The sequence below is a fragment of the Acanthopleuribacter pedis genome, assembly GCF_017377855.1.
In the GTDB taxonomy this organism is placed as follows: Bacteria; Acidobacteriota; Holophagae; order Acanthopleuribacterales; family Acanthopleuribacteraceae; genus Acanthopleuribacter; species Acanthopleuribacter pedis.
Genome location: NZ_JAFREP010000014.1, coordinates 57,672 through 115,342 on the forward strand (window position 1 = coordinate 57,672; position 57,671 = coordinate 115,342).

General features: G+C 58.1%; 30 protein-coding genes and 2 pseudogenes (1 of these 32 only partly in view). 13 read left to right on the plus strand and 19 right to left on the minus strand.

The genetic code is table 11. The features are described from left to right. Positions 1–1,265 carry the 3' portion of an ABC-F family ATP-binding cassette domain-containing protein gene (locus J3U88_RS14995; RefSeq protein ID WP_207859683.1) on the plus strand. 694 nt of this gene lie to the left of the window's left edge, so 1,265 of the gene's 1,959 nt are visible here — the last part of the coding sequence; its start codon lies beyond the left edge, outside the window; the stop codon is at positions 1,263–1,265. A 799-nt stretch (positions 1,266–2,064) separates the two neighbouring features. On the opposite strand, the gene J3U88_RS15000 is transcribed toward J3U88_RS14995, so the two are convergent. The 3 genes from J3U88_RS15000 to J3U88_RS15010 all read right to left on the minus strand — a co-directional run bounded on the left by J3U88_RS15000 (position 2,065) and on the right by J3U88_RS15010 (position 17,192). After that, the gene (locus J3U88_RS15000; protein WP_207859684.1) at positions 2,065–4,284 is read right to left on the minus strand and encodes a hypothetical protein; all 2,220 of its coding nucleotides are present in this window, start codon (positions 4,282–4,284) and stop codon (positions 2,065–2,067) included. A gap of 297 nt (positions 4,285–4,581) precedes the next feature. Next, positions 4,582–14,277: a Calx-beta domain-containing protein gene (locus tag J3U88_RS15005; RefSeq protein ID WP_207859685.1), complete on the minus strand. Its 9,696-nt coding sequence runs from the start codon at positions 14,275–14,277 to the stop codon at positions 4,582–4,584. A gap of 584 nt (positions 14,278–14,861) precedes the next feature. Next, positions 14,862–17,192 (minus strand): molybdopterin-dependent oxidoreductase, encoded by a 2,331-nt coding sequence (locus J3U88_RS15010; protein ID WP_207859686.1) that lies wholly within the window; start codon positions 17,190–17,192, stop codon positions 14,862–14,864. A gap of 124 nt (positions 17,193–17,316) precedes the next feature. Between J3U88_RS15010 and J3U88_RS15015 the strand changes: the two genes are divergently transcribed. Then, the gene (locus tag J3U88_RS15015; protein ID WP_207859687.1) at positions 17,317–17,754 is read left to right on the plus strand and encodes a MarR family winged helix-turn-helix transcriptional regulator; all 438 of its coding nucleotides are present in this window, start codon (positions 17,317–17,319) and stop codon (positions 17,752–17,754) included. Between the two features lie 506 nt (positions 17,755–18,260). Here J3U88_RS15015 and J3U88_RS15020 read toward each other — a convergent pair. Further along, positions 18,261–18,767, minus strand: a pseudogene (locus tag J3U88_RS15020) (relaxase domain-containing protein); the annotation flags it as partial. 806 nt (positions 18,768–19,573) lie between these two features. On the opposite strand from J3U88_RS15020, the gene J3U88_RS15025 reads away from it, so the two are divergent. Continuing rightward, positions 19,574–20,719, plus strand: a complete 1,146-nt coding sequence (locus J3U88_RS15025) for an HNH endonuclease (protein ID WP_207859689.1) — start codon at positions 19,574–19,576, stop codon at positions 20,717–20,719. 189 nt (positions 20,720–20,908) lie between these two features. Here the strand turns inward: J3U88_RS15025 and J3U88_RS15030 are convergent, their stop codons facing one another. From J3U88_RS15030 to J3U88_RS15060, 7 genes and pseudogenes are all read right to left on the minus strand, one after another. Continuing rightward, entirely contained in the window at positions 20,909–21,178 is a 270-nt protein-coding gene (locus J3U88_RS15030) for a hypothetical protein (RefSeq protein ID WP_207859690.1), read from the minus strand. A 24-nt stretch (positions 21,179–21,202) separates the two neighbouring features. Then, positions 21,203–21,418 (minus strand): annotated as a pseudogene (locus J3U88_RS35325) (helix-turn-helix domain-containing protein); the annotation flags it as partial. A 242-nt stretch (positions 21,419–21,660) separates the two neighbouring features. Next, positions 21,661–31,362 carry a Calx-beta domain-containing protein gene (locus J3U88_RS15040; RefSeq protein ID WP_207859691.1) on the minus strand — a complete coding sequence of 3,234 codons (9,702 nt, stop codon included), beginning with the start codon at positions 31,360–31,362 and terminating at the stop codon, positions 21,661–21,663. A gap of 553 nt (positions 31,363–31,915) precedes the next feature. Further along, positions 31,916–33,064, minus strand: coding sequence for a tetratricopeptide repeat protein (locus J3U88_RS15045; RefSeq protein WP_207859692.1), 1,149 nt, complete (start codon positions 33,062–33,064; stop codon positions 31,916–31,918). Continuing rightward, positions 33,061–33,360, minus strand: a complete 300-nt coding sequence (locus J3U88_RS15050; RefSeq protein ID WP_207859693.1) for a lipopolysaccharide assembly protein LapA domain-containing protein — start codon at positions 33,358–33,360, stop codon at positions 33,061–33,063. Before J3U88_RS15050 ends, J3U88_RS15045 begins: the two co-directional genes overlap by 4 nt. 16 nt (positions 33,361–33,376) lie before the next feature. Then, positions 33,377–33,904 (minus strand): KdsC family phosphatase, encoded by a 528-nt coding sequence (locus tag J3U88_RS15055; RefSeq protein WP_207859694.1) that lies wholly within the window; start codon positions 33,902–33,904, stop codon positions 33,377–33,379. Between the two features lie 1,099 nt (positions 33,905–35,003). Next, the gene (locus J3U88_RS15060) at positions 35,004–35,942 is read right to left on the minus strand and encodes a tyrosine recombinase (RefSeq protein WP_207859695.1); all 939 of its coding nucleotides are present in this window, start codon (positions 35,940–35,942) and stop codon (positions 35,004–35,006) included. Between the two features lie 516 nt (positions 35,943–36,458). On the opposite strand from J3U88_RS15060, the gene J3U88_RS15065 reads away from it, so the two are divergent. The 5 genes from J3U88_RS15065 (at position 36,459) to J3U88_RS15085 (ending at position 43,343) form a co-directional block, all read left to right on the plus strand. Next, positions 36,459–37,568 (plus strand): c-type cytochrome, encoded by a 1,110-nt coding sequence (locus tag J3U88_RS15065; protein ID WP_207859696.1) that lies wholly within the window; start codon positions 36,459–36,461, stop codon positions 37,566–37,568. A 958-nt stretch (positions 37,569–38,526) separates the two neighbouring features. Continuing rightward, entirely contained in the window at positions 38,527–39,630 is a 1,104-nt protein-coding gene (locus J3U88_RS15070) for a glutamine synthetase beta-grasp domain-containing protein (protein ID WP_207859697.1), read from the plus strand. 1,268 nt (positions 39,631–40,898) lie between these two features. Beyond that, positions 40,899–41,366 (plus strand): 6,7-dimethyl-8-ribityllumazine synthase, encoded by a 468-nt coding sequence (gene ribH / locus J3U88_RS15075; RefSeq protein WP_243435963.1) that lies wholly within the window; start codon positions 40,899–40,901, stop codon positions 41,364–41,366. Then, positions 41,366–41,971, plus strand: a complete 606-nt coding sequence (locus J3U88_RS15080; RefSeq protein ID WP_207859698.1) for a histidine phosphatase family protein — start codon at positions 41,366–41,368, stop codon at positions 41,969–41,971. The genes ribH and J3U88_RS15080 overlap by 1 nt, the downstream gene beginning before the upstream one ends. A 253-nt stretch (positions 41,972–42,224) precedes the next feature. Next, complete coding sequence (locus J3U88_RS15085) at positions 42,225–43,343, plus strand: AMIN domain-containing protein (RefSeq protein WP_207859699.1); 1,119 nt, start codon at positions 42,225–42,227, stop codon at positions 43,341–43,343. Between the two features lie 125 nt (positions 43,344–43,468). Here the strand turns inward: J3U88_RS15085 and J3U88_RS15090 are convergent, their stop codons facing one another. From J3U88_RS15090 to J3U88_RS15125, 8 genes are all read right to left on the minus strand, one after another. Continuing rightward, on the minus strand, positions 43,469–44,584 hold the full coding sequence (locus J3U88_RS15090; RefSeq protein WP_207859700.1) for an asparaginase: 1,116 nt from the start codon (positions 44,582–44,584) through the stop codon (positions 43,469–43,471). A gap of 3 nt (positions 44,585–44,587) precedes the next feature. Further along, positions 44,588–45,568 (minus strand): DODA-type extradiol aromatic ring-opening family dioxygenase, encoded by a 981-nt coding sequence (locus J3U88_RS15095; RefSeq protein WP_207859701.1) that lies wholly within the window; start codon positions 45,566–45,568, stop codon positions 44,588–44,590. Further along, positions 45,565–46,464, minus strand: coding sequence for a DODA-type extradiol aromatic ring-opening family dioxygenase (locus tag J3U88_RS15100; protein WP_207859702.1), 900 nt, complete (start codon positions 46,462–46,464; stop codon positions 45,565–45,567). The genes J3U88_RS15095 and J3U88_RS15100 overlap by 4 nt, the downstream gene beginning before the upstream one ends. 430 nt (positions 46,465–46,894) lie before the next feature. Beyond that, complete coding sequence (locus J3U88_RS15105; protein WP_207859703.1) at positions 46,895–48,109, minus strand: bifunctional 3,4-dihydroxy-2-butanone-4-phosphate synthase/GTP cyclohydrolase II; 1,215 nt, start codon at positions 48,107–48,109, stop codon at positions 46,895–46,897. 438 nt (positions 48,110–48,547) lie between these two features. Beyond that, positions 48,548–49,204, minus strand: coding sequence for a riboflavin synthase (ribE, locus tag J3U88_RS15110; protein WP_207859704.1), 657 nt, complete (start codon positions 49,202–49,204; stop codon positions 48,548–48,550). Positions 49,205–49,227: 23 nt separating this feature from the next. After that, complete coding sequence (locus J3U88_RS15115; protein WP_207859705.1) at positions 49,228–49,698, minus strand: DUF2269 family protein; 471 nt, start codon at positions 49,696–49,698, stop codon at positions 49,228–49,230. Between the two features lie 236 nt (positions 49,699–49,934). Further along, positions 49,935–50,741, minus strand: a complete 807-nt coding sequence (locus tag J3U88_RS15120) for a response regulator (protein WP_207859706.1) — start codon at positions 50,739–50,741, stop codon at positions 49,935–49,937. A 147-nt stretch (positions 50,742–50,888) separates the two neighbouring features. Further along, the gene (locus J3U88_RS15125; RefSeq protein WP_207859707.1) at positions 50,889–51,233 is read right to left on the minus strand and encodes an Hpt domain-containing protein; all 345 of its coding nucleotides are present in this window, start codon (positions 51,231–51,233) and stop codon (positions 50,889–50,891) included. A 554-nt stretch (positions 51,234–51,787) separates the two neighbouring features. On the opposite strand from J3U88_RS15125, the gene J3U88_RS15130 reads away from it, so the two are divergent. The 5 genes from J3U88_RS15130 (at position 51,788) to J3U88_RS15150 (ending at position 57,286) form a co-directional block, all read left to right on the plus strand. After that, positions 51,788–53,530, plus strand: coding sequence for a proline--tRNA ligase (locus tag J3U88_RS15130; RefSeq protein ID WP_207859708.1), 1,743 nt, complete (start codon positions 51,788–51,790; stop codon positions 53,528–53,530). Between the two features lies 1 nt (position 53,531). Next, the gene (locus J3U88_RS15135) at positions 53,532–53,981 is read left to right on the plus strand and encodes a hypothetical protein (RefSeq protein WP_207859709.1); all 450 of its coding nucleotides are present in this window, start codon (positions 53,532–53,534) and stop codon (positions 53,979–53,981) included. Positions 53,982–54,267: 286 nt separating this feature from the next. Further along, positions 54,268–54,804, plus strand: a complete 537-nt coding sequence (hslV, locus tag J3U88_RS15140) for an ATP-dependent protease subunit HslV (RefSeq protein WP_207859710.1) — start codon at positions 54,268–54,270, stop codon at positions 54,802–54,804. Continuing rightward, positions 54,804–56,189 (plus strand): ATP-dependent protease ATPase subunit HslU, encoded by a 1,386-nt coding sequence (hslU, locus tag J3U88_RS15145; protein WP_243435964.1) that lies wholly within the window; start codon positions 54,804–54,806, stop codon positions 56,187–56,189. The genes hslV and hslU overlap by 1 nt, the downstream gene beginning before the upstream one ends. Before the next feature lie 218 nt (positions 56,190–56,407). After that, positions 56,408–57,286 carry an MBL fold metallo-hydrolase gene (locus tag J3U88_RS15150; RefSeq protein WP_207859711.1) on the plus strand — a complete coding sequence of 293 codons (879 nt, stop codon included), beginning with the start codon at positions 56,408–56,410 and terminating at the stop codon, positions 57,284–57,286. Positions 57,287–57,671: the final 385 nt, after the last annotated feature.

A 57,671-nucleotide genomic window follows, 5' to 3' on the forward strand; every position in this document is an offset into this window, starting at 1 on the left:
GCAACTACGACCAGTTCCTGGAGCAGAAAGCCGTTGACGAAGAGATGCGCCAACTCGAAACGGAGAAACGGGAAAAACGCATTGAGGAACTGAACCAGTTTGTGACGCGCTTCAAGGCCAAGGCTTCCAAGGCCCGCCAGGCCTCCAGTAAAGCCAAACAAATCGAACGGATGGAAAAGGGGATCGAGGCGCCGCGTTACTCCTCGCGAATCGCCCCGGCGATTCAGTTCACGCCCTGCCGTCCCACCGGCAAGCGGGTTATTGAAGTGAAAGGTCTGTGTAAGTCGTTTGGCGACAAGCAGGTGCTCAACAACCTTAACTTTGAAATTTACCGCAACGACAAGGTCGCCATCTTGGGTCCCAACGGCGTGGGAAAGTCGACCCTGCTCAAAATTTTGATGGGTGAGCTGGAAGCTAGCGCCGGCGAGGCCGAATGGGGCCACGAAACCTATCCCCAGTATTTTTCCCAGGACCACGGTGAGGCGCTCGAAAAAGAAACCACCTTGTACGAGTGGTTGTACAGCTTCGCGCCGGCCGAGCCCATTGGCGCCATTCGCGGTATTTTGGGCAACATGCTGTTTTCGGGCGACGACGTCCACAAAAAAACTACCGCCTTGTCCGGCGGTGAAGCCGCCCGTTTGGTAATCGCCAAGTTGATCCTGCTCAAGGGCAACATTTTGGTGCTCGACGAACCGACCAACCACCTCGACATGGAAGCGATTGAGGCGTTGGTGGACGCGGTACGTTCCTTTGACGGGACCGTGTTGCTGGTGAGTCACAACCGGTACGTGGTCGACAAGCTGGCCACCAAAATCCTGGAGATCCGCCCCGAGGGCGTCGATCTGTTCGACGGCACCTACCGCGAGTTTTTGGATAAAGTCGGTGCGGATTATCTGACCTATCAGGTTGATTTGCGCGCGGAGCAGAAAAACCGTCAGGCCGAGAAGAAACAGAAAAAGGCCCAGGAGACCAAGGGCAAGGACAAGAAAACCGACCGTAAGGCTTACAACGCGGAGGCCAAGCCGTTGCTCAAGACCTCCGGCGAGTTGGAGCAGCAAATCGCCGACCTGGAAGAAAAGCTGGAGGCCGTTAAGGATCTGTTTTCAGATCCGAATTACTTCGCCAAGGCGGATCCGGCCGAGGTTCGGGTCAAGGATCAGGAGAAGCGCGATTTGGAGGCCGAGCTGCAGGAGCGGATGGACGCTTGGGAAGCGGTCAGCGTACAAATTGAGGAACTGAAAGAAAAGTTTGGGCTGGATGATTAGGCTTTTTGTTTCATTAGGTTACTTGGGTTGGAATCCGTTTATTGCTTAGGATATTTGGATGTCTAGGATGGGCGTTGGGCGGCGTGGTTCGGCCCGACGTTGAGGCGCCGCGGATGAAGGGGTCCACCAGGATCTTGGTTCTTCGTGCGTAGTTTGCCGCGTGCTTTGATCTTGGGGGATGGACCTGAGATGGGAAAAGCTTGGTGCGGGTAGCCGTGCCTATCCTCGGCTTCTGTTTAAGAGGGCAAGGGTGCGAGCAGGTGCAGTTATCCCGCTTTCCGCTCGGTTCAGGTTTCTACCTTGAACCTTGGGCGGACGGAACCTGGGTTTCGATGGTCTGGTTTTTGACGATTTGGGATGTTTGGCTTTTGCTTCGCCTTGTGGGGCGGTAGGTCGGCGCCAAAGGCCGCGAATGCCGTCCCTAGCTTAAAATAGGTAGGTGGATACGTGGCATAGGTAAAGAAGTGCCACGCTGCTCGTCAAAAAACGGACCATTGAATCGTTTCTCCTTGTTGGTTTCTGTTGGGTCAGGCGAGAAAACCACGGCGGAGGGTCAGCATTTTGATGTTTTTTTTCGTTGGGTTGGTTTTCGGTCCGCTTCGCGCCTGTTTACAGCATGGGACCGTCCGATGAACCTTCACCGTTTGCCGGATCAAACAGCATCAAGACGTTAAGCACCCCGCTTCAACCGCGGCCCAGGCACGAGGCCGTGCCGGCTCATCGGTCGATTCAATCGATCCGTAAATAAAAAAGGCCGGGCAAATCAGCCCGGCCTTTTCCGTCTCTTATAGGAAGCGCGTTAGTCTTCCGTTTCATCTTTTTCGTCGGTTGCTTCAACCGGCGCAGCGTATTGGAAGGTGCCCTCGCTGTGGGCCCCGTAGTGGGCCTTGACCGCGCGCTCTTCCGTGGTGAGATGGATGTTGTCGACGAACATCAGCGGGCCACCGAAGCGTTCGCTGCCCGCGTTGTCCTGCAGGTAAAACACACCCACCTGGATACGCTTGCCGTTGTTGGTCACCGGGATCTTGGCACCGAAGGGGATCCAGCCACTCATCACGCCGTCCGCGTAACGGTAAACCACGTCCAACCAGCAGTCGGAAACCAAAGCGGTGGGGTTTTGCATCAACTTGCCGGAGGCACCGATCCAGGTCCATTGGTCCGAACCTTCCTCGCGCCACACAATACCGTAGTAGCTGGCGTCCGTGGACCACTGTGGGTTGATGAAGCGCATGTCGAATTGGAAATACCACTCGCCGTACTGGGGCACTTCAAAGAAGGGCGACAACAAGGCTTCGCGGTCCGGGGCGAATTGGAACTGACGCTGGTCAATCGAGGCGTAAGACGGCTCATAACCCACGTAGAAAACACCTTTCTTGGCGGGAACCACCGTCTCCGTGAAGAACTCGGAGGAACGGCGGCTGGTAACCCAAACGTGCCAACCCATGAAGGCCGAGTCAAAGTTCACATCCAAACGGTCGAGCAAGGCCTGGCTGATGGGGGCGCCGGGCGAAGGCACAATCGCGCCGAACTCGTTGGTGGGTTCGCCCAATTGCAGGTCGCCGAAGGAAAATTGGGTCCAGCCCTGTTTCATGGCCTCGGTGATGTCGAAGTGCTCAAAGTCGGCAAAAAAGATGGTGCCGTTTTGGTCCATGGTGCTGGTCGCGTGCATCAGCGCGAAATCGCTGCCGGTGCGATTGCGAACCAAGGCGTACGCCGTGACGTCGCCGTTGTGCGCCGCGAAACGCGTCCAGGTCACCTCGCGCGCTTTGTCGCCGAATAATTCTTCCAAGGTGAAGCGCATGCTTTCACCCGGCAACAACTGCATGTTGTACTTGCGGGCGACTTGGCGGCCTTGGTCGTTAAACCCGATCAGGTAACCCTCGGCGCACGCTTTTTTCACGTTGACCACGCCGATCTCCGTGGTCAAGGTGTCCGACGTCGGGGTGTAGGGCATGATCTGAACCGTGGAAGGGATGTCGTTGGCGTCACTCGCGGCCAAGGCGCCCGAGTCGTTGCCGGACAACATGTAGCCGACCAGGCCACCTTCAAACGGGGTGACCTCGTACCACGAAGCGTTGGAGGTCAATTCACCGATTTGGTCCGGCTGATTCAACAAAAACTCGCGTTTCTCCAAGGGTTCCATGTCAAAGAAGTATTCGGTTTGGGTTGCTTCAAAAAACGGGAAAATGAAGGGATCGTACAGGGCGCGCAGACGAACCCGCATGCCGCGATCAAAGGTGTTGATCAGGACGATTTTGGTCCATTCCTTGGTGCCGCCGGAGCCGATGTTGGGAAACATCATGCCGCGGTGTGCGGTACGGGGCAACACCATGGAGGCGAAGTTCCCGCCTTGCGTGCTGCAAACGCCGATGTGCTGGACGCCCGCAATGGACATGTCGCCGGTGGCCGTCAAGCTATCCCAGAAAATGGCTTTGTGTTCCTCTTCCTGGTCGAGGTAATCATAGGTGGTGCTTTCCCATCCGGTGCTGATGCCTTCAACCAAAACGGTGTTTTCCTGGCGGATGGGTTCCTTGTCGCAACGGTCGCGTTGGATAATCGGCTGCGAAAGGATCTGACCGTTGTTGGTCGAGGTGTTGACCAGGGCAATTTCCTGGCCGCAGCTCTGGTCCGAGGCTTCGATCTGGGAAACGTAAAGGGTTTCGCCGCTCAGGTGGGTCATTTCCACCAAACTCACCTTGCCGTTGGCCTGGGCGTAGCGAACGTAAGCGGGCAGAGCAATCGCGGTATCGATTTTGGCCCAAGCGACCTCGGCACCAAATAACGCGGTGGCCGATGCCTCGTAACGGGCAAATTTTGTCAGGGTCACCTCGGTGGCACCCAGTTCTTCGCCCAAATCATTAAATCCAGTGATCGTAACACGCACTTCCGTTTTGCCGGGGTTGGCAAAGCCGATCCAAGATTCGGCGTCTTGACGAAGGTGGGGCGCATATTGGCTGACCTGTGCCACACTCAAGCCTGCAAACAGGAAAAGCAACACCGGTACGAGCAATCTAGCCATGGATCAACTCCTTAAATCGTAGGAACCGCCTTGGTGCGGCGGTAGTGACAAAAAGACCCTATCCCTTGTGTCGGCGCTTTGGAGAAAGGGTTTAGAGAAAAACAAACATTCGCGGGACGCTCCATCATAGCGAGCATGCCGTGGCTGTGCAGTAAATAATCTCAAATAAGCGGGTTGGATCACAGAAACCGCGGCAGTGTACCGCCGGCCTCCGTGTCCGCCGCCGCTCCGGTCGCGTGGCTCACAAGGGTTTGTCGCCTGGAGCCATCACCCTTGTGAACCATGTGGGCTTGCGTGTTACTGGGCTTTTAAGGCCGACATTTGTTCGCCGTCCTTGCTGATGATCAGTTGGAATCCGGCGAGCGGACCTTGCGCGGTCGCTTCCAGCCAGCCGGGTAAGGCGTTTTGGCTTTCCCATTCCGATTGTGGCAACAATTCGCTAATGGTTTCCACCAGCTTCTGACGCGCCGCCAATTGTCGGGTCGCCGTGGCGATCACCTCGCCCTGGTTGTCGTAGAGCGTAAAGGTGACATTTTGTGCGGTGTCGTTGACGTTCACCACCGAGATCCCTTGGAAGCTGCGGTTGGTGCTGTCGTAGAAGGGGAAACACACGTTGGGTTTGACCCCGGTGGTGGCTTCCAAACCCGCCATTTGTTTTTGGTTGTTGGTGCCGAATAACTCGAAACCAACCACATCCGCATCCGCGACTACTTCCAACCAATCGATGTCGGCCGGTGAGCCGATCGGGGCCAGGAGGTCGCGCGCCAGAACCACCAGTTTCTCGTTGGGTTCCAGCGTGCGTTCCACGTTGTTCACAAAATTGCCCGCGGGCCCGTAAGCCGCGATGCGCACCCCTTGTTGGACGTCACCGATGTTCACCAGCGTGATCCCCGTCCAGAATTGGTCGATGTCCCGCGCGATGTGGGTGAAGTACAAAGTGTTGGGGACAAAGGTGAAATTGGGATTGTCTTGGCCCGTATCCACCAATTCCAAACCGGCTGAGACCCGCGAGCCGTCGATGGTGCCGAAGACCTCGCTGCCAACCAACACATTGTTGGCGCCGGCCTCGCTCATCTTGGCCCAAATGCGATCATTCGGCAGGGCGCCGCCGAAGCGGTCCACGAAGTCGAATTGGTCCTGGGTGAATTTATCGCGCAGCGTCAAATCGGCGCTGGAGCCTTCCTCGACCGATTGGGTCAGGATGATCGCGCTGGTTTCACTGTCCGTGGCGTTGACGACCGAGGCGCGGGTGAACCACTGGTCCACCTTCTCCGCGATGTGCGGTACGAACAGTTCGTTGCTGAGTTTGGTGCCCGCCGTGACCAGGTACTCTTCTTTGCCGTCACGGGAACAGGTCCGCGCGTAACCCGCGATATCGCCGGTCGCATCGACCTGTACCCAGGCGATTTCGAGTTGCTCGCCGTCGAAGAACTGGCTTACTTCTTGGTGGGTGCGGCCGTTGCCCGCCAGGGTGAAGGGCGCGCGGGCCAAGATGTTGCCCGAGGCGTCGTAGGCAATCGCTTCAACACTGATCTCGCTGTTGGTGGTGTTGACAATGCCGATTTCGGTGGTGAAGGTTTCGTTGGATTGAATGTCGGCCAAGTACAAGCCCGGGTTCAAAACGCTCACCGAGAAGCCGTAGCTCAGCATGCGTTTGTCCTTGCCCGCGATTTGGGTGATGCGCAGGAAGTAATCGCCCGCGCTGAGGCCGTTCAACTGAATAGAGCCTTGGTTGGTGATGATGCGGCTGTTGAGGGGGTTTTGCAAGCCGTCGTAGAGTTCGGCGCGCACCGTGCCGTCGATGTCGATTTTCACCACGATGCTTTGCCCGTTGCGGTCAACCGTAATGCGGTAGACATCGGCCGAGTTGATGTCCGGTAGGGTTTGGCGATCATAGTTGCCGGGTGGCAAGGGTTTGGCTTGGCCGAAGGTTTCGTTGGGTTCGAAGGTGTTTTCGTCCACTTCTCGCACCGTGATGGTGCGGCGTACCGTTTCCGAGACCAGGCCGTTGCGGGTGCGTGCAAACAGGCTGACCGTGAAGGTTCCCTCGTCGGCCCAAACGATGCGGCCGGGGGTTTGCTGGTTGCTGGTGCGTCCGTCGCCGAAGTCCCAGAAAAAGGTCAGATCTTGGACGCGGAACCCGCGCGGGTCGCGCACACGCGCTTCGAAGTAAATCGTGCCCGCGTCAGGAACGCGTTTGGCCGCGCCGAAGGGTTCGATTTGCACGTCGGTCGGCAGGTTGATATCCACGACCGGCGGCATGGTGCCGAACACGTAGAAGGCCACGCTGTCTTGCAACAAGACATCCTCGGCCACATCGCGTGCGACCACCGTGGCGCGGTAGCGACCGGGGCGATTGAAGCTGTTGGTGACCGCGATACCTTCCAATTGGGTGCCGTCACCGAAGTCCCAGAAGAACTCCAGCTCTTTTTTGCGCGTGTCCGGGTTGCTGACCTGGGCCTCGAAGTTGATGACCTCGCCGACCGAAAAGACCGAGGCCGGTTCAGGGCTGGTGGCCGTCAGAAGCACCGGTCGCAGGTTCTCGAGCGAGACCAACACGTTGACGTAATCCGAGGCGGTTAAGCCGTTCGGGCCGCGTGCCTCGGCAACCAAGGTGAATCGGCCCTCCTGTGGGAAGGTCAAGGTTAATTCGCGGCCTTGGCCGACATCGGTACCCGGATCGGAAATGAAGTACCAGCGCACCTGGACGTTTTCCTCGCTCGTGGTGGCGATGAAGTTGACCGAGTCGCCTTGGGTCAGGTTGAGCAAATTAGCCGTGGGTTGGGTGATTTCAATACGGGGCGGCAAGGCCTCGCGCACCCGGATGCGAACCCGCGCCGGCGAGAGATCGCGGTTGCCGGAGGTGTCTGTTGTATAACAGAGGGCCACGTAAATGCCCGGCTCCCGGAAGGTCGCCGTGACCGAGGCGCCGCTGAGCGTGCGGCAATTCCCGTTGGAGGAGCAAATCTCCCAAGTGTAGCTCAGCAATTCCTGCTGGGGATCGCTGCCCGTTGCCTGAAAGGAAATCGCTTGGCCGACCGTGAACTCGGCATCGTTTTGTGGGCTGGTGATCGAGGTGTCTGGAGCACCGCCGTCGCCACCGTCGCCGCCGTCCGTGCCGTCGGTACCGGTGCCGTCGTCGTCATCGAGGATGGTGATCAGGTGGGTGGCGGGAACCACCGGCACCACGGTCGCCGGCAACAATTGCAGGCGGATGGTTTCCGGGCCTTCCTGCACGCTGTCCTCAATCACCGTAAAGCGGAGGGTGGCCGTGGTTGCACCGGCTTCAAAGGTCAGGGTCCCTTGGGTCAGGGTGTGGTCGACACCCGCGGTGGCCGAACCACCGATGCTAAAGGGCACGGTCAGGAGCCCCGGATTGGGGCTGCCCAGCACCGCCGTCACCGCAACCGTGGTTTTGGCCGTGCCTTCCGTCACCGTTTGGGCCGCCTGTGTCCAGGCAACCGTTTGGAAATCGTTGTCGCCGATCAGAACCAGCGCGTTGCTCGGCGTGCCCAGGGTTGCCTCCACCGGATTCTGTAAGCTGACCCTGAACTGTTCGATTTCTTCAATCCCGGTGTCGTCAAGGATCGGAATGGTTACATCCACACTGTTGGTTCCCGGCGGGAAGGTCACCGTCTGGGTAATGGTCAGATAGTCCAAGCCGGCGACCGCGCTGCCGTCGCTGGTGGTCAGGGTAACCGAGGCCGTGGTGGAACTGGTGGAATCATCGTTGCCGCGTACCACCGTGACCGTGACCGTTTCTTCGCCCTCGGTCACGTTGTAGGCCGCCGAGGAGAATTGCACCGTGCCGCTGGGAGCGACATTGTCGTTGTCGACGATGGTCACCGTGGCGCTGCCGAGGGTGATCACCCCGTTGTTGGTTGCCCCGCTGATGCTGACCGTGAAGGTTTCACTCGCCTCCACGTCGGTATCGTCGATGATGGGAATGCTGATGTTCAGCGTTTCGTTGCCGTTGGCAAAATTCAGCGTGTTACTGGTCAGCGTATAATCCTGCCCGGCCAACGCGGTCCCGTCGGCGGTGCTGAAGGATACGCCGATGGTCTCCCAGGCCACGCCCGCGCGGCTAACCGAAACCGTCACGCTACCCGCGTCCTCGTTGACGCTGAAGGTGGCGGAACTGAGTGCGATGGATGCCGTGCCCAAGGGCCGGAGTTCTGTGTCGACGACTTTTACGGGGTTGACGAAACTGCCGCCGCCGCGGTTGAGGACGCTGCCCCCGTCGGGGTCAAAGGTTAAGACGGTGCCGCTGCTGTCGGTGACGTAAGCCGTGGGACCCGCGTCAAAAATGCTGATGTCCATGGTTCCGCCCGCGCCGGGTAATGGGAGCGCGGTTAGGCTGTCGTTGCTGAGGTCGAAGATCTGGATATTCGCGGTTTGGGTGGTGATAAACAACCGGTTGTTGTAAATCGCGCCCTGGTACGGTGAACCTGGCACCGCAATCGCCTGGCCGCTTAAGTCGCTCAAATCGATGCGGAACATTTGCGACTGGTTGGGATCGAAGGCGTAGAGGAAGGCACCGGCGGGATCCACCACCGCGCCGCTAAAACTCGCGGTAAAGCCGGCGCTCTGGATTAAGCTGTCGTTGCTCGTGTCAATCGCGCACACCGAGCCGTTGCTACCCACCGTGTAGGCCTCGCGGCGAACCGGGTTAAACACAATCGCCTGGGCCGCGGTAGCACAGGGGATGTTCAGCGTGCGGGTTGAACTGGGCAGTTGCGTGTAAACCCCGATCTCGCCAAGGCCGCGTTTGGCTGTTTGGCTGCCGGCACCGAGCAGGAACCAGACCGCGTTGTTGTCCGGGGTGACCGCCGCCGCAAAGGCCGTGGGGAAATCGGTAAGGGTGTTGTCAAGCACGTTGGTGGTGGTGGCGTAGCTGGTCACCGTGCCGTTGTTGGGGGAAACCACATAGAGCCTGTCGCCGGTGGGCGTGGTGGTCACACCCGAGCCCGAAACCTGGGTGTTGATCACCCGGTTCTCGGTGTTGTTGGCCGCATCAAGCGACACAATCCCGGGAATACCCACATCGAGGACGTACACCTGAGGGTCGGTGATCGGCGGCGTGGTGCCGAACGAGAGGGTATATGCGGTGGTGCCGGCGTCGACCGTGACATCCAGACCTTGCGGTGGGGTGATGTTGCGGGTGGTGAAATCGCCGAGAAGCGCCGTGTACTGGAGCAGGGTGAAGTTCGTGCCGTCCTGGGGATCGTTGGTGAAAGTGGTGGTGAGGGTGCCGCCCAGGTTGGCCGTGCCGCTGATGTCGATGCGATCACTCCCCAAGGGCGTGAGACCATCCAAATCGAATTCAAGCGTGCCGGTGTTGACCAGGTTTGCGCCGATTTGTAAGGTGCCGGTGCCGGTTCCGGCAATACGCAGCGTCCCTTCATTCACAAAACCATTGCCGGGCGCCGCGAATTGAATCGAACCCTCGGCGTTAAGGGTGGCGCCGACGCTGTTACGAATGTCGCCGCTGTCGATGTTCAGGGTCGCTTGCGCCAGGCTGAAATTGTTGTTGTTGAGGATGGTAACGGCGCCGCGTTTGGTTGAGGCACCGCCGCCACCACCGAAGAAGGTATCCGTGTTTGCCACGAAGGTGCCGTTGTTGATCAATTGCAAGTTGAGCAGGCGGTTGCCGCCGGCCGCGGCGTCGATGACCATCGAGCCGTCATTGGTGAACAAGCCGCCGTTGTTGATGCCGATGCCGGAGTCGGTGGCTGTTTGGCTGGTCAGGATGATTTGCCCGCTATTGGTCAGACCCGATTCAAGGATCAAAACGCCGGGGTTGGGCGAGTTGGTGGTATCGCCCGCGATTTGGATGAGGCCGCCGGAAGCGTTGTTGGCGAGCAGGCCGATGCCGCTGCCGCCGAAGACGTTAATCGAACCGTTGTTGGTTAAGGGGTTGCCCCGTTTTTCCGGTGACGGTCCACCCGGGGTTCCCAAAAAGCTGTCGACCAAGCGCAGGGTGGCGCCCGTAAAGATGTTCATGCTGTTGGTGTCAAGTATTTGACCCGAGACCGCCAGGGTTGGGTTGCCGGCTCCTCCGAGCGCGACGCTTGCGGCGAAGGCCGGCTGCGTGTTGATCGTGACCGTGACCGACAGGTCGATGGTGACCGCCGTGTTCGGGCCCGGTACCGCGTTGCCGTCCCAGTTGGCCGGGTTGTGCCAGTCACCGCCCGCGCCGCCGGTCCATTGAGCGGTGGCGGGACCGCCGTTGACCAAGGTGACCGCGCCGGCTTCGTAAACCACGTCGAGGGTGGAGCCGGCCGGCGAGGTCAGCGAGGTATTGGCGAAATCACCCGTGCCGCGGGTCGTAAAAGTTACGACCGGTAAAGGGACACCTGTCGGCGGTTCAAAATTACCGGGGAAGGCAGCGGCCAAGGTGCCGCCGAAAACCGCCGTACCTGAAACGATCAATTGGTCGAGTGCGGTGCTGCCGGAATTATCCTGGATGTTAACGCTCAAGGTGCCGCCGGCGCCTTGGGTGTAGTTGGTCGAGATCGTCAGCGCATCGTTAAAGCCGCCGTCGCCGACCGTCACCGTACCGTTGTTGGTGAGCGAGCCTTGCATCGTGCCCGGCCCGTTCATTGCCGCGCCGTTCACCAGGGTGAACGGCTGTTGCACGCCGAGGATGGCACCTTCAAGGTTGATTCCCGCGCCGGTTGTGACCGCGAAGGTGTCGGTGAAGGTCAGGGTGTTGCCCGCGAGGGCCATCGTGCCGGCAAGCGTTGTGGGCAGGGATACCGTCCCGTCGCCCGGTGCGCTTTTGTTGAAGTTACCCGACACGTTAAGGGTGGCGGGGCCGCCGCCTCCTGCCGGAATGATATTGCCGGATTGCAGATCCAGTAGCCCGCCGGTGTTGATGGTGACCGTGGTGTCGGCCGCGGAGAGCGTGGCGCCGCCTTCAATGCGCAGGGTGCCGCCGTTGGCCACGGTGAGCGGCCGTTGGTCGAGCGTGTGGGGATCGCCGCCGTTTATCTGGAGGACGGCCGTGTTTTGCACGTTAAATGCGCCCGAACCCGCGAGCGTTCCGCCCGCCCAGTTCATGATCCCGTTTAAGTTGATGATGCCCGTGCCCTGGAGCGTGCCGCTGTTCATGATCACGTTTGAAAAGGCCGTATCCACGTTGACGTTCACCGTGGCCGTGTTGATGCTCAGGCTGCCGGTGAAGGTGGGGGCAACCGTGCCGAAGGTGGCCGTGGTGCCATTGATCGCCACGTCCCCGCCGCCGGAAATTCCGCCGGTGAAGGTTAAGGTGGCGGTATTGCCTTCGAAGCGGGTACCCGGCGAGACAACAATCGAACCCGGTACCAAGCCGCCGCCGTTTTGTGAAAAGTTACCGTTGTTGACGTTCAAGGTGCCGCGAAAATCGGCGAGGGCGTCGTTGACAAAGATGCCGGTGGCACTCAGGTTAATAATCGAAGTCGGGTCGCCCAGGAACGTGGGCGTGCCACCGGTTACGATGATCGACGTGGTACCGGAAATGTTGAGGGTGGCGCCGTTGGGAACGTTTAAGATCGAGGTGCCGTCCATCTCAATGTTGCCGTCGCTCCAGGCCGTGCCCGTGGGCAAGTTCACCGAGTAACCGCCGCGGATGAACTTGGGTGAGGTGCCGCTAATCGCCGCCGTCGGCCCGGTTAGGTTCGCCTGCGGTGGCGGACCCGCGCCCAAGCCGTCAAAACCGCCGTCGGTCCAGTTCACCGTCCCTTGCGCGTTCATCTGGCCGGGTCCCGTAATCGTGGCGCCCTCCAAGTTGAGCGGCGCGTTGGCTGCTAAGAAGAAACCGTCGTTCCCGACCGTGATCGTGCCGCCTTGTAAGGTCGTCACACCGGGACCGCTAAAGTTTGCCCCGCTGATGGTTTTGTTTTCACCAAACAGCGTGAACACCGTGCCGCTTGCCAGCGTGGGGCCGCTGCCGACCGAACCCGGTCCACCCCAGCGCAATTCCCCGAAGTTAATCGCTAGGGGACTGTTGAGGTTCAGCCCGCACATGATTTCGGTCACCGTTCCGGGTGGTTGCGGGCTCATCGGGCTGTCGTCGAGCGACGCGCCGATGTTTAAGTTGAGGGAACCAACTCCTGGCGAGCGCATCGGGTCGGCTTGCAAGCGGGCGCCGGCATAAATCGAAAAGGTGCCGCCGTCGTGGTTGATTTGCGAACTTTCCTCAACGCCGAGAATCGCGTCTTCCATGATCGTGATCGTGCCGCCGTTGTTGTTGAGTACCGCCCCCGTGTTGAGTTCCTTGGGGTTGCCGCCTTGAATTTGCATGACGCAGCCCGAGGCGCATTCCACCGTGTAGGGGCCGGTCATGGAACCGCCCGACCACAGGAAGGAACCGGTGGACGACAAGGTGCCGGTACCCGCGATGGACCCGTTGTCAAAACGAATCACGCCCCCGATGGGACCGGGAAGGGTGGAAAGGTTGACCGGGCCGTTGATGATCATCTCGCCGAGGTTGTTGATGGGGGAGGAGAGAATGTTCATGAGGTTGCCGGTAAATTCAACCGCGTTGCCGGCGGAAGTGGCCAGGGTCGAGTTCATCACGCCGCCGCCGCTGAAGATCAAACGCGCCGCGTTGGCATTGATGTTGGTGGGACCCGCTGCTTCCGAGAGGCTGACGCCAAAATCGAAATCGCCGCCTTGGGATTTGGTGAGCGTGTTCTGGTTGATGAAGGTCCCGCTGTTGGGCGTCTGCATTTGGCCGTCACTGGCGATGTTAAAGGTGCCGTTGTTGATGATGCTCGCCGAATCGAGTTCAATGACGCCGTTGCCGGTCACACCGCCGCCGGAATCGAGGGTGAGCGTGCTGTTGCGCAGTGCTTTGAGGCCCCCGGTGCTGAAGGTCAAAGAGCCGACCGATTGCGTGGTGACCGGGCCGTCGCGCATTTCACCGCTTTGCCAATCGTAAAGGAGTTCGATGGTGAGGGTGTTGCCGCCGCAATCGATGACGCCGCCGTTTTGGATAAAAGAACCCGTCTGCAGCATGATGTCGGTGGTCAGGTTGAGGGTGCCGCCGTCGATGCGCGTGTTGCCAAAAACGGTGTCGTCCAAACCATGGACGCCGCCGGTGAACACCAAAAAGTTTTCCGAGCCGGTGGCGTTAAAGGTCCCGGTATGGGTGCCGTCCCCGCCGAGCTGCAACTCAAAACTGTTGCCGATTTCAACAAAACCGCCGTTGTCGAAGCGGGCCGTCACCGGGAGAATCGTTGGCGGCAATTTGCGTGCTGATGCGAACCTGTCCTGATCGGTGGGTGCGAATGCGGGAATCGCATTACCCACATGTAAGGTGCCGTTGACCGTAAAGATACCCGGCGGTCCGGTGGTGGTGTTAATCGCGGAAGTCCCGCCGAGGGCCATGTCAACACCGCTGTTGACGGTAAAAGCCGCGCTGTTGTTGAGTTCCAGGTTTAACCCGGTGATGGTGTCTAATTGGCTTGCCAGCACCACCGTGGTGCTGTCGATGACCCAGGTGAAGGGTGCGGGAATGACAGTGTTTGCACCGGAGATGAAGTTCACGGTACCACCGCCCGAGAAGCGCATGTCGTTTAACTGAATGGTGCCGCCGAGGTTGACCACCGCCCCCGGATTCACCGACAGTTCGCCGTTGCCGGCGAACGTGATACGGCCCGTGTTCTCTTGCGTGCTGGTCCCGGTGGTTACGATGAGTTGGGAGCCGCCTTGGAGGGTAAGCGCTTGGATGAATGAACTGGCGCTGACACCCAGTTCGAAACGCTGGATGGTAAAGCTACCGTTCACGATGATGCTGATCGGGGTGTCGACATTCATCAGCGCTTCATCGGCGGGGCCGGGAACCTGGGCCGGCGACCAGTTGGCCGGGTCGCCGAAGTTGGTGCCGTCGCCGGCGCCGCTCCAGGTGATGGGTGCCGCCTGGGCTGAAAACCCGGCAAGGCCGAGCAGCAGGCACAGCCACATTTTGGTGAGAGGGTTGGCAATTCGCGGGGTAAAGGGTGCGATCATGTGATTCCTCCACAACGCAACGAGCGGCAAAGTCGCTTTTGGACACGGGGTCCGGCTGCCGGTCGCCGGGAAACGCTCGCGGAGCGTTCCGAGACGCGATAGTTTTTGACGTGATCTGTTTATCGTATTAAATCTTGGAGGAAACCAAAAGGGTAACCTTATACCTAAAGTGTGTGATTCATGGCGGCGTACGCGCGCATCTTGCTTGGCGACAACCCATGGTTAAATAATGTACGGTTCTTTCCGGGTATGCCGTTGCTTCACCCAACACATTTCGCCCCAGTATCTTGAACGATTGCATCAGCCCGAATCGCGCACTTTAAGTCACCTAAATAGTTAGGTGGCGGTCTCGCCTGTTCAGGTTGCGTTTTTTCTGAACCGCGCCGGCGTTTTGGCGGGATGGGACCGTTTCCGACGGAGGCGTCGATGGGATGAAGCGATCTTTTTCTCCGTGCGGCAGGTAGGCGCGATGCCCATGATTCCCACGGCTTCTACACGGCGTGATTGGCACCCGTACCGGCCAAATGGAAAGGTTTTCTCACAAGGCCGGCGACGGCATGACATGGGTTTTTCTACCCCGGAGGTCACACCGCGGTCGTGGCAGCGTCCTGTAGCTTCTCGACCCGCGCCGGCACGTATTTGTGCCAAGGGGTTCCCGCAAAAAAGTCCTTGCGGTTGGAAGCCGTTAAATCGTTGGGCGCGATACCGATGCGCACCGAGCTCCCATCCCCGCCGTCGTAGTCCACACCGAGCCCGTTCGGCAGGCTGACGCATCCTGGCCGCTGGTGTTCGGTGACCAAGAGGTGGGTTTCACCCGAGCCGGTTTGGGTGGTGATTTTCACCAGGTCACCCGATTTGAGGGCGAGGGAGGATGCGTCCTTCGGGTGCATGTACAGACGGGTCGCCTTGGCTTTTTTGTCCCAAGAGGCGTCGCGAATGATGGTGTTGGACGTTTCGGCGCGGCGCTGGCCCGCCGTGAGGACGAATGGGAATTCCGCCGGGTTGGCCAAAAGGTCCGTTTGCAGGTTGGCGACCCGTGGGAACAGTTCCTCCAAGTGGAGCTGGATGCGACGTCCCGCGCGACCCACGCGGTTCCAGGTTTCGCTGTAATCCGAACCCGCGTCGCAAAACACCATGCCGGAGGGACTGCCGATCAGGGTGTCAAAGAGCCTTTCACCTGCTTGCCAGGGCGATCCCGCGAAGCCGGCGTTGGCCGCGGCAAGGGGGTTTTTGCGCACGAATTGGTGGCAGAGCCCCCAGAACGGGGCCGTTGCCGCCGCTTCGCCGTCGGCAAGCGTGGTGCCCAAGGTGCGGTAGAGCAGCGACGGCAGCACTTTTTTTACCTCGGGTCGCAGCCTCATTAAGCCGAGCAAGGCGGCGGAGAACGGGCGTCGGCCCAGCTTGGCGGCGGTTCGCAGCAGCCTTACATGGCGCGGCTTGAGCGCGCCCAAGGCTTCAATGAGGCGGGTGTGAATTTCCGCTTCAATCAAGGTGCCCGGCAGTGGGTCCGCGACCGGTCTACGGATGTGAAAGGTATTGCGGGGATAGTCGATTTGGAAAAAAACGCATTCGTGTTTTTCGAAGGCGTTGGCCGCGGGCAAAACGTAATCGGCGAGGCGGGCGGTTTCGGTCATGGCCACATCCACCACCACCGAGAACTCCAGGGCGCGAATCGCCGCGCGGATGCGGGCGCTGTCCGCGTAGGAATGGGCGGGATTGGCGCTTTCGATAATGGCCGCGCGGAAGCGGTCCGGGTGGTCGGTCAGGATTTCATCGGGAATCTCGTTGCAGGGCAACAGGCCGGTAATCACCTTAGAACCCAGCACCGGGCTCACTTTTTTCTTGCGCGGCTTTTTCGTGGTGCCCGACACCTCGCCTTTGCTCGCCTCGGTGACCGACAGCAGCGAGATCGCGATGTGGGCCGCGCCCTTTTTGGCAAAATTACCGGTAATCACCAGCAGCACGCGGTGCAGGTAGCTGACCAGGGTGGAGTTGATATTTTGCTGGGTTCCCAGGTCCTCGAAAATCGAAGCCGAGCGGGCCGTTGCCAGCCGTCGGGCCGCGCGGCGCAGCAAGTCCTCGTCCAGTTCGCTGATCGCACAATATTCGCCCACGGACAGTTGCAGAAAGTGGTCGCGAATCGCGTCAAATCCTTCCGTGTGTTGTGCGATAAAGGCCTTGTCCTGCAAACCCTCCTGAAGAATCACCGCGATCATCGCCGACAAAACCCAGGCATCGGTTCCTGGCCGAACCTGAAGGTGAAAATCGGCCATTTTGGCCGTGTCGGTGGCACAGGGATCGAGCACGATCATCGACCGGTTGGGATCGCGGGCGATTTCTTTCAGCACCACGCGGGTGCGGGGAAAGCCGTGAGAATGCCAGGGGTTTTTGCCGAGGAACATGGCGACCTCGGCGTGTTCGAAATCGCCGTGGGGTCCGCCGCCGAACATTTTGCCCGCCACCCAGAATTCGCCTGTTTTTTCTTGGGCCAGGGCGTTGGTGCGGAATTTCACCCCGAGTACTTTTTGTAAACCGTCGCTGTAGAGCCCCCCGAGATGGTTGCCTTGCCCGCCGCCGCCGATGAACAGGATTTTGTCACCGCCGTGGCTGTCTTTGACCTTCTTCAAGCCGGCAGCGACCTCGGCAATGGCGACGTCCCAGGAGACGTCCTCGTAGCTGCCGTCGGGTCGGCGCCGTTTGGGCGTATCGATGCGGTCGCGCCCCATGTGGTAGTAGTTGAGGCGCTGTGCTTTGTTGCAGAGGTAGCCGCGGGAGGAGGGGTTGTCCTTGTCGCCGCGAATCTTAACCAGCTCGCGGTTGTTTTTGCCGCCGGTTTGAATTTCGAGGCCGCAATTGATGCTGCACAGGATACAGGCCGATTTTTTCCACACGGGATCGGTGCCGGGTTCCGCCATCGTTCGCTCCGCTGGGTTCGGTTTTGGAAGAGAGAAGGTCTCAACCAAACCTAAGGCGCATTAGTTGACATGTCAACTAAAATTCACTAACCTGAGCCCATCCCAAACAAGAGGCGACGGCGCCATGAGCGAACCAACCGGAAAAAACCCACGCCTCATTTACCGGCTCAACGCGGCAAGGCATTGCCTGATGAAAAGCTTGGACGCCCAATGCCGCAAGGAACTGGACATCTCGGTGATCCAACTCACGGCGCTGATGGTACTGGGCAAACAAAACCGATGCCGCATGAAGGACTTGGCTGCAACGCTGATGTTGGACAAATCGGCGGTAACGGGATTGGCCAAGCGCATGGAGGCGGGCGGCCTGATCACGAAATCCCGCGGCACGGAGGATTCACGCGCCACCTATCTAGAAATAACCGAGCGCGGCAAGGAAAAATTGGCCCAGGGCAAACCCTACCTAAAAACGATCAATGCCCGCCTAACCCAAGGCTTCACGGACGAAGAAATCAAAACCGTCACCCGCTTCCTCGACCAAATCACCCAAAATTTTTCAGTGTAGGATCTAAGCGGCACGACATGTGGATTAAAGGCATGTTTTCAATTCGGGCCTACTATCTCGCTTCCTCGGTGCGACCTAGTTGCGTCATTTCCTCTTAGCTCCAAGAACGTCGCTGCTCTAAACCTGGTTTAACGATTCGTTTATGGATTTAAAGTACGATTAAGCGATGGACTCTGCAAAGCAAGACCCACTTCTACCATTTTGACAACAGACCCCCTAGTCCCGGTGTGTTCCACCGCGCCTACCCATCCGGTCTTGTCGTCGGTATAAGTCCGAACTTGAACTCTGGTGCGTCTCCCTGACACCTAAAAATGCTTAACCGAGGTCGCGGCCGCCGACATGCCGCCCTGCGCAAGGAAGACGCGAGCCACGCTGGAGCCCTGGCTACTAAGACTGGTATTGACATAACCAGGCCGCAAATGGAGATACCCGCATCCAGCACCCAGCCATTAGCCTGCGCCAAATCTCCACTCGTTTCACCCTGGCCACCTCATACCGGCTGACATTCACTGATTGGTGCCCGTTTTGGTCATCCCGCCTTTGGTTATTCTGATCCGTTGCACCACATCTTGGGAAACATCAATTTTTTTGCTCTCCCGGTGTTTTTGCGCCAGTTTTGCCAAAGGCTTTTTGTCATGTTCAATAACGAGCTTTTTGACAATTTTCTGTAAGGCCAACGCCCTGCGCGAAAAGTTTTCATACTCCTCACGCAGCACCGACACTACCCGCCAAAACCCATTACTGTCACGATCCACCCGCACACCCACTTCATGCTGCAAGGCATGGGACAACCGACTGTGAAACCGCGCTTCATGAAATCGCCGGTTCAGGTTCTCGAAATAGGGCGACCTACCCTTTTCATCCTCGGGGTGCTGAGTGATGTTAAATACAAACATATGCGCGTGCAAACTGGGATCAGGCACACCATCCACCGGTCGGGTCGTGATGTGAACAAACTCGTCCGCGAACAGATTCGCTGTTTTTGTGTGATATTGGGGTCCGTTCACCGTGAGACGGGTCTGAACCTCGGCCTAAATCTTTGCCATTTGCTTACCCACCCACACACACAGACACACACAGGCGAAATACCGCAAGCAATTTCTTGTCCTTCGACATCTCATACAACACCGAAAAGGATGTGGGCGCATTAAAGGATGATGTCATTCCCCGCCATTCGCTCTTTCACGGCTTTAGGCGTCAACCGCGAGCCGTCCGGCCGCTGGCTTTTCCACCAACGGTCAGAGGACGCCATATCCACTTCGCTCTTTAGCCCAAGCGGATCGGCCAGGGGCCGATCCGCTGACCCAGCATTTCCTGGTCCTAATAATCCGCTCCCGGTATTACTCCTTGGCCGAATCCGCACTGTAACAGTACGTAAAATTCACCGTCACACACCTCCCCACTCGCTCTTAGCGCACACAGCAGAGCATGCGCTAACTTCGCTGAATAAAACCCTTAAGACCAATCATTACGTTTCAGGGTGAATCCTGATGAAACAAAACACATTAAACGGTGCTATGCTGGAAGTCTGGATACTCGGAAAAACAGCTTAGCCGTTTGGCAAAAAGCCGATGGCCGAAATGCAAAAAAGGTGATGAATCTAGATGATCAACTGGCATGTTTTCGAGGGATTATCTAAGTGTAGTTTTCTTTGGTAGGGGATTTTGCGCATCAGAATTAACTTAGATTCAGAGGTTACCTTGTTGGGGGAACGAACCAAAAAGAACGGATATTACGAGCGCGTCATGATATAGTTTCCGAAAAGGGGAGTCAACTGAAGCTTTTTACCCTCAACCGAAGTTTAATATGGAGTGATGATATGATCTGTATCTATTGTAATGAACAGAAAGAGGAAAAGGAATTTTCCTTGGAGCACATTTTTCCTGATGCGCTGGGCGGTGCACTCATGGATGATAACATATTCAAAACAAGGCAGGTGTGTCGCCGTTGCAACAGTATAAGTGGCCGGTTTGTTGACGGTCTCTTTATCAAGAGTTGGTTATCAGTAGCGGCGAGAGCAGAAAGTTCCAGGAAATATCTTGACTTAGAAAGAGGGTCTGCTCTCCCCTTTACTTATGCCGGGAGGATGCAAGGAATTGAACTTGAAGATGGTATGGACTGTGACTACTGGATTGGTCCAAATGGTGATCGAGTTTATCATGTACATGAAGCTTATGATGAACGCTCCATGACGTATGTCAGTGGAAACCCTATTACTAGAAAAAAGAAACCTGGAATTGCTGTGCTTTTTCCAAGAAATAATGAACAAAAATGGCTCCAGACAGTGTTTAAATCATTTGTAGCGAATTTCAAAAAAGCAAAACGCTACCTTGGCACACCGAATGACGGTCTTGGTCCACTCTTGAACACGGTTTTCCATGAGATCCTAAGCGAAGATCGACAGTTAGTTGAAACGCTACGAGAAAAAATGAATCAAGAACATCATGTGAGAATTTCAATGGAAGAGGGATTTGAACAACGGTTCCTCGCAAAGGTTGCCTTAGGACTTGGTTTTCAGATTTTTGGAGAAAAATTTTTGAATTCAAGTTATGCTACATCCCTGCGCAATGCATTCTGGGAAAAAGACTTCAAGGAAAGACAAGCCAAAGGCGTTATATTCAAAAGTAGGCTTAGACAAGAAGATTGTCCTAGTGCATTAAAAGAGCTATTCTGGCCTGGAGCACACACGATCTGGCTGATTCCAAGTGGTCAATATTTAATACTTGGTATTTTTTTGTTTGGGTCGGAATTTTATGCTGTTGTTATTTCCGATGAACCTGAAGTATGGAGGGGTAGTGAGCTCACTAGCGGCATTAACGGTTTTATTGTTGTTCCGCAAATAGATAAATTTGTTGGTCCTATATCTTCAAGTGAATTCTTAGCACACCAACATGGTGTTGAATTGTCCGACAAGCTTAAGCCATTGGATGAAATCAGACAGCATTTGGACCAACAAGTAACTTAGTTCAAGCGAGTTGTGAGGCCAAAAGTTGGTGTGGTCTTTTCTTTCGGCACACGGTCGTTCTCCACTTCACGTTCCCCCAATCAAATAACTCCTCGCGCGTGGCCGAACGGGGTGGCCTGAACCGCCGCACCACCCTTTTAAAAATTCTTTTGCATCAAGGTCTCAGGTTTGTAAAACTCAATCGGGTCATTACCGCGAATTTATACCAAATGGCTTCCTTTGTTGAAGAAGCGCACGCGCTGGATTGACTCTCCCATTTTTTTTACTTACGACCTTGTGCTTCTCGGTGTCCAGCCGAAGCATATAGTTGGGAAATTCGTCATCCTCGCTTCCTAGAGCAGACATCCGCAACATCCCATCCGGCCCGTAAAACACATCGCTAATGGCAATCGCCGCTGGCAAACCCATCTGTTCCTTGGTCACAAAGTGTCCCTTGCCGCCCTCCCAGATATTGGCCACACCAGTCACTTCTCCGGTAAACTTTTACTCACGAAACAGCTTGGGATAAACCCCCGGCGTTTGATTCGCCTGTCCCTTAAACGCGGTTTCAAAGACGCTTAAATTCACAAAAACCACGCTCATCGCCACCTGTTTCAAAGACAGCTTGCCTTCCACAAGCAAAGTCTTGGCAACCTCCATTCTTGTCTCATGAATGTAATTCCGAAGCGAGTCATGTTCGTTCTTAAACCGACGGCGTGAACTGCGCTCACTACCTACTCATTGGGCCGAATCAGGTTCACGCTTGTTGTGTGCCGTTCACTTCCTTTCACTTCCTTCAGACTCCGCTGTTACCGGTGACGCCCTTGCGATTCGGTTTGTCTTGCCTCTGGTCAGGGCGTCGCCGGTTTCTTTCTGTCTGGCGGGTTTGCCCGCTGCGCTGGGAAAACAAAAAACGGCGCCTATCGTGAGATGGGCGCCGTTTTTCACGAAACAGTCTTGGCTTACTGGGCTTTTAGGGCTGACATTTGTTCGCCGTCTTTGCCGATGATTAACTGGAAGCCCGCCAGCGGCAGCTCCGCCGTCGCCTCCAACCAGCCTGGCAACGCCTGGGCGTCGCGGCCCGATTCCGGCAACAGCTGGCTGATGGTCTCAACCAACTTTTGACGTGCCGCCAATTGGCGCGTCGCCGTTTGGATCACCATGCCCTGGTTGTCGTACAGCGTGAAGGTGACGTTGACCACCGCGTTGTTGACGTTGACCACCGATACGCCCTGGAAGCTGCGGTTGGTGCTGTCGAAGAACGGGAAACATATGTTGGGTTTGACGCCGGTCGTGGCCTCCAGGCCCGCCATCTGTTTCTGGTTGTGCGTTCCGAACAACTCGAAGCCGACGATGTCCGCATCCGCGGTGACCTGTAACCAGTCAATATCCGCCGGTGAACCAATCGGCGCCAACAGATCCCGTGCCAGCACCACCACCTTCTCGTTGGGCTCCAAGGTGCGGCTGATTTGGCCCACGCTGTTGCCCGCGGGTCCGAAACCCTCGATTAAGGCGCCTTGCGGTGCGTCGCCGATGTTGACCAGCGCGATGCCGGTCCAGAACTGGTTGACGTCGCGCGCGATGTGGGTGAAGTACAAGGTGTTGGGGACGTAGGTGAAGTTGGGGTTGTCCTCGCCGGTGTCGACCAACTCCAAGCCGGCCGAAACCCGCGAACCGTCGATGGTGCCGAAGACCTCGCTGCCTACCAACACGTTGTTGGCGTCAGCCTCGGTCATTTTGGCCCAAATCCGGTCGGTCGGCAGCGCGCCGCCGAAACGGTTCACGAAGTCGAACTGGTCCTGGCTGAACTTGTCGCGCACGGTCAGGTCGGCGCTGGAACCCTCCTCAACCGATTGGGTCAGGATCACCGCGCTCGTTTCGCTGTCGGTCGCGTTTACCACCGAGGCTCGGGTGAACCATTGGTCGACCTTCTCGGCGATGTGGGGCACGAACAATTCATTGCTCAGCTTCGTGCCCGCGCTGATCAGGTACTCTTCCTTGCCATCGCGTGCGCAGGTACGGGCGTATCCGGCGATGTCGCCGGTGGCGTCGACCTGGACCCAGGCGATTTCGCGCTGGTCACCGTCGAAGAACTGGCTGATCTCTTGGTGGGTGCGGCCGTTGCCCGCCAGCGTGAAGGGTGCGCGCGCCAAAATGTTGCCGTCGCGGTCGTAGGCAATTGCCTCAACGCTGATCTCGCTGTTGGTGGTGTTGACGATGCCGATTTCCGTGGTAAAGGTTTCATTCGATTGGATATCGGCGAAGTAAAGGCCGGGATTGAGGACGCTCACGGAAAACCCGTAGCTGAGCATGCGTTTTTGTTTTTCGCTGATTTGGCTGATGCGCAGGAAGTATTCGCCCGCGCTTAAACCGTTGAGCTGGATCGAACCTTGGTTCGCGATGATGCGGCTGTTGAGCAGGGTTTGCAGGCCGTCGTACAACTCGGCGCGCACGGTGCCGTCGATGTTGATTTTGACGAGGATGCTCTGGCCGTTGCGTTCCACGTTAATGCGGTACACATCCACCGAGTTGGGATCGGGCAGGGTTTGGTTGTCGTAGTTCCCCGGGGGCAGCGGCTTGGCTTGGCCGAAGGTTTCGTTGGGTTCGAAGGTGTTTTCGTCGACCTCCAGCACGGTAATGGTGCGGGTTACGGTCTCCGAAACCAAACCGTTGCGGGTACGCGCAAACAGCGACACGGTGAACACGCCTTCTTCCCTGAAGATGATGCGGCCCGGCGTTTGTTGGCTGCTGGTGCGACCGTCACCGAAGTCCCAGAAAAAGTCCAAATCCTCGACGCGGAATCCGCGCGGGTTGCGCACCCGTGCCTCGAAGTAAACGACCCCGGCTTCCGGCACGCGTTTGTTGGCGCCGAAGGGTTCAATCTGCACGTCGGTGGTCAGGTTGATGTCGACCTCGGGCGCCATGTTGCCAAAGATGTAGATGGAAACGGTGTCCTGGAGCAGGACATCCTCGGCATCGTCACGGGCAACCACGGTGACGTTGTAGCGGCCAGGCTGGGTGAAACTGTTGGTCACCGCGATGCCTTGGAGCTGGGTGCCGTTGCCGAAGTCCCAGAAAAATTCCAGCGCCTTTTTGCGTTGGTCCGGGTTGCTGACCTGGGCTTCGAAGTTAATGGTTTCGCCGGCCGAGAAGGTACTCGCGGGTTCGGGGCGGGTCACGGTCAGTTGCACCGGGCGCAGGTTCTCGAGCGAGACCAACACGTTGATGTAATCGGTTGCGGTTAAGCCGTTGTCGTTCCGCGCCTCGGCAACCAGGGTGAAACGACCTTCTTCCGCGAAGGTCCAGTTGAGTTGACGGCCCTGGCCGAGGTTGGTGCCGGGATCGGAAATGAAGTACCAGCGGACCTGGGCGTTTTCCTCGTTGGTGGTGGCGATGAACTCAACGGTGGCGCCTTGGCTGAGGTTGAGCAGGTCGGCGGCGGGTTGGGTGATTTCAATGGCGGGCGGCAGGGCCTCGCGCACGCGGATCGAGACGCGGGCGGGGGAGAGGTCGCGGTTGCCGGCGGCGTCGACGGCGTAACAGGCGGCGAGGTAAATCCCCGGGTTTTGGAAGGATGCGGTCACCGAGGCGCCGTTGAGGGTATTGCAATCGCCGTTGGATGCGCAAATCTCCCAAACGAAGCTGATGCTTTGGCCCTGGGCGTCGCTGCCGGCGGCCTCAAAGTTAATGCTTTGGCCCACGGTGAACTCGGCGTCGGCTTGGGGGCTGGTGATGCTGGTTTCCGGTGCCTCGTTGTCACCGTCACCGCCGTCACCACCGTCACCGCCGTCACCGCCGTTGTCGCCGTCCCTGATGGTGATCAGCTGGGTGGCGGGTAAGACGGGTACCACGGTGGCGGGCAAGAGTTGCAGGCGAATGGTTTCATCGCCCTCCTGGAGGCTGTCGTTGTTAACGAAAAAGGACAGGGTCGCACGGGTTGAGCCGGCGGGAAAGGTCAAGGTATTTTGGGTCAAGGTGTGGTCGACGCCGGCGGTGGCCGAACCGCCCACGCTAAAGGGGACGCTCAGCAGGCCGGGGTTGGGGCTGCCCAACACGGCGCCGACGGTGACGGTAGAACCCTCGGCGACGGTCTGGGTGGCGGCGGTCCAGGCGACGGTTTGGAAGTCGTTGTCGCCGATAAGGATAAGCGCGCTGCTGGGCGTACCCAGCTCGGCGTCGACGGCACGGGACAGGGTGACGGTGAACTGTTCGATCTCCTCGATGTTGCTGTCGTCGAGGATGGGGATGGTCACGTCCACGCTATTGGTTCCCGGCGGGAAGGTCACGGTTTGTTCGATGGACAGGTAGTCGCGCCCGGCAACCGCGCTGCCGTCGCTGGTGGCGAGGTTCACGGTGGCGGTGGTTTCACTGCCGGCATCGGCGGCGCCGAGCAGGACGGTGACGGTCACGTTTTCTTCGCCCTCGGTGACGTTGTAGGCGGCCGAGCTGAGTTGCAGGGTGCCTTCGGGTGCATCGCTGTCGTTGTCGAGGATGGTGATCGCGGCGACATCCTGGGCCAAGACGCCGTTGTTGGTAACGCCGGTTAAGGTCACGGTAAAGGATTCAGGCCCCTCGACGGTGGTGTCGTCGATGATGGGGATGCTGATGTTCTGCACCTCGTCGCCGTTGGCAAAGGTCAAGGTACGGCTGGTCAGGGTGTAGTCCTCACCGGCCAACGCGGAACCGTCGTTGGTGGACAGGGTGACGGTCACGGTTTCCCACTGCACGCCGGCGCGGCCAACGTTGAGGGTCAGGGTACCGACGCTTTCATCGACGCTGAAGGTGGTGGTGCCGAAACCGATGGTGGCCGGACCGAGCGGACGAAGCTCATTATCGATGACCCGGACGGGATTGACGAAGGCGCCTTCGCCCCGTGCAGGCACGCTAACCGAGCCCTCGGGGTCGAAGGCCAAAACGGTGCCGCTGCTGTCGGTGGCGTAGGCGCGCGGGCCTTCCGCAAAGATGCTGATGTCCATCAGACCGGCCGCGGCTGGGACCGGCAGCGGTGTGATGCTGTCGTCGGCGGTGTCGAAGATTTGGATGGTGCCGGTTTGGTTGGTAATGAACAGGCGGTTGTTGTAGAAAGCGCCTTGGTAAGGGTTGTCGGGGATGTCGAACACTTCTTCGCTCAGGTTGTCGGGGTTGATGCGGTGAAGTTGCGACTGGTTGGGGTTGAAGACGTAAAGCGCGTCGCCGCTGGGATCAAAGACGGCGCCGCTGAAGGATGCGTCAAAGGAAGCATTGCGAATCAAGCTGTCGTTGGTCGGATCGATCACACAGATGGTGCCGCCGTTGCCGATGCTGTACAGCTCGCGGCGGACGGGGTGGAACAACAGGACTTCCCCGTTGGCGGCGCAAGGGATGCTCAGGGTGCGCGTGCTTTGATCGGATTGATCGTAAATGCCGATTTCACCGAGTCCGCGTTTCTGTTCCTGGAGCCCGCTTCCGAGAAGGAACCACACCTCGCGGTCGTCGGGTGAAACCGCGACCTCGTAGGCGGTGGGGAAGGCGGTGAGGGTGTCGACCTCGAGGTTGGTGGCGGTGTCGTATTTGGTCACGGTGCCGCTGTTGGGCGAGGTGACGAACATGAAATCGCCGCCGGGTGTGATCGCAAAATCACTGAAGGGGATGCGGCTGCTGATGACGGTGTTGACGTTGCCGGTAGCGGCGTCGAGGGAGACGATCCCCGGAATCCCGATATCCAAGACGTACACCTGGGGTTCAGTGATCGGCGGCGTGTCGCCAAAAGCGAGGATGTAGTCTGTTTCGCCGACTTGAATGTCGAGGTCGATCCCTTGGGGCGGGGTGACGTCGACGGTGGCGAAATCGTTGGAACGGGTGGTGTAGGTCAGCACGGTGAAGCTGTCGCCGTCGCTGATGCCGGCTTGGCTGTTCTCCTGTAAGGTGCCGGCGAGGACGGCGGTTCCGTTGATGTTGAATTGGTCGCTTGTTTCGAGGGTGCCGTTGAGGTCGATCCCGATCACGCCGTTGTTGGTCAGGTTGGCGCCGATGTTCAGGGTGCCGGTGCCGGCACCCGCGCTTTGCAGGGTGCCCTCGTTGGTGAAGCCGGTCAGGGGTTGGCCGAAGGCGATGGTACCAGAGGCGTCGAAGGTGGCGCCGGCGTTGTTGCGTACATCCCCGTTGGCGATGGTCAGGGTTGCATTGTCGAGGGAGACGGTGAGGTTGTTGACCAGGGTGTTGCTCTCACCTTTGTTACCGACCACGATGGCGCTCGGCGTGATGGTGGTGTCGGCGTTGCCGGTGATGGTGCCGTTGTTGATGACGCTCATGCCGACCCGGCGGATGCCGCCCGCGGCGGCGTCGAGGTTGAGGTTACCGGCATTGATGAATTGGCCGCCGTTGCGCAAGGCGATGCCGGAATCGGTGGCGGTTTGGCTGGTCAGGGTAATGGTGCCGTTGTTGGTCGGGGGTTGTTCGAACAGCAGGTTGGCGGGGTTGCCGGAGGTGGTGGTATCGCCGGTCACGCGGATGGTCCCGCCGGCCTCGTTGCCGGTGAACAGGCCGATGAAGCTGGAGCCATAGCTGTTGATAGAGCCGTTGTTGATGAGCGGGATGCCGCGAGCCTCCGCGTCACCGCCGCCACCGCCACCGGGCGGAACCACGGAGGCATCGACCAAACGCAGGGTGGCGTTGGGCAAAACGCTGATGCTGTTGACTTCCAGCGTGACGCCGTTGACGAACAGGGTCGGGGTGCCGCTGCCGCCGAGTGCGATGCTGGAGGCGAAGGTGGGTTGGGTGAGGTTCACGGTCATCGGGCCGTCGAGCACGACGCTGGTGCGCGGGCCCGGTACGGCGTTGGGGACCCAGTTGCCCGTGTTGTGCCAGTCGGCATCGTCGAGGCCGGTCCAGGTGGCGGTGCTCGGCCCGCCGTTGATCAGGTTTACCGCTCTGAATTCGATGAGGATGTCGACGATGGAGCCGGCGGCGGTGGTGACGTTGTTGTTGGTAAAGGTTCCGGTTCCGCGGGTGGTGAAGGTGATCGGCGTCAGGGGTTGCCCGGTGGGCGGTTCATAGTTGCCGGGGAAATTCACGTTCAAAGCGCCGTCAAAGTTGATGGTTTGGGCGATCTGGAGCTGATCGACGGCGGGGGAACCCGCGTTGTCTTGGATGGTGACTGCCAAGGCACCGGTCGCGCCTTGGGTGTAGTCCCCGGTAATCGCGATGGTGCTGTTGGGCGTGCTACCCACGGTGACCGTACCGTTGTTGATCAAATTCCCTTCAATGGTGCCCGGCCCTTGCAGGGTGGCGCCTTGAACCAGGGTGGCGGTCAGGCTGGTGGTGAGCGCGCCGCCCGCCAGATCAATGGCGGCCCCGGGCGCGGTAATCAGGCCGTTGGTGAAGCGAATGCGATCCGCGGCGGTGTTCAGGGTGCCGGTCAGGGTGGTGGGAATGGCGACGGTGGCATCCCCATTGAGGATCTTGTTTAAGGCACCGGCAACCGAAAAACTGGTTTGTGCGCCGCCGGCAAAGGAAATGGTTGCTGCCTCCATTCTGGCTTCGCCCCCCGGATTGACGGTGATGGTTGCGCCGTCGCTGGTGGCCAAGGTGGCGGTGTTGTCGATTTGGAGGATGCCGCCGTTTTCCACAAGGAGTTGACGCTGCGACAAAGTGTGAACCGTATTGGTGGAGGTGGTGAGGATGGCGCCGGTGCCGACATTGAAGGGCGCCGCGCCGTTAAGGGTTCCGCTGATCCAGTTCATGGCGCCGGACAGCGTAATCGCGGCTGATCCTTGTAAGGTGGCGTTTTCGAGCTGGATGGAAGAAAACGCCGCCGGAATGTCGACGTTGGCCGTGGCGGAATTGACGACGGTAAAGTTGCCGGTGAAGGTCGGGGCTGTGCCGCTCAAGGTGCCAATGGTGCCGTTTATGGTGAGGGCACCCGCGCCGGTGACGCCGCCACTGAGGGTGGTCGGTCTGTCGGCAATTTCGAGAATCGCGCCCGCCGCGATGGTGACCAAACCGGTTGCGGTCATACCGCCGCGTTGCAAGAAGGCGCCGCTGTTCACGTTGGCCGTGCCGGTGAGGTCAAACTGGGCTTGGTTTACGAAGGTGCTCGCGCTATTGATGTTGAGATTGGCGGTGGCGCCGGTGGTGATGTCAAAAACGGCGGTGGTGCCGGTGGATGTGATGCTTGGGGTGGTCGTGTTGGTGCCGATAGCCACGACGGTCCCACTCGCGGCGGCCAAACGGGTGGCGTCGGCCATTTCGAGGGTGCCCGCGCGGAAGCTCACCGCGTTGTTGAGGTTTACGGCATAACCACCGCGGATGAAGATGGTGCCGGGGCTGTCGATGGTGGTGGTCGGTCCGTTAAAGACGGTGGTGGGGACCGGCATGGCGCCGAGCGCGTCGAAGCCACCACCGGACCAAGTGCAGGGGCCGGCCATGTTGGTGTTGCCGGGGCCGGTCAGGGTGGCGCCGGAAAGGAGGGCGGTGGTATCGCTGGAGGTTACCGCGCTACCTAGGCCGACGGTGATGGTACCGCCTTGGAAATCGACCGTGCCCGAACCGTCAAAGCGCGCGTTGCTCAGGGTTTTGTTTGCACCGGTGAGCGTGACGGTGGCGCCCGCGGAAATCAGAAAACCGCTGGTGTCCGCGCCTGGCCCCTGCCAGGTGAGGTTGCCGAATTGGACGTCCATCTGGCTATTGTTGGTCAGGCCGCAGGCCAAGGTGACGGCCGTGCCGGCCGGCTGTGGCGTGGAGGGGCTGTTTTGCACGGTGATCGGGTTGAGCACGGTGATGGTGCCGACACCGCCGCTTCGGCCTGGATCGCCGAGGATGGTGGCGCCCGCGTAAATGAAAAAGGGACCGCTGTTTTGGTTGATTTGGGCCGCTTCTTCGACGCCGAATACCGCGTCTTCAAAGATCGTGAGCGTGCCGCCGTCCTTGTCCAACACCGCCGCGCCGTTGAGTTCCTTGGGGGTGGCGGTTGAGATGCGCAGGTCACAGCCGCTCATGCATTCCAGGGTAAAGGGCCCGGTTACGTTGCCGCCGGTCCAAAAGGCGGTGGTGCTCAGCGAGAGACCGCCGTTGCCTGAAATGGTGCCGCTTTCGATGCGGACGGGCCCGCTGGGGAAGTGGGGTTCGGTATCAAAGTTGACGGGGCCGTTAATGATGAGTTCGCCGGTACCGGTGTAATCGATGGTATCCAACGCCATGAGTAGGCCGGTGAATTCAACCGCGGCGGTGCTACCGATGTTGAGCGATTCGGTCATCAGGCCGCCGCCGGAGAAAATGAGGCGACCCGCGTTGTTGATCACGCCGAGCGAACCGTCGCGATCCTGGTAGGGCACGGCAAAGGTGAAATCACCGCCACCGGTTTTGTCGATGGTGCCAAAGTTGTTAAAGGCGAGCGAATCCACCGCCTCAATGCGACCGTCGCTTGCGATGTTGAGGGTGCCCCGGTTGTTAAAGGTGACACTGGCGAGCTGGATGGTGCCGTTTCCGGTGATTGAACCGCCGAAGTCCAGGTTCAGGGTTCCGTTGCTGAGGCTCTTGAGGCCCGGTCCCGACCAGGTAATGCTGCCCACCGATTGGGTGTTGATGTTGGCGTTTTGGATGGTCCCGCTTTGCCAATCGAAGTTGACCTCCAGGTTGAGGTCGTTGGTGAGGCCCTCGATGGTCCCACCGTTGAGGATGAAACTCCCGATGTTGGGGGAGAGGTCGGTCACCATGGAAACGGTGCCGCCGTCGATGCGGGTATTGCCGAGGGTCACGGCGTTCAAGCTGTGGTTGCCACCGGAAAAAACCAACACATCTTCGGTGCCGTTGGTGATGTAGGTGCCGGAGTGGGTGCCGTCACCGTCCAGCACCAATTCGAAGTTGTTGGCGATGTTGACGGTGCCGACGGTGTTAAAACGGGCGCCGATGGGGATGATGGTCGGCGGCATTTTTTTTGTGAGCCTGGGGCCGCCGCCGGAGATGGGTTGGCCGACAAAAAGTGTCGCGTTGATGTTCAGCGCGCCGGGGGTGCCCGCGGTGGTCATCACGGAGGAAGCGTTGCCGATGGCGAAATCGGCGCCGGGGTTGGTGGTAAAAGCCGCGCCGTTGTTGAGTTCCATGGTCACGCCGATTTCGGCGTCCAGGTTGCTTTGCAGGATGACGGTGGTGCTGTCGATGACCCAGGTGAACGGGGCGGGGATGGAGAAGGAGGCGCCGCCGCCGCCGCCCATATTGATCAGGCCCGCGCCGGTAAAGCGCATGTCGCCGAGCTGGTGGAAACCAAGCAGGTTGATGTCGGCACCGGCGGCGACGGACAGCTCGCCGTTGCCGCCAAAGACCATGCGCCCGGAGTCGTCTGAGCGACTGGAACCGGTGGTGACCGCCAGACGGGAGCCGTTTGTAAAGGTAAGTGTGTGGGTGTTTGGCGTGTCGCTGGAGCCAAGCGCAAAACGCTGAATGGTGAAGTCGCCGTCGACCACCACGCTGATGGTGGCGTTACCGTCCATCAAGGCCTCGTCGTTAATGCCCGGTACCTGGGCCGGTGACCAGTTGGCGGCATCGCTGAAGCTGGTGCCGTCGCCGGCACCGCTCCAGGTGATGGGCGCGGCGTTGGCGGAAAAACCGGCTGAAAGCAGCAGGGCCGAAAGCCAAAAAGTGACGCGAGCGTGCGTCTTTAAGGTCCGCAAGGGTGATGGTGCAAGCATGTGAATCCTCCACAACGAAACGGGCGGCGATGGTGGTTTGGGACAGATGAGTCCCGCGGCGCGCCGGGCGAGACGCTGAATAAGCGAAGCAATGTTTTTTGGTGACAAGATAAACCGTGGCAGAAGGCGCCGATAAAAGAGGCGGCCAAACATTATAAATAAGAAGCGAAGCGAGAAAGGAAGAAGCGAGGGGCGGGCCGGTGCGCCCGCGGCGGCGCGGGTTGCAGAACCGTTGAGCGCGGCGGCTAAGGGTGTTTTTGGTGACAAAACCCCAAAACCTCCGGGCGCGTCAGGATTCCCGTGTTCGCGTCCGACCCGGACGGCTTACCGAGGCCTAGTGCGCGACCCCGTGGGTTTGGGAACCCCTTCGTACAGGCGGAAGCGAGCCGGCGTTCAAGGCTGGTAAGGCGTTCAGGCTAGCTTGTTCCGCCCCCAAAAGTCAAGTTATCCGGGGTTTCTCGCGCGGCTGAGAACCGGTGGCTTCCGAACGGTTTGCACGGGTTTTCGCCACGGCCGGTTTTGTCTTGGGTTCACCCGAGAACCATGCTTCCGGTTACAGCCGCCGTTCACGGAAGCTGTTCATGGCAAAACAGCGGGGACATTGCTGATGCAAACGGTTGTCGCGGTGCCGGCAACGCCCGCATTCGTACGTGGCGTCAAAATGGATTGTGTCGCGAACCAATTGCTGATACCGGCTGAATAGGCCGGGATCCGAGCCGTTGCGCCACATGAGCTGCCACATTTTTTGGTGGAGCAACAGGGTTTCGGGGGCGGTTTCCAGCGCGGCGTGAAGCTGTTGGAAGGCGCCGTCGAAGTCACCGATTTCCATCAGGAACGAGCCCAGCACCGAACGGGTGCGCCAATCGTCGGATTCGGCTTCGATGCGTGCCATCGCGGGCAACACGAACACATCGTGGTTTTGCAGGGCCACGGCGATTTTCATCAATTCTTTGTGGAAGAGCCATTCGTGGCCTTCAAACGCGGCTTCGTGCTTTTGCATCCAGCTCAGTGCCTTGTGGCTTTTTTCGGTATAACGCAGGCAACGCGAGCTGTTGAGAATGGCCGAAAAACAGGTGGGATCCAACTGGAGCGCCTTTTTAAACAGTGCCGCGGCGCCGTCGTAATCCTCCTGATCGAAGGCGTATTCACCTTGGCGATTGCGCAGGAGGGCGAGCTCGGGTTTGACGTTGCGGCCTTCTTTTTTGCCCCAGTTCTGGACGAGTTTGTAGGCGCGGTCCCATTCGCCCAGCTTGATGTGAATGCGGCGGCCGTAAAAGACACTGTTTTCGGTGGGGCCGCCCTCGGCGACGGCTTCGTCCAGGGCCGTTTGGGCGCGTTCCAACATGCCGCCGGCCAGGTAGTCGGCCGCCAGTTCTGTTTTGATCAGGGCTTTGAGTTCGGGGTCGAGGTCGGCGCGCAACGACAGGCCTTTGTGGGTTTGGGTTGCCATTTTGAGCTTGCCGCGGCGGCGGAACAAGGAACCGAGGACCAGGCCCACGGCCGGTTCTTGTTCGGATTCCTGGTACAGCGCGCGCAGGGCGTCGGCGGCGTCGTCCTCGCGCCCGTCAATCAGGGTATTTAGCGCCTTGGCGAGGAGGAACTCCCGCGAGGCAGTTTCCTTTTCGCGGTAAAAGACACCCCAAAGGAACAGGGCGGTTAGGAGCACCGCGGGGGCGAGGAGCCAGAAAAATTCGACGCTCATTCTTCGGGTTCCGTAACCATCAGATCACGCAGGGCGGCCACTTCTTTTTCCAAGGTTTCTTTTTCTTTTTTGAGGGCGCGGTTGTCCTTTCGCATGCGGAAGAGGTCGAGTTGGGATGCGATAAAAGCCGCGAGGAAACCGTAGATAAAGAACACCCACATGGCGGCGTGGGTGGGCATCTCTCGGCTGTCGGTAAGGGGAAATAGGGTGACGTTGATGGTTTCGCCCTTGGTGAAAAAGAAAATGGTGAACATCAACAGAATGACGGCCGCGGCGAAGACGTATCGGACGAGCATGGCGACTCCTTGGACGTTATTGGTGTGCCTTGGCGTAGTGGTGTTTGACCACGGCCGACCACAAGCCTTGTTCCTTGAGGATGCGTTCGATGATGTGGCGTACCACGCCGCGGCCGCCGTCGACGGGGACGACGTAATCGGCGGCTTCCTGAACCTCGGGCGCGCCGTCTTGCGGGCAGAACCCTAGTTTTGCCAGTTGGATAGGGGCTAGGTCGGGGAGGTCGTCGCCGATGTAGGCCACCTCGTCGGCGCTGAGGCCGATTTCCTCGAGGATTTCATTGAAGGCGGTTTCTTTGTCGAGCCGGCCGGTTTTGACCGCCTCGAGGCCCAGTTCCTCGGCGCGTTTGGTGACGGGTGCGGAGAGGCGGCCCGAGAGCAGGGCAAACTTAAACCCGCATTTGCGCCACAGAGCGATGGCCATGCCGTCGCGAACGCTGAAGGTTTTTGATTCACCTTGTTCGGTGACCACGATCGAGCCGTCGGTGAGAATGCCGTCGACGTCCGAGATAATCGCTTTAATCTGTTTGAAACGACCGAGATTCATACTTTGGCGCTCCTGAGGGAATTGTCCCCAAGTATAAACGAAGCGATGCGGCAAGGATAGCTTGGGGAGGGGTGATGGTCCGCGGTAGAACCCCGCGGGTTTTGACTGGGGCCTTAGGCCACGGGATCATCGGGATCTTTGAAATTTCGGTTGATGGTGCTGATGAGGGTTTTCGCCGCTGGGGAATGACCGGAAATGAGAAACGGGATGATTCGAGAATGCGGCGGGTACTTTTTTTTGGCGGCTAGGGGTGGCCGTCACCGATAAAACATTGCTTAGGATAGGCAGGATGATTCGAGGATGCGGCGGAAACCTTGTTTCCCTCGGCGCCTGTTACCCGTCCGCGGATGAGGCCGTCACTCCGATGGAATATGGAATGATTTGTTTGCAAGGGTTTGATTATATGTGCGTTGTGTGCTTATTTGATCCATTCCTCGCTAAAGAACGCTTTGATTGTGGATGTTTGGTTGGGGAATGGTAGTGACGCATGCCACTTGCTCGTAAGGGAGCAGACGTGAAATGGAAAGGGTGTCTTGGTATGCATTAAATCCGTAAAGTACGTCAAGTGTTCCGGTTGAATGTTTCCAGAGCGGGGCCACCTTTGGTTTTTTAAGCGCTTCTCTTACCGATTGTCCTTATCCAGGGTTCCAGCAGAGGCGGAAAGCCGCCCGGATGAACCGAAGCAAACGGAAGGAAAAATGGGAGGGGCCCGCCGCGGCGAAGCAGCGGTGGGAGGGACCTAATTTTCCTGGAGTGGTCCTTGAGGAATCGGCGTTGGCGCTATCATCAAGTCGGCCGACGAGGCTCCTGTTTCGAAGTTCCAGTAATTCCGCGTCGGCGTGAGCCCCAATCAGCGCCATAAGCCGATTGGTCAAGGATGCTGTTGATCCCATGGGGACAACATTCCGGGAATCGATTTTGGGTTTTATCCCCGGCCCGTCCATTGTGGCTGATAAATAACGGATACCAACCCCAGCCCCCGCAACATAGCCGGCCTTTTCGGACCTTTTGGCCCAATCCTCGTCTAAAAAGTTGAATTTATCCTAGGCGGAAAAGGCGTTGAAACCCAACCGCGGCATATCACCGCCCATCCCCTCAATCATGCCCGGGGGTGGCATTCATCGTAAATCCGCATTAAGTAATCGGCGTTGAGGTGGGTGTATTTCTGCGTCGTTGACAACGTGCTATGGCCCAATAACTCCTGAATCGCGCGAATATCGGCCCCGGACTCCAGCAGATGTGTCGCGAAGGTGTGGCGCAGGGTGTGCGGGCTGACCGGGTAATTGATGCCGACCGCCTCGACCGACTTGGTGACAATGGTGCGCATGCCCCGCGCCGAAAGCGGTGCGCCGCGCGTGTTGAGGAAGAGGGCGCCGGTGGCCCGACCCTTTTCCAACAAAAACGCCTCGCGTTGGGCCAGGTAATGTTTGAGGGGGTCGCGGCAATTTTCACCGAAGGGGACCACCCGTTCTTTGTTGCCTTTACCCGCCACCCGTACCAACAATTGCGCGAAATCCAGATCGGTGACCGCGCATTTCTCGACCTCGCCGACACGCATGCCCGTGCTGTAAAACCAGCGCAACAACATCGCATCGCGCGTGGTCGGGTAATCCGCGCCCGCGGCGGCCGGTTTCACCAAGCGCAGCACGTCGTCGATGGTTAAGAAGCCGGGTAAGCGGTTTTCCTGTCGCGGTATTTCGAGGTAGACGGCCGGGTTTTCGTCGCAAAACCCCTCGCGGTCGAGGTATTTGTAAAACCGGCGAATCGCGCTGACCTTGCGGGCGACCGAGGCGGGTTTCAGCCCGCTTAGTTGGCGCACATACGCGGTCAAGTCGGCCAGTTTGAGGGCCTGCCAATGCACGGCGCCGCAACGTAGGTCCACAAATTCGGTCAAACCTTCCAAATCATTGCGGTAGGCCGTCAAGGTGTGGGGCGAAACCGCGCGTTCCACCCGCAGGTAATCCAGGAATGCGCCGACCCGTTGCGGGTTTAAGGCGTTGCGGTGGCTCGCCGGTTCGTCGGCCTTGGCTCGAGGCATGGTCTTTTTTTGCTCCTTGGTGACATGGGTCAACCATCACCGGAGTTTTGGGGGAAATCAAGCAAAAAAATGAAAATTGGGAAGGGGTTTCCCTGTTTTGTCCGTTTCTGGAATAGAATGTGACGGAGATCTTCCAGCTTTGCAACTTTTCTGAAGGCGAACCCCGCGTCGCTTCTGGACGTGGTCCTCGCGTCGCTTCTGGACGTGGTCCTCGCGTCGCTTCTGGACGTGGTCCTCGCGTGCTCTCCGTCTGCACGCGGGCCTTGCGCGATCTGTGCTGTATCGCACATTTTTCGCCTTGGTTCGTTCGTTTTCCGTTCACGCCCCGTGATAGCCAACGAATGGTCAACGGTTCCACCGAACCGCAAACCGTGCTTGCCGCGTGGACGTCGTTCACCTTGTTCGAAGGATCGCCCGATTTTCTCCTTGTTCCCCCCTGCCGGTTGGGCGGTCGGGGTATTCGAATCGGGCGCAGGCCTTCCTGGACCCCACACTTCTCAAAAAAGGGAGTTACTTGTGAAATTGAAAAGGAACCTTTTGTGCTCGCTCTTGATCGCTTTTGCCTGGGCCGGCACTGCTTTGGCCCAATCGGATCTGGTGATCCCTTGGGTGAGCAACACCAACTCGTTCGGGAGCTCAATTGTGATCAACAACCTGAACGATAGCGCGGTGACCGTGACCCTGACCGCGACCCGCCCCACCGGTGAACAAGCCACCGCGACCCGTGAGATCGCCGCCTTCGACCAGTTGGTCGAAGAAGCCGGCTCTTTGTTCGCCACGCTGGACGGACCTCCCGGTTTTAACGTGCGCGTCACCAGCAGCGCTTCCAATATCACCGGCGCAATTGTGATCAACGGCTTCGAGAGCCCTTCCGGCAACTCGCCCTCTCAAGCCAACGTGGTGCCCGTTTCCGACGCCGCCAACATCTTGTTGTTCAGCTACCTGTTCGCGCCACCCTCCGGCGGTTTTGCCGCACCCGTTTTGGTGAACCCCGGCACCACCGAGGCATCCGTAACCCTCTACGCCTACAAAAACGGCCAACGCGTTGCCGACGCCCGGATTTCCATCCCCGCCGGCGCACCCTACACCGACTTGGTCCAAAACATTTTCCCAACCGGTGTCGACGGTGACTTCTACATGGTCGCCGAGGCGGATCAACCCATCTTGGGCGTGGTCTTCATCTTCAACGATTCGCTCGAACCCTCCATGGGCAACGCGGTTCCCCTCGATGCGGTTCCCAATCCCGACGGCGGCGACGGCGGCGACGGCGGCGATGGTGGTGATGGTGGTGATGGTGGTGACGGCGGCGGCACCACGGTTAGCTTCTCTGGTGAGATTCAACCGATCTTCAGCAGCCGTTGTGCCTCTTGTCATACCTCCCAATCCCGCGGCGGTCTGAACCTCGCGCCTGGCAACGCCTACGGCAACATCGTCAATCAAACCGCGGCTTCCGGTCGCGTGTTGATCACCCCCAACTCGCTCAACGACAGCTACCTCTGGTTGAAATTGCAAACCGATACCAGCCTCTATTCCGGATCCCAAATGCCGCAAGGCCGCGGGACCCTGCCCCAAAATGAACTGGACGCGATCATGAACTGGATCAACCAAGGCGCGCCCAACAACTAACGCCCACGGGCGCACCAACATTCCGCGACTGCCCAACCCCGGGCGGTCGTCAACGACCCCCGCGTTCCATATGCCGCATTCCGACGCGTTTGGGACGGGGGGTTTTTTGTGTTCACACCATCTTTGAATGCTGTTTTGTTGGTCTTCTAAATGCTTTGTTAGAAAGTTCTTAATTTGTTCGCTCGCCAGGTTGCGGCGGTCTGTTTCGCGCGAATCCCGGTCCGCATGGGTTTCTGTACGTTGGTTGTGGTTGAACGCGCGGGTTGGCGCGGTAAGCGGTGGCCGATCAAGCATGTTTCATGCCCGATATAACCAAAAATGCGGGAAAAATCCGCGATAAAACCTTATAAAAGCGCACGCTCCTACATTTTTGTAGGCTTTAATCGGGAAACCTACAAATCAGTAGGAAAAATGAAACCGCTTGAGTTGTCTTAATCTAAGCAGTTGTATTTATTGAAGTTGTTTTTGTTTCTTGAAAGAGCGTTGCTTTTTGTGGCCCGTTGATGGTTGGCTTTTGCCGCACTCAGTCGAAGGTTGGAAACCACCTCCTCGGCTGCTTTTAACCGGGCTGCCTACATTTTTGTAGGGGGCGGCGCTGGGGTAATCTAAGCGACTTGGGGTTTGAAATGAGGGGTGTGTGGTTAAGGTGTTTTTATCTAGGTGTTTGGGGTGTTTGTTTTTTGGTTTTTTGCGGGTTGGCCCGGCATTTGCCTTAAGAGGGGCAAGCGGTCACTGAGCTGCCGATTCGCCGGATGAAGGACCACGACTTCATCCATTGCCCACCCCACAACTCGAAGTATCGTTTTTGCTCACACCAACGCAAACGATGTTTCCCTCGCGACATAGGTTGTGGTCGCGGGTTAGCGATCCGGGTAGGTACGGGGTCACCACCTGTCCGTGCAACCTCAGATTTCCCCACCGCATTCATCCTGATTACCCGATTTTGAGGAGACGTCTCATGACACAGTTAAAACTTGCTGAATATATTTGGTTAGATGGTGCTAAACCTACCCGCGGTCTTCGTTCTAAAGCCAAAGTTCTGAACCTGCCCTCCAGCGCGCCCGTCACCCTCGACCATTTCCCCGAGTGGAGTTTTGACGGATCCTCAACCGCCCAGTCGGACGGCGCCAATTCTGATTTGTTCCTCAAGCCGGTGAATTTCGTCAAAGATCCCCTGCGTGGCGAAGGCAACTTCCTGGTTATGTGTGAAGTGTTGAATGAAGACGGCTCCCCCCACTTCAGCAATTCCCGTGCTTCCCTACGCAAAGTTTTGGACAACGGCGGTGCGGAACAAGAAGCTTGGATTGGTTACGAGCAAGAGTACACCTTGTTCAAAGGCGGTCGTCCCCTGGAGTGGCCCACCAGTGGTTACCCCGGTCCCCAGGGCCCTTATTACTGTGGTGTCGGTCCCAAGGCCGTGGCCGGCCGTCCTATGATTGAAGCCCACACCAAGGCCTGCATCGACGCCGGGATTGCCATCTACGGCATTAACGCCGAGGTGATGCCCGCCCAGTGGGAGTTCCAGATTGGTTACCGCGGCATTGAAGGTGAAGATGCCGGTCTGCTGAACATGGCCGATCACCTGTGGTTCGCGCGCTGGTTGCTCTACCGCATTGGCGAAGAGTTCGGTTACCACCCCAGCTTTGATGTCAAGCCGGTAGCCGGTGACTGGAACGGCGCGGGTTGCCATACCAACTTCTCGACCAAGCACACCCGTGCGGCCGGCGGTATCGACGCCATCCAGGAAGCGATTGAATTGATGAGCGTCAAACATGCCGAGCACATCGCGGTGTACGGTGAAGGTTTGGAGCGTCGTTTGACCGGTTTACACGAGACCTGCAGCATCAGCGAATTTAAATCCGGCAAAAGTGATCGCGGTGCCTCCATTCGCGTTCCGCTTCAGGTTGCCTCCAATGGTTGCGGTTACTTTGAAGACCGTCGTCCCGGCGCCAACTGCGATCCCTATCTGGTTGCAGCGCGTATCTTGAGCACCATCATCAAATACGACGATGTCGATTTTCGCGGTTACACCGAGGTCGCCGAATTGGCGGCGTCCCACTAAATTGTGCTCGGTTGTAGGCCGGTCGCAAACCTGTCGCAAGCGATGCGGCCGGCCGGCGGCGGATGATTTCCCCCATCCGATGATTCCCCCATTTCCCCACCATCCGAACAGTGCTCGGTTGTAGGCCGACCGCAAACCTGTCGCAAGCGATGCGGTCGGCCGGCGGTAGTTCCCCATAGAAAAACAGCCACACCACGGCTTTGCGATTTCTGCTCGTGACTCCCAAACGGGCGTAGGACATCCCCCCCTCGTTTTACGCCCGTTTTTCTTTTTATCTCGATTTTTGCTCGTGACTCCCAAACGGGTGCAAAACACTTCCCCCCTCGTTTTGCACCCGTTTCCCTTTTGTTGGATGGCTCGGTTCTGGTGGGGCTTGGGTTGGTATTCGTTATTTCGCAGGATGTGAGGATGGAAAGAGGATGGCGGTGTGCGGGATCGCCCTTTTTTGATGGATCGCGCATGCGGATAGACCGGTAGCTTCGTTCATTCAAATCACTTTTTGGGATCGTTTTAGGGCAAGTTATATAAAGCAAAGTGTTTGCGGATGCCTGACCCCGCGCTTCCCTTTCCGCGTATCTCCGCGCTGTTCATATCCAGGGTTCCGGCAGAGGCGGAAAACTGTTGGCATAAACCGAGGCAAACGGAAGGAAAAATGGGAGGGGCCCGCCGCGGCGAAGCCGCGGTGGGAGGGACCCAATTTTCCTGGAGTGGTCCTTGAGGAATCGGCGTTGGCGCTATCATCAAGTTGGCCGACGAGGATCCTGTTTCGCAATTCCAGTAATTCCTCGTCGGCGTGAGCCCCAATCAGCGCCATAAGCCGATTGGTCAAGGATGCTGTTGATCCGGTGGGAACACCACCCCGGGCATTCTTCTTGCCCTTTATCTCCTGGCCAGTCCATGGCGACCGAGAACGTGTTCACGTACGCCGAAGTGACGGCTTCACCCGCGGACGGGAACAAGCAGCCGAGGGCGCGAAACCCCCGGCCGCATCTTCAAATCATCCATCCCATCCTAAGAACGTGTTCGCGTAGGCCGAAGTGACGGCCAGATCCGCGCTCGGGAACCGGCAGACAAGGGGACCCATGCCCCCGCCGCATCCGCTAACCATCCTTTCGCTAATCTGGTTTCATCGCCGTGGTTGCTCGGGTAGAATGAAGGCCGTCTCCGTCCCCCTTTGCTCCCTTCTGTCGCCGACGGCCGGCTCGCCGCCGAGCCTGTTTTGGGTTGCGACCCGCAAGGTCGGGATGAAATTACGCTAAGGAGAAACTATGGGGAAAACCATGCAAGGCCATATGGTGGGAACCGGGCTGAAGGTAGCCGTGGTCAGTACACGCTGGAACGATTTTATGGGCGGCAAACTCACCGAGGGCGCCCAGGACACCTTGATCCGCCACGGGGTGGCTGAAAAGGACATCGACCATGTGATTGTTCCCGGTTGTTTTGAAATTCCCTTGGTCGCTAAACGGTTGGCGGAAAGCGGTAAATACCAAGCGGTTGTCTGCTTGGGTGTCCTCATTCGCGGTTCGACGATTCACTTTGATTTGATCGCGGCCGAAGCGGCCAAAGGGCTGACCAGCGCCTCGCTTTCCTCGGGGGTTCCGGTTACCTTTGGGATTATCACCACGGAAACGATTGAGCAGGCTATTGAGCGTTGCGGTTGCAAAGCGGGCAACAAAGGTGCCGAGGCAGCCTCGGCCGCCATTGAAATGGCCAATCTCATGAAGGAGTTGCCATAATGGAACGAAAACTAAATCGCCGTTTGCTCCTCATTCGCCACGGTCAAGCCGTCGGCAACGCGCGGCATCTTTTTTTAGGGATCAGCGACGATCCGCTCACCGACGAAGGTCGTGAGCAGGCCCGTTCACTGGCCAAAACCCTTGAAACCTACGACATCGCGGCGGTGTACACCAGCCCGTTGCGTCGTGCCGCGGAAACCACTGCCTTGATTTTCGGCGAACGCGAGGTCACCGAGGACGCGCGTTTGGTCGAACAGGATTTCGGTAAGTGGGAATGCTTGGATTTTGATTTGATTCAGGCCACCTACGCGGAGGATTTTGCGCGGTGGCAGACCGGCGATCCTTCGATTTCGCCCTCCGGCGGCGAACCCTTGGAGACGGTTAGCCGTCGCATGGGTTGGTTTTTGGATGAAACCGCCATTTATTTTAAAGAAGGCGAAACGGTTGCCGTGGTCGGCCATGCCGCAAGTTTCCAGGCCATGTTGTGCCGTCTGCTCGGAACGCCGTTGCGCAACCAATGGCCTTATCGCTTGGAAAACGCGACCATCGCCGAGGTGGAAATCATTGATGATCGCGCGGTGTTAACCAAACTCAACGTTCGCTAGAACAGAAAAAAACCGGTTCGGTAGGACGTGGTAGGCGTTTTACCGAATCCGGCCTCGTATGCAATTAGGCGATGAGATAAATTAAAGCTTGTGATATAAGTTACTTAGCAGATGGCCCGTCAACCCTTTTATCCCCGCCGAGACCAACCGATAATACAGAGTATGCCCTGGGTGCATCGCGACCGGTGCCTCTGGTGACGCGTCCACCTTTCAGCGCTTTTATTGCAGCCCCGCCTTGAAAGGAGTCCTACCCTTGGATTGCAAACACTGTAAAAGTGAAGATATTCGACCCAGTCAGCGAAACCAAATGGAACGCGTCCTGGGTTATGTGATCCCCGTTCGGCCTTACCGCTGCGAAGAATGCGACAAGCGTTCTTGGGGTCTGATCCGGCCGATTCTTGAAAAACCGCGCATCATCACCTGGAGTGTTTTGGGCGTGGTTGCCCTGTTGTTCACCCTCAACGCGGTGATGGTTTTTGATGTGACGTCCGCGGATGAAACCGAAAACCCCGCCGAGGTAGAGACCGTGGACGACGGGGCTGCTAACGAAGGCCATGCCGTGCCGGCCGATGATGCGTCTGATGGTGATGGGACGAATGACACCGCGGCGGAAGGAACCGATGCGGCAAGCGGTGAAAGCGGCCAACCCCCATCCGGGCCAAACCCTGAAGCGGCACCCGACACATCCAAACAAGCCGCGGCCGAGAAAACGGAAACCAACCGCGTTGCCGAGACCACGCCGGCCAAGCGGCAAGCCGATGACGGTGACGCGAAGAAAACGGCCCAAAATGCAGGTACCGTTGCGGGCAAGCAGGACGAACCCGCGCAAGACCGACCCGAGCCGCCCGAGGAAACACCGGCGCAACAAACCGAGGCCGGCCCCTTTGTGTTGCGGCAGCAGGCCAAAAATTTGGGGAAACCCGCGCCCGATTTTAAAGCAAACGACGAGCCGCGCGAAACCACGCGGCCGCAACCTAAGGTGAATCAACCGGAAGCCAAAAAAACGGATCCGCCAAAGACCGCGGCCAAGCGGCCGGCCCGCCAGGTTCCCGCGGGCAAGCCGGCGCCGTTCACGTTGTCCGAGAACACGGAGAACGGGGTACTCACGATTTTCCTTCAGACCAAAGGCATCACCGGCAAACCCGACTTGAAAACCTACGGGCTCGGCAAAAAGCTGCTGATCCTTGATTTTCCCGGTCGGTTCAGCCCGGTCCAGCGAAAATTGACGATCAACCATCCCATCGTGCGCTTGGTACGAACCGGCACCCATGCCACCCATATTCGTTTGGTTTTGGAACTGACCCAAACCCGTCATCCCAACCCGGATGTGCAGGTCAGTGCCGAGGGCGCAAAAATCATCATTCGCCCCTGACGGTTCTCGTGAGATCGGGAAATGAGCGCGCACCAAAACGGGCGCGCCCAATCGTCTTGCCGTCTAACCCACAATTCTCACAAGGCTTTCAGCTTCTCGCGACGAATCCTTGTGAGAAATGCGGGCTAACCGAAAAAGACCCCGTTGCGCTGGTGTTCGTCCGCGTCGTAGTACCAACGGTCGTGGTCGGCGTCCCATTCATCCCAGGTCGGAATTTGCTCCAACGCCGGTAACAGGGATTCCGGCACGATGCCGGGCACCAGGAACGCCTTTTGGCGGCGCAGCGGGTAGGGATTGCGCATCTCGAAACCGAGTACCCCCAAAATCCCACGCGCCACGTACCAGGTCGCCCGCGGGTTCCAGCCACTCGCGATTTTAATCACCACGCCCAGGCCCTCGGGGTAATCGGGATGGTTGATCGCCAGCCCCAACAAACCGTCCGCGCCTTCCTTGGCGATGACCTTGCCCTCGCAGGACTTCATCACCGTGGTGTCCAAGCGGTTAAAGCCGCCGACCAGATCGGGATGGCGCACCATCGCTTCCCAAATCCAATCGGTATCCCGCTCCCTTGCCAGCGCCGCGTAGCAGCGTGCCAACTCGTTTACCGTCATCGATACGGTGGGCAAACCGTCGCCGTCGCGGGCGATCCGTCGCGGCGACCAAGCTTCGCCCAAGTACTGCTTCATGAGTTCGCGGTAGGCGATGAACACCTTATGGGAGGGCAAGGTGTAACCGGCCCGGTTCCAGCCTTTGAGGCGACAGCCCTTGAGGATGGCGGCGTGGTGGCCCGAGCTGTTGTTGAACCAACGACGCGGCCGACGCACCTGGCGGCCAAATTGGACGAGCGGCACGTCCAGCGGTGTTTGCATCAAACCCCACTCACCCTCGCTCAGGAGGGACTGCGAAACGGCGATGTGTTCGGCCGAGCCGTTGTGGCTGGCCACGCTCACCGCCTTTTGACGCCAATCCGTGGTTTCCGCCAGTTCCTTGGCAAAGAGTTTGATATAAAAGGGTTTCATCATGCTGCGGCCGTAACACAACACGTTGCCGCCAAAGGAATGCACCGGTTGGTCGCCGTGGAACCAGGCGATGGCGCCGTGGATCGTGTTCTCACTGACCCCGTGGCGGCGGTAATCCACCAAGGGTTGCCATTCCACATCGCGACCGCTGGGGATGCCTTCTTCTTTTTCGCCCAGTGGGCTTTTGGGATATACGTCCTCTACCTTGAAATCGAGTGTCATGGATCAGTCCTCCTCGCCTAAGGCCGGCCCGACCTGTAATTGACTGTCGAATTCGCCACGGGCCTCCAGGGACGGCGCCAACACATTGCGGTCGCCCCGGTACACATCCGGGCTCTCCTCGTCGAACTCGAGATCCTGGGCGGCATGGGCGGCGCGTTTCAGGCCAATCACCGCGGAGCCGGTGCCGTAGACCGGCTCGTACCCGTAAACCGTGCCCTGGTAGAGGTTGTGGGCACCCATCACCGCGGACAACCACCAGAAAGATTTGAAGTTAACCACCTTGTGGACGCGGGCCTCGGCGTGAATTTGCCGCGAAAGTTGGGCCACGTCTTCCAAACGTCCCGCCTCCAGGAATGCCAAAATCTTCTGGTTCCATTCCTGGTCTTTCAGCGAATGGATGTGGTCCTCGGCGGGATCAATCCAGGTTTGGTGTAAGCGGTTGGATAAGGTGCCGACCACGACCGCGACCGCTTTCTTGCCGCTCTGCTTCAGCGCCTCTACCGCCGCTTTACCCAGCACCACCGTTTCCGCGCGGTCCGCGTACACGTTGCTGGAACAAATGACGGCCGGCAAAAAGTTGTCCGGGTTGGTCAGCTTCAGGCACACCACCGAACCGGTATCAATCGGAAACCCTTTGTAGGAAACCGTGCGCGTCGCCAAGCCGCGGTTTTTGCAGGCCAGGTGGAATTGCTCGGCGAAATCGGAATCCATTTTGAAGTGGTAGGGAATGGCGCCCAAATCGTGGAAAAGCTCGTCCACGTGCGTCCAAACCGGCTCGGGATCGGCCTGGATTTGGTGCCCGATCACGCTGGGCCACATGGTGCTGTACATCAAGATCAGGTCGGCACCGCTTTGGCGAATATCCTCGCGAACCTGTTCAAAAGCGCGGCGCAGGCGCCCCCAGCCCGCGTTCTGATCGGCGGCCAACAAAGGGTGTGGCAGCCCTGGCAGCAAGTAGCCGCCGACGATGGGATGGTCGCTCATGCCGCACCTCCGTGTCGTGCTTGGGGCCATTCGACAATGGCGTTGCCGGTGCCGATCACCGTGCCGTAGCCATGTACCTCGGCCGGGTATTCGGGGAAATCCAGCGCGGAAAGCATCCAGGTCAACGCGCCGCTGTCGGTTTCCGCGACGGCCTGCTCGGTGAAATCGGGGATCAGCTCCACAATTTCACGGGCGCGGCCCTGGCGCATGAGTTCGATCATTTTCATGTCCCACAGGTACTGACCGTGGTGATAAATGTGCTCGCGACTCATGTCCTCGGGCACCTCGGATTCCGAGGTGAAGTGGCGGTGCGACAACGAGTTACTGGCCAAAAGCACCACCCGTTTGCCGGATGCCTCAATCGCTTCACGGGTGGCGCGGCCCAGCTTCAACATGTGGCCCTGCATGACGTCGGCGCTGAAGTATTGGGTGGCGCGGTGCGAAGAAATGGAAACGATGGGTTTGTCCCATTCGGGGCGGGTCAGGTGGCAGGAAACGATGGTGCCGTAGTCCACCCGGAAGTCGGGGTTACGCATCATTTTGGTTACCAACCCCGCCTCACGGGCATGGGCTTCCATCGTCTCCGCCAAGGGGACGTCGACGGTCAGTTCATAGTGGAAGCGAAAGAGGTTTGGAAAAATCGGATCAACGGACAGTGATTTAAAAGAGGGGACACCCAAAAAGTGGGTACCGACGTAGGTTTGCCAGTGGGGAGATAACACCACCATGCTGTCGTATTCAATCTGTTCTAGTGACTTGCGCAAACGTTCATAACCCCAGCGCAAGGTTTCCCAGCCACATTCGGCCCGTGGCTCATTCTGTTCCGGGTTCTCGGCATAAACCAAGTGGGGCGGATGCGGGGCCAGCACTCCGGCAACAATCGATCCCTTCGTCATAGGGGACACTCCTTCCCAAAATAATCACGGCAGCGGCAGGTGCCACTGCAAGCTTGGTTGTTAAAGCTTGTCGCCAACCCGGCGCCCCGAAAGACAGTGCATGTTTCGCACCCGTGTGCCAACGGAAAAAGGCCGTCACAAAGAGACGGCGGGGTCCGGCAACGGATCCTCAACGGGATCAACAGATGCCGGAACGGCGACAAGGCGGGGCGGTCAATCGAAACCACCAACGATTAACAGGTGATGTTCAAGCTCAGCCCTGTTTGTAACACCTTTCCCACAAAAAGAAAAGCGAGAGGCGTGTCAGCGACGGCTTTGGGGTGATTACCGGGCTAATTGGTGTGACATGAAGGCACCGGCGTCTTTTCACGCTTCATCGACCGCCGCGCATGCGGCGGGGAAGGGTGACCCCGCGTGGCGCTGTTGGGATCTATTGCCAGTCGTGCTCCGGGGCGAGCAGATGACCGAGTTTGGCGGCCTTGGTTTTCAAATAGTGGTCGTTTTCCTTGTTGGGTTTGATCATGTGGGGCACGCGTTCACTGACCTGAATGCCGCATGCTTCCAACTCCGCCATTTTCTTGGGGTTGTTGGTTAGCAAACGCACGCTTTCAATGCCGAGGTCGCGCAGGATGGCCGCGCCGATATCGTAACTGCGCATGTCTTCCGGGAAACCCAGGTGCAGGTTGGCCTCGACCGTGTCCATGCCGCGTTCCTGCAGCGCGTAGGCCTTGATTTTGTTGGCCAAACCAATGCCGCGCCCTTCTTGGGCCAAGTACAAAACGATGCCGCGCCCTTCCTCGGTGATGCGGTGGAGGGCCATTTCGAGCTGGGGACCACAGTCACAACGGCGGGAGTGGAACACGTCGCCGGTCAGGCACGAAGAGTGGAGCCGCACCATCACATCGGACTTGGCCCGTTCGCCGTAACACAAGGCCAAATGTTCTTGGTTGGTGTGGTCTTTGTACGCAAAGGCTTGGAAGGTTCCTTGCGGCATAGGGATGGTGGCCACCTCAATCCGTGACACGATATCTTCCTGACGGCGGCGGTAATGGGTGAGGTCTTCGATTGAAATAATTTTGAGATCGTGTTCGGCGGCAATACCGCGCAGCTGCGGCAGACGCGCCATGCTGCCGTCGGGGTTCAAGATCTCGCAGATGACACCGACCGGGGGCAGGCCGGCCAAGCGTGCCAAATCAATGGCCGCCTCGGTGTGGCCGCGTCGGGCCAAAACGCCGTTGGGGCGGGCGCGCAACGGGAAAATGTGACCGGGGATGGTGATATCACCGGGGCTGCTGTTGGGATCGGCCAAGACCTGAACCGTGCGGGCGCGGTCCTGTGCGGAAATTCCGGTGGTGACGTCGGTGGCGGCGCCCACGGAGAGGCCGAAGCTGGTCCCGAACTTGGAGGTATTGGCGCGCGGATTCACCATGAGGGGAATTTGCAAACGTTCGAAATAACTTTCCTCCATGGGGGCACAGATCAAACCACGGCCGTGGATCGTCATGAAGTTCATGGCTTCAGGGGTGATCAGGGAGCCCGCCATGGTGAGATCGCCTTCGTTTTCGCGATCCTCGTCGTCTACGACGATGACAAATTTACCGGCCTTGATATCTTCAAGCGCCGCTTCAATGCTGGCTAATGGCATGTTGTTCTCCAAGTGTAAAACGGCGGCGTCGGCGGTGGTTGCCGGCGACGCCGTGGGCCCGGCCCAGAAGGGGATTGACGGGCGGGGGTGTCAGGGCGGTCCTGTTATGGGTCTTGCCGCATGGGGACGAAAATGAAGTGCGCGTTCGCCCCAACACGTGATGGGTCACGAAAGAACCGACGGGCAACCGCGAAGAAACGGGCGCGAAAGAGACTCGGCAAAAAGAAAAACTTCGGTACAACGTGATTTCGACCTAGCAGACAAAGGTAGGGTGCCGTGGGAAGAAATCGCTTCATCGTTTGGGCGGCACCGGTTCTCAAGTGGCGCGGCGGCTTTGAAAAACGTCGCTTCATGCCGCGCGGCTCCATACTAGCAAATAATTTTCTAGATTTCCCAGACAAAACAGCGGCGAGGGTCGTCGCCGCCGGCTGGGTGCGCCTATTGGAATCCGTGTTCTTTGAGCTTTTCCAGGGTCAATGTCGCTGCCGATCTTTGGCCGCCGGCAAGGATCGGCGCGATTAATTTCTCAACGTATTTACCCAATATATCCACTTCAATATTGATCGCATCACCGACCTGCCGTTGCGGCAACACAATGTGGTCCTGGGTGTGGGGGACCAGCATCACGTTAAAACGGTCCGGCCACACGTCGACCACGGTGAGGCTGGTGCCGTCGAGGCAGATAAAGCCTTTGGTGACCACGTAGCGCATGATTTCGGCGTCGGCTTGAATGGTTAACCACAGCGCCTCGCGGTTTCCGCCGCGTTCCGTCAAGATGCCGCGGCCGTCCACATGGCCCTGTACGTAATGGCCGCCCAGCCGGGTGGTCGGGGTGACGGCACGTTCCAAATTCACCGCTTGACCCATGCGCAAATCGCCGAGGTTGGTGCGTTTGAGCGTTTCCGGGGCGACGCCGACGGTGAAGGCGCGTTGATCAAAACGGGTCACCGTGAGGCAGACGCCGTTGACGGCAATGCTGTCACCGAGCGCCGTTCCTTCCAGAACCTTTTTGCCGCTGAAGGTCATTTCCAAGCCGGCGGTGCCCTGACCCTTCGCGGACAGGGTCCCCATTTCTTCGACGATACCCGTGAACATGCTTCACCTCTCAGGTGGGGTGGTTAAAAAGGTTTGAAGACCATGAAGATGGTCAGGATGGTGACCAGTGTGTGCTGGATGCCGGAAAAGGCCGCGATGCGCTTGCGCAGGGCGACTTCCTGTTCTCCGGTATCGCCACCGGCCTGTAAGGCCTTGATGACATTGGTCATGGGTTTGGCCAGAAACAGGTTGATGTTGAGCAGAGAAAGAATCATCAGCAATGGGGCCGCGTGAACCCATTTTTGGCCGCCCGGCGCGAATAAGTTGAGTTGGACGGCGAGGAAAATCCCCGTGCCCAATGCAATGGCACCGGTCAGGTTCATGTGAACCATTAGGAAGGTTTTCATTTTTTGCAGGCTTTCCAGCATAAATTGGCGGTCCTTGCCGACCAGACCCGCGCGGTACCAACGCCCAAAGGTAAAGGGGAGGCCGAAGAAAACCATGGCGCTAATGATGTGAACGAATCTAAGAATGAGGTATGTATTGCTGTCCATAAGGGAAGTCCTTTGATTGGCGATGGGGAAACAAGCGAAGCGGGTCGTATGGTGAAACCATGCGACCGCGGCATTGTACCCCAAAACCATCCAAAGGGCAGGTGTGGGTTTGGCTAGCCCTCGGTAACGGGGGCAAAGGCGGGCCGACTCGGTTTTCCCCGGTGGTGTTTTGCCGGAAGGGTCGGTTTTCGTCGGCCCAAGCGGTGTTTTATCTGAATACAGAACGATCCCGGATCTCAGTTGCTGTCGACCCAGTTCTGCAAATCTTCGTGGAGGTTCTCGACCATGGGTACCAACTGATCGAGCTTTTGTTGGATGTTGCCGAGTTCGCCCTCGCGGCCCATCTGCTCCATTTCAAAGGCGAGGTCGTGAACCAAGGGTGCCCCGAAATTACCGACAGACCCTTTGAATGTGTGGGCGGCGCGACGGACATTGTCGGCATGGCCGTCTTGTACGGCTTTGGTGATGTCCCCGATTTGCTGCATACAACTGTCCAAGAAAACACCGACCATTTCCTTCAACATTTCGGTGTCGCCGTCCAAAATCTCATAGAGGTAATTGAGGTCGGCGTGGCCGAATTTGAGGGTGTCGCGGGTTTCCTCGGCGCGGCGGCCGGGATCAAGGAAGTCTTTTAGGGCGCGGGCGATGGCTTCGTAGGGGGTTCCTTTGGTGACCCGTGCCAGCTCCACTTTTAATTTATCGGGATCAATGGGTTTGGCGATAAAACCGACCGCGCCGAGTTCGAGCGCGTTGAGGACGTTTTGTTCCGAGGCCGCCGAGGTGAGCATGACCACGGGGATCGGCGCCAGGTCACCGCGCGCTTTGAGGCGGCGCAATACGTCCATGCCGTCCATTTCCGGCATGACGATATCCAGTAAAATGGCGCCGGGTTTTGCATCGCTGGTAATCGGCCGTTTGCCCTTCAGGCCGAGCAGTGAGGCGGCTGAGTCGGCGTGAACCACTTGGATATCGTGGGGTTCGAGGATGCGTTTGACGACAACCGCCGCCAGTTTAGAATCATCGACGATGACAACCGTAGGCATGACATGGCTCCTGGGGATCTCACCCACTCACATCGGTTGAAGGCGTGTTTTCTTTAGCGTTCGCTGGAATCCTCTTGGGCCCGAAAATCGTTGTCGTGTATTGTTTCCCGCCGGGGGTGGGCTGGGTTGCCGCGGTCATGGCACTGGCTATAGGTCTTTTAGGTAGTTCTTAAAAACCGCGTCGGTTTCGGAAAAAACGGTGCGAATTTCGCGCACTTGATCTTGGAGGGTGTCGCTATCATTGCTGCTCGCTGATTTTTCAACGTTGAGCGCGGCTTCTTGCATGGCGACGGCGCCGATGTTCGCGCTCGCCCCTTTCAGCGTATGGGCGGTGGATTTAATGCCGCCGAAGTCGGTTGCTGCAGCTTTGGCAATGATGTCTTCAACGTGTAATTGTGCATCCTCCAGGTACATTTCAATCAATTCTTGTTCGAACTCTGTATCGCCGTCGGAAGTTTCTCTAATCCGTGAAAAATCAACCAATGATGCCATGAACCATTACCCCTTGTTAATTGCCCGCTGAGACGCGCGGAAACCGTGATTTGCGAAAAAACACCGCGTGTGGGTGGGTGTCCGTCTTGGAGCCTTATCGGAATCCCAGCTGGATTCTTGACTTTATTTACCGGCAAAAAAGCGTTCGCAAGCGCTGTAAATAAAATGGTTCTGAACGGAGCGAGGGGAAGCGTGGATAATCTGAGATGTGTGAGTACGCTCACGCTTTTGCCTCCGTGTTGCGAAGATGGTGTCGGGTTGTGTCGTGCCCGGTGTAGGCTTTGTTTTTAAACCGCCTGTTTTGGTTCGTACCGTGCTTGTGGGTTATCTTTTGTTCCGCGGTCGGGCGAGACCGGCTTCGGTGGTTTTTCTTGGTTTTAAAGCGGGTTTTATTGGGTTTTTTCGTGTCGAGAGGCTTGGCTCTTGCGTGCGTTGTCATGTGTCGGGGCGGGGGCAAAGTAAGCTGTTCACCCACTCACGCGATATGTTAAAATTCCGGGTCCTATAAGTCCAAGGGATTGCTAGTTTTACCCCCTTCAGGAGTCACACTTTTTATGCGCCGCTCACGGTTTTTGATCAATACCCTTAAAGAAACCCCCAAGGAAGCCGTTGTTGTTTCCCACGTTTTAATGATGCGTACCTGCATGATTAAACAACTCGCTTCAGGGATTTACACGCTGATGCCGCTTGCACTGCGTTCTGTCCGTAAAATTGAAACCATCATCCGCGAAGAACTCGACCGCGCCGAGTGTCAGGAACTGTCCATGCCGATGGTGCAACCTGCCGAGTTATGGCGTGAAAGCGGTCGCTGGCAGGCTTATGGCAAAGAACTGCTGCGTTTCAAAGACCGCAAGGAGAATGGTTACTGTCTTGGACCGACGCACGAGGAAGTGATCACCGATATCGCGCGCCGCGAAATTCGCTCCTACAAAGATTTACCGGTTAACCTTTACCAAATCCAAAATAAGTTTCGTGATGAGATTCGCCCCCGCTTCGGTTTGATGCGCGGCCGTGAGTTTCTAATGAAGGACGCCTACAGTTTTGACGTGGATGAAGAGGCGAGTTCCGTCTCCTACCAAGCGATGTACGACGCGTACAAGCGCATCTTTACCCGCTGCGGTTTGAACTTTAAACCGGTAGAAGCCGACTCGGGCGCCATCGGCGGCAGCTACACGCACGAATTTCACGTGCTGGCCGGTTCCGGCGAAGATGAAATCCTCAGTTGCAACAACTGTGATTACGCGGCCAACGTGGAGCGCGCCGAATTGGCCGCGATGCCGCCCGCGGGTGTTCCCGCCGACGCCGCCGATCCGGTCGAGGTGCATACACCCGCCAAAAAGACCATTGAAGATGTGGCCGCCTTTTTGGAGGTGGCCCCCGAGACCTGCGTTAAAACCCTGGTTTTCCGGGCCGGTGATGACATTGTGGGTGCTTCCTTGATGGGGCATCGCGAACTCAACGAAGCCGTGTTGCGTGGTCGCCTGGACGTGGCCGAGCTCGAATTGGTGACCGATACCGCCACGTTTGAAAAACACGGTTTGTGCCCCGGTTTCATGGGGCCGATCAATTGGCCTAAGGACGTGCCGCTGTACGTGGATGAAGAGGTGATGGGTCGTGAGACGGTGGTCACCGCCGGCAACAAACGCGATTACCACCTGACCGGCGTGGTGCCCGCGCGGGACATCAAACCCACGGAAGTGTTGACACTGCGTTCGGCGCGGGCCGGTGACGGCTGTCCCCGTTGCGGTGAAGGTGTTTACGCGTCCTATCGCGGCATTGAAGTAGGCCAGGTCTTTAAGCTGGGTACCAGGTATTCCCAGGCGATGAACGCCACCTACTTGGATGCCGACGGTAAGGAACAGGTCATGGTGATGGGTTGTTACGGCATTGGGGTCACGCGGACCATGGCCGCCGCCATCGAGCAAAACCACGACAAAGACGGCATTATTTGGCCGGTTCAAATTGCGCCTTTTCACGTCGCCCTATTGAATTTGGACGTAAAAGACGATGAGGTTAACGAAGCTTGTGAAGCCGTCTTTAAAGGGCTGCGGGCGGCGGGTGCGGAAGTCTTAATTGATGACTCCCCGTTGCGGCCCGGACCCAAGTTTAAAGATGCCGACCTGATTGGTTTGCCGATTCAGGTTAAAGTAGGTTCAAGATCCTTAAAGCAGGGTAATATTGAGGTGAAAGTTCGCAAGACGGGCGAGCGTCGTACCGTGCCGCTGGCCGGCGCCGTGGACGAAGTACTCGGCCTGTTGCGTGAACAAGGTTGGAACGCCTCGCCCGGACAGGTGTGAATTGCCGAAGAAGCGACTACATCGGGTAAGTATTTATCTGCTGGACCCTGATCGGCGGCGCGTGTTGCTGTGCCGTAGCGAGCAGGGTCCGTTTGCCTCGAAATACGTGGCCTTGAGCGCGGGTTTAAACGACGTTGAAACCCCGCTCGAGACCTTGCGTACCTTGGTAACGCGGGTGACCCGGTTGGACTTTGACTTCCTCGGCCACGCCACCTCGATGCCGACGGTCCTGGATGAGCAGAGCGTCAAATTTTTCCCGCCGCTCCATTTGCAAGTGACCGCCATTGATCAAAATACCGACATTGTCGAATACGTCTATGTCGGTCAAGCCAAAACGGCGCCAACGTTTCGCGAGGGTTCGCCCTTGAACTGGTTCACCCCGGCCACCCTGCGCAATGCGCCGACCCACGTAAAAGCGGTGGTTCATCACATTCTTTCGCTGATGGGGTAAGTCGGCGACACGAACCCTTGGGGACCCCGTGTTATAGTTGCTCGCGCGCCGGATGTGAGTGTGGCTGACGGGAAAAGCGAGCGTGGGTTTTTTGCCCGAATCGCCGCGATTCAATGATTGGGTTGACCCCAAGCGACCCGCTTTGCGCCTACTCCTCTATTGCCCTGCCTTATCGTTCTGATGATGGGGTGGTGCGTGTGTTGTGAACGATGGGCCGTCGCGGTTAACGGCGTTTCATCGCGTGAACGGACCGGCACCCCGAAAAGCCGGGACTAAGTGAGGTACCATGGAAACCATCAAAGCTACGACCATCATCGCCGTGCGCAAAAACGGCCAGGTCGCCATTGCCGGGGACGGACAAGTTACCCTCGGCCATGTTGTTATGAAACACAGCGCCAAAAAGGTTCGTCGCCTTTACAACGACGCGATTCTCGCCGGGTTCGCCGGATCGGCCGCCGATGCCTTTACCCTTTTTTCGCGGTTTGAAGCCAAGCTGGAAACCTACAAAGGCCAACTCTTGCGTGCCGTGGTTGAACTTTCCAAAGACTGGCGTTCCGACAAAGTGTTGCGCAATTTAGAGGCGATGTTGATCGTGGCCGACGCCGACCATTTGTTTGTGGTAAGCGGCAACGGCGATCTCATTGAGCCGGATGAAGGCATTGTTGCCATTGGGTCGGGCGGTCATTACGCCTACGCCGCGGCCAAGGCCCTGGCCCGTCACACGGAATTGCCCGCGCGTGAACTCGCCGAGGAGGCCATGCGTGTTGCCGGGGACATTTGCATTTACACCAACCAAGAAATCTCGGTGGAGGCTATTGGCTAATGGAACAAGAAATTTTTGATTTTACCCGATCACTGCCCAATCTGACGCCCCGCGAAATTGTCGCGGAACTGGATCGCTACATTATCGGTCAAGAAAAAGCCAAACGCGCTTGCGCCATTGCCTTGCGCAACCGCCGCCGCCGCCAGCAGGTACCGCCCGAGCTGATCGATGAAATCCTGCCAAAGAACATTTTGATGATCGGTTCGACCGGGGTTGGTAAAACCGAAATCGCGCGTCGCCTCGCCAAATTGGCGCATTCTCCGTTTGTAAAGGTGGAAGCCAGTAAGTTTACCGAGGTCGGTTACGTGGGTCGCGACGTGGAGTCCATGATCCGCGACCTGGTGGAAATTGCGATTAACATGGTGAAGGAAGAACAAGCCGTGATGGTGCGTGAAAAGGCCAGGGAACGCGCGGTGAACCGTGTTTTGGACCTGTACCATCCACCGCTTCGACCGGCCGCCAACCTCAGCGACGAGGATCGCGACCGGATCCTGGCCAGGCACGATGCCCACCGCACCAATTTACGTGACAAATTGATCGCGGGCGAGCTGGACGAGGAAAAGGTTAAGTTGGAAGTCAACGACGCCCAGACGCCTTTCATGACCGTGTTCAACGGTTCCGGCACGGAAGAGATCGGCTTTAACATTAAGGACATGTTGCCCAACCTGCTTGGTGGCGGTAAAACCAAAGAAAAAGATTTCCCCATCAAGGAAGCCCTGCAGCGCGTGCAGCAGGAAGAAGAACAGAAGCTGATCGACATGGACTCCGTGACCAAGGTGGCCTTGGAGCGGGTCGAGAATTCGGGCATTGTGTTCCTTGATGAAATCGACAAAATCGCCGCGGGTGGGCGCCAGGCCGGCGGCCCCGATGTCAGCCGTCAAGGGGTTCAGCGCGACCTGTTGCCCATCATCGAAGGCTGTACCGTCAATACCAAATACGGCATGGTCAAAACCGACCACATTTTGTTCATCGCCGCCGGTGCCTTCCACGTGGCCAAGGTTTCCGACCTGTTGCCGGAACTGCAGGGTCGTTTGCCGATTCAGGTTGATTTGGAATCGCTCACCGAGGATGATTTCTTCCGCATCTTGGTGGAGCCCAAAAACTCCTTGATCAAACAGAACACGGCCCTGATGAAAACCGAGGATGTGACCCTGGAGTTCACGGAAGAGGCCAACCGCGAGATTTCTCGGATTGCCTTCGCTGCCAACGAAACCCAGGAAAACATCGGCGCCCGCCGCCTGCATGCCGTCATGGAGAAAGTGCTGGAAGATTTGTTTTTCGATGCGTCCGAGATGGGTGGCCACACGGTGGTGATTGACCTGACCTATGTGCAGGAGCACTACGGTGATCAATCGACCAGCGACATGAAAAAGTACATTCTGTAACACGGCATAAAGCTGTGATAAAAAAGGAGATCCATGTGCGGATCTCCTTTTTTTGTTCCCGTTTTCAGATGGTTGGCGATCAGCGGATTCCCTCAAGCAAACCTGGCTGGAACGGTGTAGACTGTGAAAAACAAGCTTGGCCGGTGGTGGGAACGATTCCCGCGGGGGACGCGCATCAAGCGTGTGGGCCGGTTGGTATAAAGGAAAGGGAGGACGCGGTGAAATTCAGTTCAGTGATGGGGAATCGCCAAAAATTAGACGGTGGTGCGATGTTCGGCAATGCGCCCAAGGCCTTGTGGTCGCGCTGGGTGGAAACCGATGAATTGAACCGCATTGATCTGGCCTGCCGCGCTTTGTTGGTGGAAACCGAAAACCACAAAATCCTGCTGGAAACCGGGATCGGTGCGTACATGGCGCCCAAGTTTAAGGACCGCTTTGGGATTCAAGAAGACCACCACGTGTTGTTGGATTCTCTAAAAGAATTGGGGGTCGGCCACGAGGACATTACGGTGGTGATCCTCTCGCATCTCCATTTTGATCACGCCGGCGGATTGCTTACTTCTTTTGAAGAGGGGCGTGCGCCCGAGCTGTTGTTTCCGAATGCCGCGTATTACGTCGGTGAGGGTTCATGGGATCGCGCCTGTTCGCCCCATCCCCGCGACCGCGCCTCGTTTATCCCCGAGCTGCCAGGTTTACTTGTCGAAAGCGGGCGTCTCAACAAGGTACAGGCGACGGACGTGCTTCGTTTCGACGGCCTTGCGGTTCATTTTTACGAGAGTGAAGGTCACACGCCGGGGATGTTGCTGGCCGACCTGCGCTGGGGCGGCAACCAACGCTTGGTTTTTGGGGCCGATCTCATTCCGGGACGTCCGTGGGTCCATCTCCCGATTACCATGGGGTACGACCGATTCCCGGAGCGCCTGATCGACGAGAAGCGGGTGCTGCTGGAAGCGTTGCACCGGGAAAACGCGTGGCTGTATTACACCCACGACGCGGGCGCCGCGGTTTCCAAGGTTGCCTTCGACCCCGCCAAAAAGAAATTCTCGGCCGATGATGCACGGGAAACCCTGGTGCACGCGGAATTAGGATCGGTCTAAAACGGGGCTCGACACGACAAACCCCAACGCGGGCCGGCACCCGAAAAAACCCAGGTATGGATGGGCGTTGACCCGGCGAACCCCAACGCGGGCCGGCACCCGAAAAAACCCAGGTATGGATGGGCGTTGACCCGGCGAACCCCAACATGGGTCGGCACCCGAAAAAACCCAGGTATGGATGGGCGTCGACCCGGCGAACCCCAACGCGGGCCGGCACCCGAAAACACCCGGGTATGGATGGGTGTTGACCCGGCGAACCCCAACATGGGTCGGCACCCGAAAAAACCCAGGTATGGATGGGCGTCGACCCGGCGAACCCCAACATGGGTCGGCACCCGAAAAAACCCAGGTATGGATGGGCGTCGACCCGGCGAACCCCAACGCG

Bases quoted from the DNA above. Each gene is read 5' to 3' on its own strand.
- J3U88_RS15095 (WP_207859701.1), bottom strand. From the start codon at position 45,568: ATGAGCGACCATCCCATCGTCGGCGGCTACTTGCTGCCAGGGCTGCCA.
- J3U88_RS15040 (WP_207859691.1), bottom strand. From the start codon at position 31,362: ATGCTTGCACCATCACCCTTGCGGACCTTAAAGACGCACGCTCGCGTC.
- J3U88_RS15005 (WP_207859685.1), bottom strand. From the start codon at position 14,277: ATGATCGCACCCTTTACCCCGCGAATTGCCAACCCTCTCACCAAAATG.
- J3U88_RS15080 (WP_207859698.1), top strand. From the start codon at position 41,366: ATGGAACGAAAACTAAATCGCCGTTTGCTCCTCATTCGCCACGGTCAA.
- J3U88_RS15050 (WP_207859693.1), bottom strand. From the start codon at position 33,360: ATGCTCGTCCGATACGTCTTCGCCGCGGCCGTCATTCTGTTGATGTTC.
- J3U88_RS15055 (WP_207859694.1), bottom strand. From the start codon at position 33,904: ATGAATCTCGGTCGTTTCAAACAGATTAAAGCGATTATCTCGGACGTC.
- J3U88_RS15120 (WP_207859706.1), bottom strand. From the start codon at position 50,741: ATGCCTACGGTTGTCATCGTCGATGATTCTAAACTGGCGGCGGTTGTC.
- hslU (WP_243435964.1), top strand. From the start codon at position 54,804: ATGGAACAAGAAATTTTTGATTTTACCCGATCACTGCCCAATCTGACG.
- hslV (WP_207859710.1), top strand. From the start codon at position 54,268: ATGGAAACCATCAAAGCTACGACCATCATCGCCGTGCGCAAAAACGGC.
- ribH (WP_243435963.1), top strand. From the start codon at position 40,899: ATGGGGAAAACCATGCAAGGCCATATGGTGGGAACCGGGCTGAAGGTA.
- J3U88_RS15090 (WP_207859700.1), bottom strand. From the start codon at position 44,584: ATGACACTCGATTTCAAGGTAGAGGACGTATATCCCAAAAGCCCACTG.
- J3U88_RS15130 (WP_207859708.1), top strand. From the start codon at position 51,788: ATGCGCCGCTCACGGTTTTTGATCAATACCCTTAAAGAAACCCCCAAG.
- ribE (WP_207859704.1), bottom strand. From the start codon at position 49,204: ATGTTCACGGGTATCGTCGAAGAAATGGGGACCCTGTCCGCGAAGGGT.
- J3U88_RS15045 (WP_207859692.1), bottom strand. From the start codon at position 33,064: ATGAGCGTCGAATTTTTCTGGCTCCTCGCCCCCGCGGTGCTCCTAACC.
- J3U88_RS15105 (WP_207859703.1), bottom strand. From the start codon at position 48,109: ATGCCATTAGCCAGCATTGAAGCGGCGCTTGAAGATATCAAGGCCGGT.
- J3U88_RS15115 (WP_207859705.1), bottom strand. From the start codon at position 49,698: ATGGACAGCAATACATACCTCATTCTTAGATTCGTTCACATCATTAGC.
- J3U88_RS15125 (WP_207859707.1), bottom strand. From the start codon at position 51,233: ATGGCATCATTGGTTGATTTTTCACGGATTAGAGAAACTTCCGACGGC.
- J3U88_RS15060 (WP_207859695.1), bottom strand. From the start codon at position 35,942: ATGCCTCGAGCCAAGGCCGACGAACCGGCGAGCCACCGCAACGCCTTA.
- J3U88_RS15010 (WP_207859686.1), bottom strand. From the start codon at position 17,192: ATGGCGGAACCCGGCACCGATCCCGTGTGGAAAAAATCGGCCTGTATC.
- J3U88_RS15015 (WP_207859687.1), top strand. From the start codon at position 17,317: ATGAGCGAACCAACCGGAAAAAACCCACGCCTCATTTACCGGCTCAAC.
- J3U88_RS15070 (WP_207859697.1), top strand. From the start codon at position 38,527: ATGACACAGTTAAAACTTGCTGAATATATTTGGTTAGATGGTGCTAAA.
- J3U88_RS15000 (WP_207859684.1), bottom strand. From the start codon at position 4,284: ATGGCTAGATTGCTCGTACCGGTGTTGCTTTTCCTGTTTGCAGGCTTG.
- J3U88_RS15025 (WP_207859689.1), top strand. From the start codon at position 19,574: ATGATCTGTATCTATTGTAATGAACAGAAAGAGGAAAAGGAATTTTCC.
- J3U88_RS15100 (WP_207859702.1), bottom strand. From the start codon at position 46,464: ATGACGAAGGGATCGATTGTTGCCGGAGTGCTGGCCCCGCATCCGCCC.